Source organism: Stenotrophomonas sp. HMSC10F07, assembly GCF_001807895.1.
Taxonomy (GTDB): Bacteria; Pseudomonadota; Gammaproteobacteria; order Xanthomonadales; family Xanthomonadaceae; genus Stenotrophomonas; species Stenotrophomonas sepilia.
In genome coordinates this window covers 27,413-77,883 of the sequence record NZ_KV791361.1, presented here as the reverse complement: position 1 = coordinate 77,883, position 50,471 = coordinate 27,413, and the positions used below count along the sequence as shown (strand labels likewise).

Sequence of the window (50,471 nt, the reverse complement as noted above, 5' to 3'; positions counted from 1 at the left end):
GGGTCGGATCCGCAGGATCCGACCCCGGCACGCTTCAGCCGCCCAGGCGGAAGGTCGGGTTGGAGAGTTCGCGCAGGAAGTGGTTGAAGATGCTCGGCTGCATGGCCAGCATGAAGATCACGCCGAACGCCGCACCTGCCAGGTGCGCGCTGTGGTTGATGCGATCGCCGCCGCGCTTGTCCATCCAGATGCTGTAGCCGACGTAGAACGCGGCATAGATGATCGCCGGTGCCGGGATGAAGAACACCAGGATGATCGACCACGGCTTGATCAGGATGAAGGCGAACAGCACCGCCGACACCGCACCGGATGCCCCGAGGCTGAGGTAGTTCGGATTCTTCTGGTTCTTCAGGTAGCTGGGCAGGATCGAGACCAGCAGCGCGCCGATGTAGAACGCCGGGTAGGTCAGGTAGCTGCCGGTCAACTGCACCATCACGCTCTCGATGAATCCCCCGAAGAAGAACAGGGTGATCATGTTGAAGATCAGGTGCGACCAGTCGGCGTGGATGAAGCCATAGGTCACCAGCCGGTCGTACTGGCGATGGCGGTCGACGGCCGGCGGCCACAGGATCAGGCGGTCGGCCAGCTTGCGGTTGTTGAACGCCATCCACGACAGGATGGCGGTGATGGCGATCAACAGCAGATTGACGGGGGTCATGTCAGGCTCAGGCGCTACGGTAGTTGTCGACCATACGATAGCGTTTCGCGTACCAACCGAAGGCCAACGCCGCGACGAAGGCGAAACCGGCGAAGAAGAACATCAGGAACGCCGCTTCGCTCAGGCCCGTACTGGCGATCCTGTGGGTCACGGCATCGTTGCGCACGGCAGCGTTCGACAGCAGCACCCACAGGTTGCCGATGGTGGTGGTCAGGTTCCAGAAGCTCATCACCACGCCCTTCATCGCCTGCGGCGCCTGGCTGTAGGCGAACTCCAGGCCGGTGGCCGAGACCAGCACCTCACCGAAGGTCAGCAGCGCATACGGCAGCATCTGCCAGAAGATCGACATGGCGTTGCCGCCGTCCATCACCACCTGGATGCCGCCGACCACGATCCAGGCCAGGCCGCTGAAGGCGATGCCGGCGGTCATGCGGCGCAGCGCGGTCGGCTCGAAGCCGAAGCGGCGCAGGGCCGGGTACAGCACCAGGTTGTTGAACGGAATCAGGATCATCACCAGCAGCGGATTCAGTGCCTGCATCTGCGAGGCGGTGAACCAGCTCGGCATCTGCATCTGCTGGCCCTGCAGGACCCAGGTCGAGGCCTTCTGGTCGAACAGCGAGAAGAACGGCGTGGTCAGCGCGAAGATCACCAGCACGCGCAGCACCGAGCGCACGCCTTCCACGGCTTCGGCCGGATGCTGGCCGCGGGCGCGATCGAGCTGCAGCCAGGTGCCACCACCGATGCCCGCCAGGATCGACACCAGCGCCAGGCACAGGCAGATCACGATGCCCAGCGAGCCGACCAGGCCGAACGAGGCTGCAGCCAGCGCCAGGCCGAGCACGGCGATCACCAGGCCCGGACGGCCCTGGCCGGCCACGCGCGTGGTCAGCGCGGTACGCACCACGTTGGCGAACGAATGCGGATCCTTCGGCGGCAGCGGCACCAGCACGTAGCGCTTGCGGCCCAGCCAGAACACGAAGGTAGCAATGAACATCAGGATGCCCGGGATACCGAACGCCCACTGCGGCCCCCAGTTCTTCAGTACCAGCGGGATCAGCAGCGAGGCGAACAGCGAACCGAAGTTGATGATCCAGTAGAAGGCGTCGAAGACGATCTTGGCCAGGTGCTTGTTGCTCTGGTCGAACTGGTCGCCCATGAACGAGGCCACCAGCGGCTTGATGCCACCGGCACCCAGCGCGATCAGGCCCAGGCCGAGGAAGAAGCCCTCGCGGCTGTTCTCGAACAGCGCCAGGCACAGGTGGCCGGCGCAGTAGACCAGGCTGAACCAGAGGATCGTGTGGTACTTGCCGAAGAACCTGTCGGCCAGCCAGCCACCGAGCAGCGGGAAGAAATACACGCCGATCATGAAGCTGTGCATGATGTCCTTGGCTTCACCGGCACGGCCTTCCGCAGTGATTTCCTGCAGCAGCAGCGAGGTGATCAGGAACTGCACCAGGATGTTGCGCATCCCGTAGAAACTGAACCGTTCGCAGGCCTCATTGCCGATGATGTACGGAATCTGGCGCGGCATCTTTCCTTGGCCGGCGATGGGGGCGACTGCGTCGTGGCTCATCCTGTAAGGCATTCCTGCAAAGCGAAAGGCGCAAGGTTACCGGAACCGGGGCTTGCGAAGCACGCTGCAGGGCTGCATGACAACGGTGCCAATCCATGGCAGGCAGTGCAGGCCCTGCCGGAAGTCACGGCACCTGCACGACAAAAGCGTAAACTTATCGTTATGCGCCCCCTCGCCCCCGCCCGCCTCCTGCTCAGCTGTCTCGTGCTGCTGCCGGCGTTGCAGGTACAGGCGCGGCCGCAGGCGCCGGCCGCCGCCAGTGAGAGCGCGCCCCGGCAGCTGACCGTGGCCGCGCTGGAGTTGCCCAGCCGCGATGACGCGCAATGGAAGCAACGCCGCGAGCAGGTCGCACAACTGCTGACTGACCTGCAGCCGGACGTGATCTCGGTGCAGCAGGTGCTGCAGCAGCAAGGCCGCAACCCGGCCTGCTGGCTGGCCAGCCGGCTGCGCTACAGTTGCGACTTCGTCACCGCCGACCCACCCAGCCAGCCACTGCGGCATGGCAACGCCATGCTGACCCGGCTGCCGGTGAGCGAGGACGGCGTGACCCTGCTGCATCCTCCCGGCACCTTCAGTGCGGCCGGCATGATGCGGCTGAAGCTGGGCGAGGCGCTGGTCAACATCTATGTGGCGCGGCTGCGCCCGGACCCGGACGAGGCCACCGCCCGCCAACACCAGACCAGCGACCTGATGACCTGGATCGGCGCCACCGCCGAAGGCATGCCCAGCCTGATCGCGGGCGACTTTTCGGCCAGCACGGTGGAGCTGGTGCGTAGCACGCCCGGCTTCCAGCCGGCACGGCGCAATCCCGGCGGCCGCGCCGAGCCGCCTGCAGCCAGTGGTGGCGGCGCCAGTGGCCACGGCTTGGACGTGCTGTTCCAGGTCAAGCACTTCGGCGGCATCCGCCAGCAGCCGATCCTGCTGCCCGCCGACGGCGACCTGCCCGGACTGCGCCTGGGCGTGTTGGCAACCCTGCGCCTGCAGGACGATACGGCCACTGCCGAATAGGTCGTGCCGGCCGCTGGCCGGCTCCCCGGGGACCACACGATTGCGGGCCAGCGGCCGGCGCTACCGAATGAATCCTGCAACAGGAAAGGCCGGGGTCTCCCCCGGCCTTTCCACTCATCCCATCACCGCAATCAGGCGATCGCTTCCTGGTAACGGCGCTCGACTTCATTCCAGTCGATGACGTTGAAGAACGCGCCGATGTATTCCGGGCGGCGGTTCTGGTACTTCAGGTAGTACGCGTGCTCCCAAACGTCCAGGCCGAGGATCGGCGTGTTGCCTTCCATCAGCGGGCTGTCCTGGTTGCCGGTGCTCTCGACCACGACCTTCTTGTCCGGGGTCACGCTCAGCCATGCCCAGCCACTGCCGAAACGGGTCAGCGCCGCCTTGGTGAAGGCATCCTTGAACTTGTCGAAACCGCCCAGGTCCTTGTCGATGGCCTTGGCCACGTCACCCACCGGGTTGCCGCCCGCGTTCGGGGCCATCACGGTCCAGAACAGCGAGTGGTTGGCATGGCCACCACCGTTGTTGCGCACCGGACCCTGCAGGTTCTCCGGCAGCGACTTGAGCTTCTTCACCAGCTCTTCGACCGGCAGGTCAGCGTATTCGGTGCCTTCCAGCGCCGCGTTGACGTTGTTGATGTAGGTCTGGTGATGCTTGGTGTGATGGATTTCCATCGTCGCCGCATCGATATGCGGCTCCAGCGCGTCGTAGGCGTAGGACAGCTTGGGCAGGGTGTAGGCCATGATGCATCTCCTGATTGCGAGGGCACCCGACGATGTCGGGCGGTGCGCGGTGAATGATGGGGACAGACCCGCAGATTACCAAGGGGGATGTAAAGGAAATTGCGTCCTGCCAGTGAGCACGACGGCAATTGTTACGCAGCAGTGACGCGGCACCCTCCTCATGCGCCATGCAGCGCGCAGGCGCTACAGTGCGTGCACCACCCTCGCCCGCCCCTGCCCATGCGCAACCCCCGGCTGCTGATCACCGCCATCGCCCTGCTGCTGCTCGGCCTGGTCGCCAACCATTTCCTGCAGCGGCCGCCGACGCCACAGTTCGCACCGGACCTGCAGGGCACACCCGCCGCGCCTGCGCCGGCCGCGCCCGGTGCAGGTGACCACGGCCTGCCCGCGTTCCTGCCCACCGAAGCACGCCAGACCATTGCCCTGATCCAACGAGGCGGTCCATTCCCGCACCGCCAGGACGGCAGCACCTTCGGCAACCGTGAACAGCAATTGCCGCAACGTCCGCGTGGCTACTACCGCGAGTACACCGTCGACACCCCCGGCGCACGCACGCGTGGCACGCGCCGCATCGTCACCGGCGGCGATCCGCCGGAGGCGTGGTACTACACCGACGACCACTACGAATCGTTCCGCAGCTTCACCGTACCGGCCCAAGGAGCGCAGTGATGAGCCACGATGATTTCGGCCTCGGCCTGCATGACATCAATAATGCCGGCGTCTATGCCATCGACAGCGATGACATCGGCGCACTGGCCGCAGCAATGCGCGATGCCAGCCTCAAGGTGATCCGCATTGACCTGGAAGGCGTGACGAACAAGCGCACCCTGCTCGCCCGGCTCGCCGCGCAACTGGATTTCCCGGCCGGTTTCGGCGGCAACTGGGATGCACTGTCAGACAATCTGCGTGATCTGCAATGGCTGCCGGCCAACGGCTACGCGCTGTTCCTGGCCGACGTGGATGCACTGCGTGCCAACGCACAGAGGGACTTCGACACCCTGCTGGACGTGATGGATGAAGCCAGCCGCGATTGGGTCGGTCGCGATGTACCGTTCTGGGTGTTCCTGTCACAGAGCGCGTAGGGGCAACGCCCTGGTAGAGGCCGACCTTGGTCGGCATGGGCGTGTCCCCGCATGGATCATCCACGCATGGCGTGGATCTACCCGGCGCAGCTGGATGCACAGTAGATCCACGCCATGCGTGGATGCGCCGTCCTAGCGGCTGCCGTTGTCTTCCTGCAGTTCTTTCTTGAACGGAATGTCCGGCGGCGGCCGTGCCACGGCCGGCTGGTCCTGCATGTTGGGGTTGGTCAGGCCACAGCCACCGCCGGCCTGCAGGATCGAAATGACGCAGGAAATCCTCGTGTTGGTGCCCGGCAGTGGAATCTCCATCGCCTTGACGCCCTTGCGCACCCATTCGGCCAGCAGCGATTCCTGTGGCACCCAGTACTTGTCGAACGACGTCGGCGTGTAGTCGTACGGCGGACGTTTCAGCCATGTGCCCGATTGCGCGATGCGCTCCTTGCTCCAGCCGTCGTTGGCGCCACCGGGCGCACCTCGCTCGGCGTGGCCGTCGCCGTCCTGGCCCGGCACGCGTACGCTGCCATCGGCATTGAACAGGCCATTGCCCCTGCCGGCGGCACTGGCCTGGCGGGCACCGCCATTGCTGCCGTCGCGGCTGCGGCTGGAAGATCCCCAGTCATCGCCCTTGGCCGGTGTCGCCCAGTTGCCGGGATCGGGGGCCGGGCGCGCTCCTGCGTTTGCCGGTGTGCTGCTGGAGGCTGACGGACGCGTGCTGCTGCTCGTCTGCGCCGCGCGGCCTTGGGCCGCAGCCGCAGGCGTCACGGTGGCACTGCCACTGGAGGATGCCGGTGCCACCGCCGGTGCCGGGGCCACTTCACGCTCCCGCACCTGTACATCACGGCCGGTGGGCGCGCGTACGGCGGGCTCACGCCCGGCCACCGCCGCCATCCGCACCTGCGGATCGGCCACGGCCTGCACTTCACGTTCAAGCACCTGCACGTCCTGCTGTGGCACGCGAACCTGCATTTCAGGGCTGCGCAGCGGTTGGGGCGCGACGGGCGCTTCGACGATGCTGACTTCGCGTTCGCGCACCTGGATGTCACGCACCTGAGGTGTGCGCACGGCCAGCTCCGGGGTGCGCACCTGGGCAGGCGCCGGCGACGCGTGCACCGGCTGCACGCTGCGCTCGCGTACGCTGGGCGTGCTGTCCCGCGGCACGACGCTGACTTCGGTTCGCGGCACGCTGACCGGCGGCACCACGAAATCCGTGCTGGCCTGCGCCACCTCGGTGGCCTGGACCGGCGAAGGCGGCGGCGCGGCAACCGGCGCCGGCTCAGCTTCGGCTGGCGGCGGAGGAACACTGGCGGTCGGCGCGGATGCAGGGGAAGACGCAGCGGCTTCGACAGTCGCCGGGCGCGGGGCAGGAGCTGTGGCGGCACCGGCCTGCTGCCCCGTCGCAACCCGACCTGCCGCAGCGGCCGCAGCGACTTCGGCGCCTGGCTGATCGCCCCCGCCTTCCTGGGTCGCGCGGCCGACGAACTCCACCTGCACGCGCTCGCCCTCGGTACCCTGTTCGTCTGGCGCAGTGGTGCGGATCACCGCCACCCACAGCAGCAGCATGAAGAACAGCAGGTGCAGCAATGCGCTGATCAGTGCCGAGGTCCAGCGCATCCAGCGCTGGTCGCGTGGCGCAGCGTCCCAGTCCTGCCAGAACAGACGGCGCAACGCCTGCCACAGCGACAGCTGCGGCGATTGGCCTGGCCGGGCGGGCAGCGGACGCGGCAGCAATACCGCAATCATTTCGCGGGCGTGCAGCGGTCGCGGCAGCGGCCCCAGCGAGCGCAGCCACAACGCCCAGCCATAAGGCAGGCGCGTGGTCTTCTCAAGGACAGCGCGGGGCTGCTGGCGCACCAGCAGCAGATCGATGAGTTGCTCGGCCCGGCTCAGAGGCACGCGTCAGCGATCAGGCGACGTTGTCGCGCGGGATGTACGGCGCGTGGCCGCTGTCGTGGTCGGTCGCGTCGCGCACGGCGGTCACGCCCGGCACGCGGCCCATCAGGGTCTTTTCGATGCCCTGCTTGAGCGTCACGTCGGCCATGCCGCAGCCCTGGCAACCACCGCCGAAGCGCAGCAGCACCACGCCGTCGGACGAGACTTCCTGCACGGCCACCTTGCCGCCATGCGAGGCCAGCTGCGGATTGACTTCGTTCTCCACCACCCAGTGCACGCGCTCCACCAGCGAAGCCGCATCACCGGGCGCTTCACCCTTGATGCGCGGCGCCTTGATGGTCAGCTGCTGGGCACCTGCAGCGCCGGCGACGATGTCGATCTCGGCACCGTCGAGCCAGCCAACGCTGCCGGCATCGACATAGAGGGTGAAGCCATCGCAGTCCACCGCCCACTCGTCGCCCAGCAGGTCGGTGGGTTCGGCGAACTCCAGCCGCGCGTCGGCGCGCGGGGTACCGGGGTCGACCGCGCTCAGGCGCACGCCCATGCCAGGCACGCCCTCGCGTTCGATCAGCTTGCGGAAATGGGTCTGGGCAGTGTCGGAGATCTGGATCATCAGGCTATTCTAGCCAAGTAAGCGTCAGCCGCTCATTCGGTTTATACACCGTCCGGCGCATTGTTCAGTCAACACGAGGTGGAGATTCCCATGGCCGACCTGATTCCACTGGCCCAGGCCCGTTGCGTGCCACGCAAAGGCAGCGACCACAAGCTCGGCGAAGCCCGCCTGGCCGAACTGCTGCCGCAGGTTCCCGGCTGGGAGCTGAGCGAGGGCGGGCAGGCCCTGACGCGCACCTTCCGCTTCAAGGATTACTACGCCACCATGGCCTTCGTGAACGCGCTGGCCTGGATTGCCCATCGCGAGGACCACCATCCGGACCTGGGCGTGCACTACGACCGCGCGGTCGTGCGCTTTTCCACCCACGACGTGGGTGGCCTGAGCGAGAACGACTTCATCTGCGCGGCAAAGACTTCGGCCCTGACGGAGCAACTACCATGAACGTACGCTTGCTGAGCCTGTCCCTGATCGCTGCGACCGGCCTGGCCGGCTGTGGTTCATCCGAACCGCCGGCACCGCCACCGCCTCCGCCGACCGAAGTCGCAGCGGTGAAGACGCCGCCGCCGCAGTACCCGCTTGAACTGGCCTGCATGGGCGTGGGCGGCACCAGTACGTTCAAGGTGACCATCGGCACCGACGGCAAGCCGAGCGAAGTGGCCCTGCTGACTGGCGCCGGCAACCCGCAGCTGGACGAGCTGGCCAAGACTGCCGTGCAGGGCTGGCAGTTCAATGCCGCCACCCGCAACGGCCAGCCGGTGCCGGCCACCATCCAGGTGCCGGTCAGCTTCAACCCGCCGCAGCCGAAGCCGGACCAGTGCTTCGCCATTGAAGAGCGCCTGCGCCGCGGCGGCTGATCGCACGCACCCGACGAGGCCAGCCGGCGCCCGCCTCGCCCTCGCCGCCCCGGCCCTGTCCGGGGCGGCTGTCTGTTGACCAGGACTGCGTCGGTAGATGCTGCAGATTCCCCCCGAAAACATCTGGATTGCGCTGGCGGTCACCCTCGCGGCCGGCCTCGCCACTGCGATCGGCAGCCTGCTGGTGCTGTTCTCGCGCCGCCCCAACCCGCGCCTGCTGGCCTTTGGCCTGGCCTTCGCCGGCGGCGCGATGGTCTATGTGTCGCTGTCGGAAATCCTCAACAAGTCCATTGCTTCGTTCGCACTGGCCCATGGCGAGCGCACCGGTTTCACCTACGGCACCCTCGCGTTCCTGCTTGGCGTGATCGTGATCGTGCTGATCGACCACTTCATTCCCAACCCGCATGACAGCCTGGACAAGCAGGATCCCGCGTTCCGCGAGAACAGCCGCGAGTACCTGAAGCGGGTCGCGCTGCTGACTTCCGTCGCGATCACCGCGCACAATTTCCCGGAAGGGCTGGCGACCTTCTTCGCCACGCTGGAAAGCCCGTCGGTGGGCATGCCACTGGCCTTTGCGATTGCCATCCACAACATCCCCGAGGGCATCGCGATCGCGGTGCCGGTGTACTTCGCCACCCAGAACAAGGCCTATGCATTCAGCGCCAGCCTGCTGTCGGGTCTGGCCGAGCCGGTGGGCGCGGCGCTCGGCTACTGGTTGCTGTCCGGGTCGCTTTCGCACGCCACCTTCGGCTGGGTGTTCGGGCTGATTGCCGGCGTGATGGTGTTCCTGGCACTGGATGAACTGCTGCCGGCCGCCAAGCGCTATGCGAAGGGCCACGAGACCGTTTATGGGCTGGTGGCGGGCATGGGCACGCTGGCGATCAGCCTGGTGCTGTTCAAGTGGTGAGGGGTTTGCAGCCAACGGGCTGAGCCCCCTCGCGGCTGGTACGTCCCACAGTATCGAGAGGTCACGGGCGGGTATGGGCCTACGCTGCGGATGTCCGGGTCCGCCTTGTAGCGAGCCGAGCACCGCAGGTCCGGCGAGGGCGAAGAGGCGCGGGTGTCTGAGCGCAGCGAGTTCCGCGCCGTCCCTCGGCGGACCGAGGAGCGCAGGGCACCGGCGCGCAGCGCCGGCTCGCGGATGGCGGCGTGTTTCTTTGGTTACTTTCTTTGCACGAGCAAAGAAAGTGACAAGCCCACTCTCCGCAGGGAAGCGACGGCGCCGACCAAGCACCCGGCGCCGCCGAACCGCCGTCAGCGCAGCCGGTCCAGCGCCTCGACCAGCTCATCGGCCAGCGGCGCGTTCAGCACATACGGACTCTTGCCGTCATCCAGTGCAAACTCCAGCGAGGCCGCGTGCAGAAACAGTCGCTTCAGCCCGATCTGCTCACGAAGCCGCTTGTTGACCGCAGGATCGCCGTATTTGTCGTCACCGGCCACCGGATGGCCCAGATGCTGGGCATGCACGCGGATCTGATGGGTGCGGCCGGTTTCGATGCGCACCTCGCAGTAGGAATGGCCGCTGCGGCGCTCCAGCACCCGGAAGTGACTGATCGATTCCTTGCCGATCGCATTGACCTGTACATGGCGCTCGCCGCCTTGGCGCAGGCCCACGTGCAGCGGCGCGTCGACGGTCATCACGCCGTCCGGCATGCGGCCGGCCAGCAGGGTCAGATAGCGCTTGCGGATGCCGGCGCCGTGGTCTTCACGCAACAGCGCCTGCAGTTCGCTCAGTGCTGAACGCTTCTTGGCCACGATCAGCAGGCCCGAGGTGTCGCGATCCAGCCGATGGACCAGCTCCAGTGTCTGTCCCGGGCGCAAGGCGCGCAGGGTCTCGATGGCACCGAAGCTGATGCCGCTGCCGCCGTGGCTGGCCACGCCGGAGGGCTTGTTCAGGGCCAGCAGCCGGGCGTCCTCGAAGACGATGGCCTGCTCCAGGCGGCGCATGAACGCCTCCGGCGGACCGGCCTTGTCTCCTTCCTCGCTGAGACGGACCGGCGGCACACGCACCTCATCGCCCGCCTCCAGCTTGCGCTCGGCCTTGGCGCGGCCGCCGTTCACCCGAACCTGCCCACTGCGCACCAGCTTGTACACCAGGCTGCGCGGGGCTCCCTTCAGCTGGCCGAGCAGGAAGTTGTCCAGGCGCTGGCCGGCGCGGTCGGCGGGAACGGTGATCATGCGCACGGAAGGCTTGTCGCCAGCGGGTTTGGTCGGGTCTTGGGCGGTCATCAGGCTGTTTATTCTGTTACACTCGGGGGGCGAGATAAGGGATTGATTTCGTTGGAAGTTACTCAGGGCCAGAAGCCCAGCTTCCGACGAATCCGGCACAGTGCGCGACCACCGCCCGCGGGGCGGCCATGTTAGCGGCTCACCGGCCTTCCCGGCCATCGCCGGATGCCTGACACGCAACCGTGCTGAACATGTCCCGCGTGGCGCTCCAGCCTGGCTGACAGCTGCCTGCGGCCCTGCAACACCCAAAAACCCATAAGAGTGAAGCGCTCCCGCGGCCTGCCGTGGTGTCGTAGCGCTGGAAACCCAAGCCGCCCTCCCCGCGCTTGCGCGAATGGGCGGCGAGCCGTGTCCAGAGGCGAAACCCCATGGCGTTCCGCGCGGTAGCCGCTTGCGAGGAACGCAACAATGAAGCGAATGCTGATCAACGCCACGCAGGCTGAAGAGCTGCGTGTTGCCATCGTGGATGGCCAGTCGTTGTATGACATCGACATCGAACAGCCGTCGAAGGAACAGAAGAAGTCCAACATCTACAAGGGCCGGATCTTCCGCATCGAGCCCTCGCTGGAAGCCGCCTTCGTCGAGTATGGCGGTGGCCGCCATGGCTTCCTGCCGCTGAAGGAGATTTCCCGCGACTACTTCCAGGCCGGTGTCGACCACAACAAGGCCGGTATCCGCGAGCTGCTGAAGGAAGGCCAGGAGATCGTTGTCCAGGTCGACAAGGAAGAGCGTGGCAACAAGGGCGCCGCCCTGACCACGTTCATCTCGCTGGCCGGCCGCTACATGGTGCTGATGCCGAACTCGCCCAGCGCCGGCGGTGTGTCCCGCCGCATCGAGGGCGAAGACCGTGCCGCGCTGAAGGAGGCCCTGGACAAGCTGAACATTCCCGACGACATGGGGGTGATCATCCGCACCGCCGGCGTCGGTCGCGATGCGGAAGAGCTGCAGTGGGACCTGGACTACCTGCTCAACGTCTGGCGCGCCATCGCCGAAGCCGCACTGAGCAAGCCGGCCCCGTTCCTGATCTACCAGGAATCACGCCTGATCGTGCGCGCCCTGCGTGACTACCTGCGCGCCGACATCGGCGAGATCCTGGTGGACACCGAGGAGATGTACGAGCACGCCCGCGAGTTCATGCAGCAGGTGATGCCGCAGACCCTGCGCAAGCTCAAGCACTACAAGGACGACATCCCGCTGTTCAACCGCTTCCAGATCGAGTCGCAGATCGAAGGTGCCTACGAGCGCAACGTGCGCCTGCCGTCGGGTGGCTCGATCGTGGTCGACCAGACCGAAGCACTGACCGCAGTCGACGTGAACTCCTCGCGCGCCACCAAGGGCAGCGACATCGAGGACACCGCGTTCCAGACCAACCTGGAAGCGGCCGAGGAAGTGGCTCGCCAACTGCGCCTGCGCGACCTGGGCGGCCTGGTGGTGATCGACTTCATCGACATGGCCTCCAACAAGCACCAGCGCGAGGTCGAGAACCGCCTGGCCAACGCGCTGAAGTACGACCGTGCCCGCGTGCAGGTCGGCCGCATCTCGCGCTTCGGCCTGCTGGAAATGAGCCGCCAGCGCCTGCGCCCGAGCCTGGGCGAATCCAGCCAGATCGTCTGCCCGCGTTGCGACGGCCACGGCCGCATGCGCAGCGTCGAGTCGCTGTCGCTGTCGATCATCCGCGTCGCCGAAGAGCACGCGATGAAGGAGAACACCGGGCAGGTGCTGGTCCAGGCGCCGGTGGAGATCGCCAACTACCTGTTGAACGAGAAGCGCAGCGCCCTGCGCGAGATCGAGCAGCGCCACGAAGCGCCGATCGTGATCGTCGCCGACGAGCAGCTGCACACCCCGCACTATGCCGTCACCCGCCTGCGTGAGAACGAGCTGGGTGAAGAGAGCAGCAAGCCCAGCTACCAGCGCGGCACCCCGCGCAAGCTGCCGGTGCACGCCCTGACCAAGGGCCAGCTGAACATCCCGCCGCCGGCAGTGACCCAGGTCAAGCACACCTCTCCCGCCCCGGTGCGCGAGGAAGCGGCTCCGGCTGCAGCCGCTCCGGCTCCGGTCGTGGCAGCGCCAGTGGCGCCGGCTCCGAGTGGCGGCGTGATTGGTTGGCTCAAGCGCGTGTTCGGTGGCGAGCCGGCACCGGCGCCGGCTCCGGCCGCCCCGGCTCCGCGCCAGCAGCAGGACGGTGGTCGCAAGGACCGCAACAAGGATCGCAACAAGGATCGCAAGGACCGTCGCGACGAAAACCGTGGCAACGGTGGCAACGGCAACGCGCAGCAGCAGAAGGATGGCGGCAACCGCAAGGACCGTGCTGAGCAGCGCAACAAGGACGGCCGCAACAACGGCAATGCCCAGCAGCAGCCGCAGCAGGGCAGGCAGAAAGAGCCGCAGCAGAAGGATGGCCAGCAGCAGCCGCAGCAGCAGAACAAGCCGCGCAACGAGCAGCAGGGCCAGAACCAGAACCAGCCGAAGCTGAAGCAGCCCAAGCAGCCGCGCCAGCAGCAGGACGGTGACAAGCCGGCCGAGAAGCCGCAGCGCAGCGTCGCCGAAGCCCCGGTTGAAGGTGTGACCGCGGCAGCAGCTGTGGCCGCCAACGCCGTCGCCGCCAACGTGGTGACCGCGCAGGAAGCCACTGCACCGGTCGCCCCGGTTGCCCCGGTGGCCGCCGCTCCGGTGGACGCAGTACCGGTCGAGACCGCTGCCGGCGAGGCCGAAGTGGTTGCGGTTGCCGGTGAAGAGACTGCAGCCGACGCCCATGGCGAGCAGGCTGGCGAAGGTGCAACCCGCCGCCGTCGCGGCCGTCGTGGCGGCCGTCGTCGTCGTCGCGGTGGCGCCGAGAACGCTGCCGGTGGTGACGGCCTGGGCGATGACCAGGACGAGGGTGACGAGGGTGATGACGCCGAGGGCGTCGAGCCGAACGTCGACAGTGCCGCCCCGGCCACTCCGGTCGCCGCCGCACAGCCGACCCGTGCGCAGCCGGAATTCGATTTCGATGACGAAGCCGAACCAGTTGCTGTCGAAGCCGAGAAGCCGGTCCGTACTGCCGCCGCTGCTGTCGCCGCACCGGTGGCGGTGGTGAGCAGCGCCGTGGTCGAGACTGCCGCACCGATCACCGCCGAAGTGCCGGCGGCGGTTGAAGCCGCAGCCAAGGCAGAGCCGGTGTCCTCGCCGGTGCAGACCAGCATGCTCGATGCCATCGACGCAGCAACCCCGGCGCAACCGGTGGCTGTTGCCGCACCGGCGGTCGAAGCAAAGCCGGTCGCGGTGGAAGCAGCCCCGGTGGCTGAAGTCGCTCAGGCGATCGAAGCGAAGCCGGCGGCAGTCGAGGCTGCACCGGTGGCTGAAGCCAAGCCGGCCGCTACCGAAGCCGCTCCGGTGGCAGAAGCCAAGCCGGAGATCGTTGAGGCTGCTCCGGTGGTTGAAGCCAAGCCGGTCGTCGAGACCGCGCCGGTGGCCGAACAGCCGGTCGCTCCGGTGGCAGTTGAAGCCGCACCGGTGGAAGCTGCGGCCCCGGTCGCCGATGCAGTGGTGACACCGTCGATCGATCCGGTCGCCGATGGCCACGCCGATGCGGCAGCCCAGGCGGCCGAAGCCAAGGCCGACGAAGAAGGCGAAGAAGGCGCCAAGCGCACGCCGCCGGCGAACTGATCGCGCCTTGATCGCGTGAAAAAGCGGCGGGGATCGATGATCCCCGCCGCTTCTGTTTGTGCGCCAGGCGCGTGCAGCGCTCTGGGAGGCCAACCCTGGTCGGCGCCGTTGTTGGAGCGAACGCGGACACGTCCGTGCCAACCCAGGGTGGCACCTACCAGGACATCAGCGCGTCGGAGCGAACTGCAGGCGGGTCCACACGCCGTAGTGGTCCGAGGCCCAGCGACCACTGTCATCGGGCTGGTCGAACAGGAGCTTGGCCTCGCGTGCAACCATCGCGTCCTGCTGGAAGAAGATGTGGTCGATCCGCGAGGCCACCGGGTAGTAGTGCCTGTTCAGCGTACTGACCCCGGCCAGGTCGGTGTTGACGTGCACGCTGCCGTAGCTGTCACCGTAATGGCTGCGCAGCTCGCTCAGGTCGCTGGCATCGACCAGTGCGTTGAAGTCGCCCGCGATCACCACCGGTGCGCCGGCCGAGGTGCTGGCGATGAAGCGCAGCAGATCCTCGACCTGGGTGCGACGGATGCGCTGGCCATTCTCGTCGCTGCGCTCGTTGAAGTGGGTGGCATAGACGTTGACCGCCTTGCCGTCCACATCGATACGCAGATGGGCGACGGTCCGATAATCGTCCAGCGGCCGCAACAGGTGCTCACCTTGGGCGAGGATCGGGCGCCGGCTCAGCAGCGCGTTGCCGTAACGTTTCGGCGCGCCCACCGGATCGGTGGAGACGAAGATGTACCTGTAGCCCAGCTGGCTGGCCAGCCACTGTGCCTGGTTGCGCACGTTACGGCGTTGGATCACCTCCTGCAGGGCAACCGCATCCGGCTGCAGGCGCTTGAGTTCGGCCAGGATGGTGCGGCGGCGGCTCGGCCAGTCCTCGCGGTCGTGATGCAGGTTGAAGGTCACCATGCTCATGCCTGGCGCGCTGGCGACGTCAGCCGCCGTCGCGGCGGTTGGCACGGCTGCCATCACCGCACCCGGCAATGCCAATGCAATGGCCAGTCCCAGGGCACGCACGGCCGTGCGCACCCTTGCCCCCTGCTGCTTCATCGTTACTGCCCCTTGCGCTCGGCGCGGCGCACCGCGCCCGGTACATCGATCTCGACCCGCGCCGGCAGCTGGTGCACGTGCAGTTCCCTGTTGGTCCATTCGGCCGCTTCGCCGTTGATGGTCGCCTCACCCGGATCACCGGCGTACGGCCACGGCAAGACCACGCCACCGACCGGTGGCACCAGGCCCGGCTGCACCTCCAGCACCAGCTGCTTGTCGCTGCGCTGCAGGTGGTAGTTGAGCTGGCCCTGCGGCGTGCGCAGGCCCTGCACGGCGATGCCATCGCCCTGCAGCCAGGCGGTCGGAATGCCGGCGGCCAATACCAGCGCATCGTCCATGTCACGGCTGTAGGCGAACATGTCCAGGGCCGAGCGCACGAAGTCCGAGGCCACCCAGGCATGCGGCAGGTCACCGACGAAGAACGGCTTGCGTGGCGTGCGCGAGACCACTTCGGCCCACTGGTTCCAGGCCTGCGGCGTACGGTCCTTGAAGAAGAACTCAGTCGCCTGCCAGGCGCGATCGCGCCAGCCGAGGCGGACGAAGGCGGCCACGTTGCGCCACTCATAGGGCGTGTAGTCCTTCCACTCGCGCTTGCCATCGCGACGGGCCACGAACTCCTTCCAGTAGCGCTCGAAGGTGGCATCGAGCGCCTGCTGCGGAAGGCGCCCCTGTTCACCGCCCGGAGCCAGCGCGATGGTGGTCGAGGTCGCATCGAAATCGCCCAGCTCGGCCGAGCCCGGCAGGTAATCGATGTTGTGCTGCTGCATCGCCGACAGCAGCGAGGCCTGCAGGTCATCACGGAACTGGTCACGCGATTCGGCAATCTGCATGGCTTCGACCTTGCCCAGCTGGGCCGCCAGCGATGCCGCATCCTTGTAGCCGCGCAACGCCCAGAAATTGTCCCAGTACGAATGCATCGGCTTGGCCGAATAGCCTTCATGGCTGATCGAGGCCGGCATCATCCCGTAGAACGCCGGATTGCGCGCCCGATTCTCGTCCGTGCGCTCGCTGGCGCGCAGTTGCTCCATGTAGTTGTAGGCGCCCTGCACATGCGGCCACATCAGTTCGACGAAGGTGCTGTCACCGGTATAGCGCCCATATTCGGCAATGCTGTAGATCAGCTCGCCATGGCTGTCGTTCTCCGGCACCGGATCGCTGCCACGTGCATCGACACAGCACGGCACCTTGCCATTCTCGAACTGATAGGGCGCATACCAGTTGATGTAATCACGCACCGCATCACTGCGCCCCATGCGCAGAAGGCCCTCGGAAATCATCGCGCCATCGCGGATCCAGCTGCGCGCGTACGAGCGCGTGCCCGGCTGCAGTCGCGGGCCGACCCGCGAGATCAGCATGTGCGCCACGGCGGTGCGCAGGGTATCGACCAGTGCCTGGCCCGCAGCCGGTACCTGCAACGAGACCACCCCCAGCTTCTGCCGCCACTGCTCTGCGACCTGCGCCTGCGCCTTGGCCACATCCAGCGCCTGCGGCGCCCAGCCTCCGGTCTGTGGCAACACCACCGCCACTTCTCGGCTCTGGCCAGGCTCCAGCCTGATCGTATACAGCAGAGCACCGGACGCCATGCCGGTGCTGTCCTTCACCGCCGTGCTGGCCGGGTATTTCCCGGAGGCCAGATGCATCGCGTCGAGCTTGCCATCGAACGTGCTGGCGAAGCGCGCATCCGGCACCTGCAACGGATAGATGCGCGGCTCACCGTTGATGCGCACCAGCTGTTCGCCCACATCCAGCGCATCGATGCGGCTGAAGCCGCCGACGGTGTTGAGGAACTGGGTCGGCGGGTTCACCTGCCACGGCCGGATCGCCAGCGCCAGGGTGTACTCGTGCGCCACCTTGTCCGGATTGCTCAACCGGTAGCGGCCGATCAGCTGCGCGCGCTCCGGCGTGCCCTGCACGAAGCTGGTTACCGCCAGGCCTGCCTTCTCGTGCACCCAGTCGACATTGGCGATGGGCAGGTAGCGATCCTGCAGCGACTGGGTGATGGCCACCTTCGACCAGTCCAGCAACTTGCCGTCCACGCGGATGAACGGCTCGATGCTGAAACTGCCCTTGGCCGGTTCCAGCGCACCGTCCTCGCTGATCAGTGCCTGCTCCTGGCCGCCATCGAGGCCAAGCAGGGTCCAGTACGGCTGTTCGCCCACATATGCGCGCGGCAGCGAGCCGCGCGGCAGGTCGGCCGCCACCGAGGACAGGAATGCGTTCGGCGTGGCCGCGAACGCCAGCGGCTTGAGCGTGATGTCACGGATGCCATAGCGCCAGTTCGGGCCATCGTGCAGATCGAAGCGCACGTAGCGCGCGTCGGTATCCGGCAGCGCCAGCCAGTCGCGGCCGCCCGCACCGCCGGCCACCTCGCGCACGGTGCGCCAGTCCCGGCCATCCTCGGACGTACGCACGGTGTAGCGATTGGCTTCCAGGTTCGGCAGCCAGTCAATCACCGCACCGCCGATCTCGCGGCTCTTGTGCAGGTCCAGGCTGATGGTCTGCTGCTTGACCCCGCCACTGATCCAGAACGTATCGCTCTTTCCGTCAATCATCCGGTCCTGCAGCGCGGTGGCGGTGTCGGCGATCACCGATGGCACCAGCGCCGAATCATCCTGCGGCGGCAGGCCCTGCAGGGTCAGCTTGTCGAAGCACACCGTGCCGCGGCCGCCGACCTTGCTGTAGATCGTGAACTCGACCGCAGCGCTGCGCGCCATCTCCTTCTCCGGCGACGGCCCCCACGCCTTGTCGATCTGGCGACGGCGGTATTCGACCGGCGTCCACGCCCTGGGGAAGCTGTAGCCCGGGCGATTGACCCACCAGACATTATCGCCGCTGGCATCGATCAGCTTGAACTGCAGGTCGTTGCCCGGCGAATCTCCCCGCAGCTGGAAGCCGAAGCGGTAGTTGGCCGGGTACTCGATGCCCAGCGCGCGGCGGATGCCGACGTAGCCCGACACCTTGTGGAAATCGTAGTCCAGGCACAGCGCGCGGCCGCCACCGGCACCGCTCACCGGCCGCAGCGAACCGCTGACCTGGTCGGACAGCACCAGCTTCCAGGCGCCGATGTCGTCGAAATCGTCCAGTACCTTCGGCGCCGGCAGTGCCGGTGGTGCGGCGATCGCCAGGGAAGTCCACAACAGGCCCAGTCCAACGGCGATCGCTCGCTTCATCCCTTGACGCTCCCCAGCAACAGACCTTGGATGTAGTAACGCTGCAGCACCAGGAACAGTGCCAGCACCGGAACCACGGTGACGACCGCGCCAGCCATCATCATTTCCACGTCCATGATGTGCTCGCGCGAGAGGGTGGCCAGCGCCACCGGCAAAGTGTAGTGCTCCTGGTCGGTCAACACGATCAGCGGCCACATGAAATCGTTCCATGCACCCATGAAGGTGAAGATCGCCAGGGTCACCAGTACCGGCTTGAGCATCGGCAGCACGATCTGGAAGAAGATGCGCAGCTCCCCCGCGCCATCGATGCGCGCCGCTTCAAGCAGCTCGTCCGGGATCGAACGCGCGTACTGGCGCACCAGGAAGATGCCGAACACGCTGGCCAGCGCCGGCACGATCACCCCGCCAAAGCTGTTGACCAGGCCCAGCTGCTTCATCAGCAGGAACAGCGGCAGCATCGCCACCTGCGCCGGAATCACCAGCGCTGCCATCAGCACCTGGAACAGGCGCTCGCGGCCGACGAAGTTGAGCTTGGCGAAGGCGTAGCCGGCCATGGTGTTGAGCAGCAGCGAACCCAGCGTGATAGCCAGCGACACCAGCAGGCTGTTGGCGAAGTTGCCGCCCATGCCGGTGCGCGCGAACAGCTCGTGGTAGTTGTGCGTGGTGATGCTCGAAGGCAGCAGTGGCGGCGGGAAATGACTGGCCTCGCCCTGCGGCATGAACGAGACCGAGAGCATCCACAGCAGCGGTGCAAGGCTGACCAGGGCCAGCACCAGCAGCGCACCATTGATCATCCACGGATACCAGCGCGACTGGCCGATTTCACGACTCATACCAACTGCCTCTTGCGACCGAAACGCAGCATCACGGTGGTCACCGCCAGGATGATCAGGAACAGCAGGAACGCTACAGCCGATGCGCGTCCCAGGTTCCACCATTTGAAGCCTTCCTCGAACATGAAATACAGCACGCTGACGGTGCTCTGCAGTGGATCGCCGCGGGTCATGACGTACGGCTCGGCGAACAGCTGGAAGTAGCCGGACACGGTGATCACCCCGACCACCAGCAGTACCGGGCCGAGCATCGGCAGGGTGATGTGCAGGAACTGCTTCCAGCGCGAAGCACCGTCGATGCGCGCGGCTTCGTACAGGTCATGCGGGATCGCCTGCAGGCCGGCGAGGAAGATCACCATGTTGTAACCGAAGTTCTTCCACACCGCGAACAGCATGATGGTCGGCATTGCCCAGTTGGGATCACCCAGCCAGTCGATCGGACTGATACCCAGGTGGCCCAGCCCGTAGTTCACCAGGCCATAGCTGGTATGGAACAGGTAGCGCCAGATCACCGCCACCGCCACCAGCGTGGTCACCACCGGCGCGAACAGTGCCGTACGGAACAGCGCCTTGAAGCGCGCGGCCGGTGCGTTGAGCAGCATGGCCGCGCCCAGCGACACGCCGATCGACAACGGTACGCCGATCAACACGAAGTAGGTGGTGTTCCACAGCGACTTCCAGAACATCGGCGTCTGCAGCAGGTCGATGTAGTTCCCCAGGCCGACGAAGCGCAGGTTGCTGCTGTCGGCCAGTGCATAGAGGTCGAAGTCAGTCACGCTCAGCGCCAGCGCCGAGGCGACCGGCAGGCCGAAGAACACGCCCAGCACGATCAGCGAGGGGCCGGCGAAGATCCAGCCGGCCAGCGAAGTACGTTTCATTGCGCGCTCCCGGCGGCCACTGCGCTGCTCGAGCGCGGCGACGGCGCGCGCTCCTGCAGGCGTTGTTGTTCATGCATCCAGCGGCGCTTGGCCAGCACCTTGTCCACGCGCTGGTCCAGTTCGGCCACGGCCTTGTCCTGCGGCAGGCCACCGCGCACGACCTTCTCGGTGACAATGCGCATTTCCTGCACGATGCGCTCCCATTCGAGCACCTTCGGCGTCGGCTTGACCCGCTCCAGCTGATCACGGAACGCGGCGGCCAGTGGATCGTTGGCCAGCGACGGCGCGTTCCAGGCACTGCGGCGCGGCGGCAGATCGCCGATGATCGAATGGAAGCGTGCCTGGATTTCCGGGCGCGACAGGAATTCGATCAGCTTCCAGGACGCCTCCTTCTGCTGCGATTTGCGGAAGATCACCAGGCTGGTGCCACCGGCGATGCCCGCGCCCGGACCGTCCGGCCCCGGCAGCGCAGCGGTGCCCCACTGTCCTTCCAGTTCCTTCGGCTGCAGTTTCTTGAACTCGCGGATGTTCCAGGGACCGGAGATGTAGAACACGTTGAAGCCGCGGAAGAATTCATCCCAGACGTTGGAGATCTGTGTCTCGGACATCTTCGGCGCCCAGCCCTGCTCGAACATGTTGGCGTAGAAGGACAGCGTGCGGCGGAACCCCGGGCTGGCGAAATTGCCGCGGGTATCGTCGTCGCGCAGCAGCGGATCGGGCTGCTGCAGGGCCAGCGACAGCTGCTGCTCGAACTCATTGATCGGCATCAGCACCGCGTAGCGGTTCGGGCCCTGCATGCGCTTGATCGCCGCCATCTGCTCCTCCCACTCCGGCCACGTGCGCGGCGGGTGGTCGTAGCCGGCCTTGGCCAGCAGGTCCTTGCGGTAGTAGATCAGGCGCGTATCGACGTACCACGGCACGCCGACCAGCTCACCGTGGATCACGTTGGTGTCCCAGATGCCCTGGAAGTAATCTTTCGGGTCGACCACGGTGGAGCGCTGCACGAACGGCTGCAGCGGGGTCAATGCATCGAGTTCGGCGAACTCCGGCACCCAGGTATTGCCGAGCTGGCACACGTCCGGCAGTCCGTCGGCAGCGAACGCGGTCAGCAGCTTTTCGTGCGCGGCGGTCCACGGGATGTTCTGCACATCCACCTTGATGCCGGGATTTTCGGCCTCGAACTCGTGGATCAGCTCGCTGACCACCTCGGCTTCGCGGCCCATCGCCCAGAAGCGCACGGTGGTGGTGCCCGGTTCGGTGCGGGCGCAGCCGGCCACGGCCAGGGCGGCCAGGGCAGGCAGCGCCCAGCGGCGCAGGCGGTCGATCCAGTTCGGCATCAGGTTACTTGCCCTGGCCTGTGGTGCGGTTGGCATTGTTCTTCTGTTCCTGCGCGGCAGCCGCGCGTGATTCGGCGATACCCACCGCGCGTGCTGCCGCGGCCTTTTCGTCCTTCTGCAGTTCCAGCGGCTGGAACGACCCTTCCGGCGCCAGCCAGCCGCCGCTGAATCCGGCCCGCTCCAGGCCCTTGCGGATGTACGGATTCTTCTTCATCACTTCCCAGACGAAGTCGTTGCGGTAGTTGGCGATCATGGTCAGGATCGGCCCCTGGTCGATGGCGATGTAGTCGCTGGCGACCCAGCCGCGATCCGGCACCAGGCGACCGGTCTTGATCGGGATGTCATAGTTGAAGCTGGGATTGAACGAATCCAGGAAGCCGTAGCTGGAATAGATGTAGTCCCCGTAACGCTTGTGCATTTCCAGCGTGGCCGGGATCACCTGCTCGGGCGCGAACACCACCGAGGCGATCGCCGCAGTCGGGGCAATGGTGCCGTCATCGAAGTTCTCGCGCAGGCCGGCGCCGCGCGAGGAGTAATGGCGGAACTGGCGCTGTTCGCCGCGGTACTCCTGCGTGGTGTTCTGCGGGCCATCACTGGCGGTCAGGCCCCAGACGTTCTCGCCATAGTCCTTCCACTGCATCGGGTTGGCGATGGCGTATTCGCGCTGGGCCAGCGCGGCCGAGCGGCTGTTGAGGAAATAGGTGCTGCCGCGCTCGCGCATGTACGCGTCCTGGATATCGCGGAAATCGATCCAGACGTGGCTGTACTGGTGGCCGAACAGCGGGCCGAAGGACAGGTATTCCTGCCCCTGGTAGACACCCCAGTCGTTGTCATAGGTGCGCGTCCACACCGTCCACGCGTCCGGGCTGACCGGGTGCGTGGGCGAGCCCAGGGCGAGGATGTAGACCATCATCGCCTCGTTGTAGCCCATCCAGTCGTGGTCGATGAAGCCGCTCTCGGGGAACCAGCCCATCGAGATCAGCGGTGCACGCTGCTGCAGCCACGGCCAGTCGACCTTCTTGTACAAGGTATCGGCAATCTGGCGGATTTCCTTCTCGCGCGGATCGTCACCGTCGTAGTAAGACTGTGCGAACAGCACGCCCATCATCAGCAGTGCGGTATCCACCGAGGACAGTTCGACCCAGCTGTCGTAGCGACGGCCTTCCTGCATGTCCAGGAAGTGATAGTAGAAACCCTTGTAGCCCGCCTTGCCGGTGCGCTGCGGGCCCATCGGCACGTCGCGGAAGAATTTCAGGGTGGTCAGGGTCCGGTCGATCGCCTGGTTGCGGCTGACCCAGCCGTTCTCGATACCGATGGGATAGGCGGTCAGCGCGAAACCCACCGACGCGATGCTGGCGAACGGCCGCGACGGATAGCGGTCCGGGGTCAGGCCATTGATCTCGTTGGTGGTGTCCCAGAAGAACTGGAAGGTGCGGCGCTCGATGTCATCGAACAGCGGCGGCAGCTCCGGCTTCATCGGCCGCGGCGGTGCATCGGCCTCGATCAGGATCACCGGCGGACGCGGCTTGGCAGGCTCCTGCTGGGCCGGCTGGCAGGCGGCGACGGCCAGGCTCAACGCTGCCGCGGACAACAGATGGCGTGCCTGCATGGCGCGGTTCCTCCGGTGGTCTGATCGATGGGAAAGCATACCGTCCAATGATCTGAAATCGTTTACAAGATGCGCTCTTAAAAAACCACGAAAAACGTGGTTTGACACCGCGATCATTGCCCACGCCGCTGCCCCCTGCCCAGCAGCGGCGTGGGCAATGGACCGGCACGGGGCCGGCCATTGCCGTTTTCACACGATCGATGCCGCCGGCGAGCCGGCGGCATCGGGTCATGCATCACCGCCCAGGCTTAGAAGCGGAAGCCCACTTCGGCCTTGACCTGGCGTGGCGTACCGATGATGTCGCCGGTCTCGTTGTAGCTGGCCTGCAGCTTGCCGTTGGTCTTGACGTAGTTGTAGGTGGAGAAGTTGTCGAAGTTGAACACGTTGATGATGTCCAGGCGGGCGTACAGCTCGGTGTTGCCCGCCAGCTTGAACGTCTTCGTCGCCTGCAGGTCGACCGAACGGTAGCCGAAGATCTTGCCACCCACCAGGAACTTGCCGGTGGCGTTGGGCACGGCCGCCTGCGGAGTCGGCAGGGTGTAGCCGCTGGCCTGCATCACCGGGTACCAGTCGTTGACGGCGGTCGGGGTGGCCAAGGTGATCTTGCCGCCGAAGGTGATGCCCCAGAAGCCCGCGTACGAACCGGTCACCACCAGGCGGTGGCGCGGTGCGCCGTTGGAGCGGATGGTCGGGTAATCACCGATCAGACCGCGATCAAAGGCGTACTTCTCGTTGATGTCGCGGTTGTGGCGCGCGGTGGTCCAGGTATAGGCGATCGAGGTGCCCCAGCCGCTTTCCTTGGTGAACGGCTTCTGCGCCGACAGCAGGACCTGGGTGGCACGGGTCTTGATGCCCTGCTGGCCGATGATCAGGCTGCCGAAGCCCGGTACGTTGCAGCTCCAGGCCTGGCTCAGGCCCGGGGAGGTGCCACCGCACAGGCGCGGATCATCGAAGAACTGGCCGGTCGGATAGCGGTTGCCCAAGGTGAAGGCGAAGCCGTCGTAGCTCAAGGTACGAGCGATGGTGGCGTCGGTCAGCCAGTCGCCGATCTGGTTGCTCATGCCCAGGCTGAACTGGTCCGAGTACGGCGCCTTCAGCTTGTTGTTCAGCAGGTCCACTTCCAGGCCGGCATTGCTGGTCGCGCCGACCAGTGCCTGCAGGTTGCCGATGCCGTTGAGCAGGTTCGGGTTCCAGTCATAGCAGGCAGCCTGGCCGTTGATGCAGGCGCCGGTGGCCGGGTTGCGGAAGTAGATGGTCGGCTGCGGCAGGGCCAGCTTGGTGGTTTCCAGCTGCAGGTTGTCGAACAGGTCGCGGTCGTAGGAACGGCCGGCACCACCGTGGATCACGTGCTGCTCGTCGGCATTGATGTCATACGAGAAGCCCAGGCGCGGCTGCCAGGCATCCTTGAATGCCTTGCGGTTGTGACCGTTGCTGATGTAGTCGCTGATGTCCAGGCCGCCCAGTGCCAGCGAATCGGCATAGGTCTGGCCGGCGGGAGCGCGCGGATCCTGCGAATAGATGGCGTCGACCACCTGCTGCGGGGTCACGAAGTCCAGGTAGGACGGGGTCTTTTCGTAGTCCCAGCGCAGGCCGATGTTCAGCTGCAGGTGGTCGTTGACCTGCCAGTCGTCCTGGATGAACACGCCGTACTGCTTGGACTTCGAACGCACTTCGCCGGACACGCCGGTCACGCCGGTCACCGGCTTGACGAACTGCGCCTTGTACGGAATGGAATCGGGGAAGTCCGGATCACCCAGCGAGTAGGTGAAGGTCGGGTTGATCTGCGCCGCATCGGAAGCGTACAGGTCGATCTGCTTGTACTTCACGCCCATCTTGATGGTGTGATCGCCCGCCCACTGGATGCCATCCAGGGTCAGGTTGTCTTCGATCGACCAGCCCTTCTGGCCCTTCACCTGCGAATCCAGTGCCGAGGCGCCACCGATCTTCACGATGGTGCGGTCTTCGGGGCCGTCCGGTGCGGTGTAGGTGATGCCGTTGGCCAGCGTCAGTGGGGTCGGGTTGTTGAACGAGTCTTCGTGGGTGACCATCAACTCGTTGTAGTAGCGCTCACCGCTGTGGTTCCAGCGCAGGGCGTAACGACGGTCGGTGTTGACCACTTCACGGCCGGCTTCCGGCGAGGTCTGGCCACTGAACTGCGACTGGGTTTCGTCGCGGTCCTGGAAGGTCAGCTCGATGCGATCGTTGTCGGTCGGCTCGAAGTCGATCTTGCCGAAGATCAGGTCCTGCTGGAACGGCTGGCTGGCCGGGCCAAGGCCGGCGGCGCCGGCCGGCGGCAGCAGGCCGGCAGCGCCGGTGACCGCGCCATCCGGCGCGATGGTGACCGGCAGGTCGAAGCGCTTGGCTTCGTAGGTCACGAAGAAGTGCGCCTTGTCCTGGATGATCGGGCCGCCCAGGGCGAAGCCGTATTCCTTCTCGGCCGAGACCATCTTCTCCTTGCCACCCTGGCGCTCGGCCGGGGTCTTGGCACGCATGTCTTCATCGGTGTAGCGGTAGAACGCCTCACCCTTGAACTCATTGGTGCCGGACTTGGTTGCAGCCGTCACGGCGGCGCTCGACACCTGGCCATACTCGGCCTTGTAGTTGCCGCTGATGACCTTGTATTCGCCAATGGCCAGCTGCGGGAACGGGTTACCGGCGCTGCCGGACTGGCCGGCCACGCCGCCGCCCTTGACGTAGCTCTTCTGGCCCACGCCGTCGATGTAGACGTTGGTGCCATCTGCATTGGTGGCGCCGCCGCGCAGCGAGGTGTTGCCCTTGGCGTCGCGGGTGAAGATCAGGCCCGGCACCGCGTCAGCGAACTCCAGGAAGTTGCGCGACACCTGCGGGGTGGTCTGGATCTGCTGCAGGCTGACGGTCTTGCCGACTTCGGAGGTACGCACTTCCTGCAGCAGGGTCGGCGCGACAACGTTGACGGTGTCCAGGTTGGTGGCCGCGGTCGAACCCGGGGTGCTGCTGGCCGCGCCGGCGAAGTTCAGCGTCGCGGTCGAGGCTACGGTGACGGTGACCTTCTGGGTCTGGCCGTTGGCGACCACGTTGTACGTGCCCGGATCCAGGCCCATCAGCGAGTAGCTGCCGTCGGCGCGGATGGTGCCACGGCGGACGGTACCGGTGGCGACGTTGGTGGCGGTCACTTCGGTGCCGGCCTGGGCACCGGCAACCTGGCCGCGCAGGCTGGCGTTGGCCGACTGCGCCATGACGTTGGGGGCGGCAGCCAGCATCAGGCAGCTGACCAGGGCGGTGCTCAGCAGCCGGCGCGCCGGCATGCGGAAGGTGGTATGCATCATCAACTCAATCTCCGGGTGGCGGTAACCGCTTGCGCGGTCCCTGCGATCAATCAAAAAAGAAGGAACGCCTCTGGCTTCAACGGCCGGATGGCGGAGTGGTGGAATCGCGAACAATCAAGCGGGGAACCAGGGTCTGCTTGTCCCCTGCCCCATCCGTGGAGGTGCCGTCCATCAACTGCATCAGACGCGTCATGGCCCGGTCGCCGAGCTCGGCGATGCTGACCTGCATGGTGGTCAGCGACGGGTGGACGAAACGCGCCAGTGGAATGTCATCGAAACCCGCCAAGGCCACATCGGCCGGGACGCGGACCCCTGCCTGCGTGAACGCATACAGGCAGCCCAGGGCCATCATGTCGTTGGCGGCGAATACGGCATCGGGCAGCGCTCCGGCTGCCAGCAACTCCTGACCGGCACGATGGCCGGAAGCTTCGTCGAAATCACCGGGCAACTCGATGCCTTCGGCGCCACCGCCAGAAGCCGCCAGCGCGTCACGGAAGCCGCGCAGGCGCTCGCGCGCGTCGAAGTTGAGGTCCGGGCCAGAAATGAATGCAATGCGCCGGTGACCAGCGTCGAGCAGGTGGCGGGTCATCGCCATTGCGCCGGCGTGGTCGTCGATGCTCAGCACCGGGTGGTCCTGCCCGGGCAGGTAGGTGTTGATCAACACCGTCGGCAACGACTGCGGCAGGTTGTCGGTCAGGAAGCCCGGGCTCTCGGCATAGGGCGAAAGCACCAGCAGGCCGTCGACGCGGCCGCGCATGGCACGCAGGGCGGCGCCCTGCTGTTCCTGGTCACCGTGGTAGCTGGACACCAGCAGGTGCTGGCGGCGGTTGCGGGCCACCCCGTCAATGCCGCGCATCAGCTCGGAGAAGAACTCGCCGTACAGGTCAGGCAGCACCACGCCCACCGTATTGGTGCGGCGGCTGCTCAGGCTGCGGGCGGCGGCGTGCGGGGTGTAACGCAGCCGTGCGGCCACCTCCAGCACAAGCTGGCGGACCGGTTCGGCGACATTTTCATGCCCGTTGAGCGCGCGGGAAACCGTGGCCACGGAGACCCGGGCTTCGCGTGCGACGTCTTTGATTGTGATAGCTGCCTTGTTCACGAAGCCGCCCTCCACGGCTTGGACCTACCAGCATTGGCGCGGAATGTAAGCGTTTCCATCCAGGCTTGTAAACAGTCCGTTAGGCGAATGTCCCGAAATGGACATGAAAACCTGTCTGTGGCGAGGCCATGAAGGACCCGCCAGGACAGCGTGGGACAAGGGCTCAGCCCTGTTCTGACGGGGTCTGCGCGCGGATGGACAACGCGTGGATATCGGTCTCCATCATCGACCCCAGCGCGGCATAGACCGCGCGGTGCCGGGCAAGCGGCCCCAGCCCGGCGAAGCGCTCACTGACCACATGCACGTTGAAATGGCCGCGCCCGTCGCGCGCACCGGCATGGCCGGCGTGACGATGGCTATCGTCCTCGATCTCCAGCACGCTCGGCGCCAGCGCCTGCTGCAGCGCATCACGGATCCGCTCGATCCGTTCCGCGTTCACGGCAGCACCTTGCGGAACGGGCGGACCTGCACGCGGGTGTAGACGCCTGCAGCCACGTACGGGTCGGCATCGGCCCAGGCCTGGGCCTGCGGCAGCGACTCGAACTGCGCGATCACCACCGAACCGCTGAAACCGGCCGGGCCCGGGTCTTCACTGTCCACCGCCGGGCACGGCCCGGCCAGCAGCAGGCGTCCCGCGTCGCGCAGCGCATGCAGCCGCGCCAGATGCTCCGGCCGCGCCTGCAGCCGCTGCGCCAGCACATCCTGGCCGTCATACCCTTCGATCACATACCACACCGGCATTTCCTCGCTTGCGTTGTCGGGTCCGCCGATTCTAGCCAATGCAGCCCCTGCCCCGGTCCGGCTGGACACTGGCGCAGCAAAGGCTTACCCTAGACTCCATTGCACGTGGCTGGATGCAGCAGCCCGTTGGTTTCTGCGGCCACGCAGCCCCCGACGACAGATCCGCTGCTTCAAACCGGACCACCTGGCCGGGCCACGTAGACGACCTCCCCGTAGTTCTGTCGCTGCCGTTTACTGCGGCGCGTCCTGCTGTTTGATATGTGTGGAATCGCGCCGATCCCGGCGCGTCTGGTGCCCTGGGGCTCCGTGGCGCTGGCCCGGCGAACCCGGTGCCGCGACTGGTCCGTTGCAATCCTGATGTCCATTAGATGACTTCCGAACTCGCGCTCGACGCGAACCTGCCAACCCGGCCGCCCGCCCCCCAGCAGCAGGAAATGCCGCTGGCCGTGGTGCATGGGCAACCGGTCCTGCAGATCCCGCAGGACCTGTACATCCCGCCGGACGCGCTGGAAGTCATCCTGGACGCCTTCGAAGGCCCGCTGGACCTGCTGCTGTACCTGATCCGCCGCCAGAACCTGGATGTGCTGGACATTCCCGTGGCCGAAATCACCCGGCAGTACGTGGAATACATCACCGTGATGCGCGAGCTGCGCTTCGAGCTGGCGGCCGAGTACCTGGTGATGGCCGCGATCCTGGCCGAGGTGAAGTCGCGGATGCTGCTGCCGCGCCCGGTCAGCGAGGAAGGCGATGAGGCCGACCCGCGCGCCGAGCTGGTGCGCCGGCTGCAGGAGTACGAACGTTTCAAGCAGGCCGCCGAGGACATCGACGCCCTGCCCCGCCAGGACCGCGACACGACGGTGGCGCATGCCTTCATGCCCGAGCGCGCCACGGTGAAGCTGCCGCCGCCGGTGGACCTGAAGGAAATGCTGCTGGCCCTGCACGACGTGCTCAAGCGCGCCGAGCTGTTCAGCGGCCACGCCATCAAGCGCGAAGCACTGAGTGTGCGGCAACGCATGGGCGAAGTACTGGGACGCCTGGAAGACGGCAAGTTCTATCGTTTTGAAGGGCTGTTCACCGCCGAAGAAGGCAAGCTGGGCGTGCTTGTCACGTTCCTGGCAGTGCTGGAACTGGCCAAGGAACAGTTGCTGGACATCGTCCAGGAAGAACCGCTGGCGCCGATCTACGTGAAGTCGCTGGCTGCTGGCAACACCAACGCGCCGCTGCAGTTCAGCAGCGAGTTTGACGACAACGACGCCGCCAATGCCAACGAGTGAGCGCTGACTGCCGATGGATCAATCGCTGATCGACCGCATTGTCGAGGGTGCCCTGCTGGCCTCCAGCCAGCCACTCACCCTGGCCCAGCTGAAGGACCTGTTTCCGGAAGAGGAACCGGCACCGCCGGGCAGCATCGAACGTGCGCTGGAGCGCCTGCGCGAGGCCTGCGAAGGTCGTGGCGTGGAACTGGTCGAGGTCGCCTCCGGCTTCCGCTACCAGGTCACCAGCGAAGTACATGGCTGGATCAGCCGGCTGTGGACCGAACGCAAGACCCGCTACACCCGCGCCACCCTGGAAACCCTGGCGCTGATCGCCTACCGGCAGCCGATCACCCGCGGCGAGATCGAGCAGGTGCGCGGCGTGGCGGTCAGCAGCAACATCATCCAGGCGCTGGAAGAACGCGAATGGATCCGCGTGGTCGGCCACCGCGACGTGCCCGGCAAGCCGGCGCTGTTCGGCACCACCAAGGGCTTTCTGGACTACTTCGGGCTGAAGCGACTGGACGAACTGCCGCCGCTGTCGGAACTGAAGGACCTGGGCGAGCTGGAACCGCAGCTGGCCCTGGACCGTGATGCACCGGCCGTGGCCGGTGCCGAGGGTCCGGACATCTCGGCCAGCGCCGATGGCGTTGCCGCGAACGATGACGCCGGCCTGGCCGGCAGTGACACCCCCGATTCCGCCAATGCAGCCCCTGCATCGGCCTCCGATGAGCAAGCACCTTCGCCCCTCGATGATGGGCACCCCGATTCCGCGCCGGGCGAGCGCGCGGTGCCAGTGAACGAACGCGAAGACAACGCCGTCGCGATGACGACCGTGGCTGTTGACCAAGCCGATTCCGAACCAGAGGCCGACCTCGAAACCGTCGGCCGGAGCAAAACTGATGAGTGACACCCCCCGTAACAAGCTCTCGCTGAAGCGCGAAGCCACCTCCGAACAGTTCAAGCTGGAAGAGCGCCTGCACAAGGTGCTGGCCCAGGCCGGCCTCGGCTCGCGCCGCGCGCTGGAACAGCGCATCGCCGAAGGCCTGGTCAAGGTCAACGGTGAAGTCGCGCAGACCGGCATGTCGGTCAAGAGCGGCGACAGGATCGAACTGGATGGCCGCGGCTTCGTCGCCACTGCCCTGGCCGAGCCGTCGCGCGTGCTGGTCTACAACAAGCCGGAAGGCCAGGTGACCACCCGCGAAGATCCCGAAGGCCGCCCGACCGTGTTCGAGTCGCTGCCGCCGCTGAAGGGCGCGCGCTGGATCGCCATCGGCCGCCTGGACATCAACACCACCGGCCTGCTGCTGGCCACCACCGACGGTGAGCTGGCCAACGCCATGATGCACCCGTCGTTCGAGGTCGAGCGCGAGTACGTGGTGCGCGTGCGTGCACCGGAAGGCGAGGAAAAGGTCTCCGACGCCATCGTCGACCGCCTCAGCCGTGGCGTCGCACTGGAAGACGGTCCGGCCAAGTTCGATGAGATCGAACGCATCGGCGGCACCGATTCTCACGACTGGTTCCGCGTCGTGGTGAAGGAAGGCCGCAACCGCGAAGTGCGCCGCCTGTGGGAATCGCAGGGCTGCCAGGTCAGCCGCCTGAAGCGCACCCGCTATGGCAAGGTGAGCCTGCCGCGCGAACTGGCCCGTGGCCATTCGGTGGAACTGGGCACCGCTCAGGTGGAAGCGCTGCGTGCGCAGCTGAAGCTGGAAGAAGGCGCTCCGTCGGCATTGACGCTGCAGCCGGTGATCGGCCAGCGCCGCGCCGCAAAGACCACCGTGCGCGTGCGCGAAGGTGGCCGCGGCAATGCCTACGTCAATGGCCACAACACCGCTGACGAAGGTCGCGAGCTGCGCCGTTTCGACAACGTCCGCGAAGACCGCGGCCGTGGTCGCGGCGGCAAGGGTGGCGGCTTCAAGGGCGGCCTGACGGTCAGCGGTGAAGCAGCGGCCAAGCAGTCGCAGAAGCCGTTCAAGCAGCGCGCGCCGAAGAATGACCGTTCGCTGCCGGAAGGCAATCCGGCCGCGTTCCGCACCTGGTACGTGCCCGATGGCGTGAGCACCGGCCCGAGCGGCCATCGCAATGCCGGCCCGGGCGCACGTGGCCCGGGTGCCCGTGGTCCGGGCGCAGGCGGCCAAGGCCGTCCGTACGGCAAGCCGAAGGGCCCGGGCGCCGGTGGCGGCCAGGGCCGTGGCGGTTTCGGTGGTGAAGGCCGTGGCGGCGCAGGCGGTCAGGGTCGTCCGGCCGGTGCCGGCAATCGCTCGCAGGGCCAGGGCAACAAGCACCCGTACGGTCATCCGGGCAACGCCCCGAGCTTCCCGTCCGACCATGCAACCCCGGGTTTCAACCCGTATGGCAGCCCGAAGCCGGCACAGGGCGCCCGTCCGGGCGGTCGTGGTCCGGGTGGTGGTGGCAACCGTGGCCCGGGCGGTAACCGTGGTCCCGGCGGTCCGGGGGGCAACCGTGGCCCCGGTGGCAATCGCGGTCCCGGCGGCCCGCGCCGCAGCGGCCCGCGCGGCGGCTGATCGGCAACCACGTTGAAATGAGAACCCCGGCGCAGGCCGGGGTTTTTCTTTTTCTGGTGGGTCGATCCGTTGGCAGATCCACGCCATGCGCGGATGAAAAGCGTGAGCTAGGAATTCTTTGAAAACGTGCAATTAGTGCCATAGGTCGACGCGAGCAACGCGATGAACGCCTATCGTGAACCCTCACCCGCAACATGAGGCATTGACGATGGCGTGGTACACCGAAGCAGCGCACCTGCAGGCAGAGAAGGTCACACAGGTATGGACTGACACGCATGGCCCGGCCGAGAAGGTCCAGGCGTCAGGCATCTATCGGTGCAAGGGCTGCAAGCGTGAAGTGACGTGCAACAAGAACGATCCATTCCCGCCCCAATCCCATCACCAGCACGCGCCCCACGAGGGCGACATCCGCTGGAAGCTGATCGTGCGCACCAACACCGACGGCATCTGATACAAAAAGGGGACGGAGGGGATTAAGTCGTTTTTGCCTCAAAGGGGCGAAAGCGACTTAATCCCCTCCGTCCCCTTTTTGGGGAATCAGCGCCGGCTGATGGTGAAGGCGGCGCCGTCCACGCCCAGGTCCCAGCCCTTGCCGGTACCGGACAGGGCCAGCGAGATGTCGCCCTTGGTCATCACCTGCGCGTTGCTGGACTTCACGGCACCCGCATGCGCGCCGACCGAGGCGTAGGTGCCCAACAGCTCGTTGACGCTGACGGCGCCAGTGAAGCTGCCACGGCCATTGGTGATCTTCGACTTGCCCACAGTGAGGCCGCCGCCCTTCACTTCGATGCGCACCGGCAGGCTGGAGCCGTTGCTGCAGCTCACGGTGCCATTGCCGGAGGCGGTCTTGTAGATCAGCGACCAGCCGGACAGGTTGTAGCGCAGCTGGCAATCAAGATTGCCGGCGGCGTGCGCGGCCGGGGCCAGCGTCGCAGTAGACAGGGCCAGCAGCAGGGCGAAGGGCTTGTTCATGGCAGGACTTCCAGTTCGGTCGGACTGCCGGCGAATCTAGCAGCGCGCGCGTGCACGTTGGATGCAGGCGCGCGCGCTGGTGCGGCGGTGTTCAGGCCGTGGCTCAGGCCTGTTCGTCCAGGTGGAAGGCATCGGCATCGAGCATCGCCGGGAAACGCGCGCGATGCGCGGCCAAGGCATCGGCCGAGATGGTGGTGGTCACCACCTGTTCGCGTTCGCGGATCTCCACCTGCGGCTGGCCGAGGAAGTCGATCACCGCGCTGTCGCCGGCGTAGTGCAACTGGTTGCCGTCCACGCCGACGCGGTTTACCGCCGCCACGAAGCACAGGTTCTCGATCGCGCGCGCGCGCAGCAAGGTCTTCCATGCATAGGCGCGCGCCGACGGCCAGTTGGCCACGAAGATCTGCAGATCGAAGTCCAGCTGCTGCGGACGCTCGACGTTGTAGCGGTTGCGGCAGAACACCGGGAAGCGCAGGTCGTAGCAGACCTGCGGATTGATCCGCCAGCCCTTCCATTCCACGCTCAGGCGCTCACGGCCGGCGGCATAACGCTCGTGCTCGCCGCCGTAGCGGAACAGGTGGCGCTTGTCGTAGTACTGCAGCCCGCCATCAGGCGTGGCGAACAGCAGGCGGTTGTAGACGCCCTCGCCGTCGCGCAGCTGCACGCTGCCGATCACCGCGGCATTCAAGGCCTTGGCCTGCTCGCGCACCCAGGCCACGGTCGGGCCGTCCATGCCTTCGGCCTGGGCAATGGCCTCGTTGGAGAAACCACTGGTGAAGGTCTCCGGCAGGATCAACAGGTCGGTGCTGCCGGCCAGCGGCGCCAGCAGCGCGCCATAATAGGCACGGTTGCCGGCCGGGTCGTGCCAGCGGGTGTCGCCCTGGACGAGGGAAATGCGCAGGTCCTGCATGTCTACGCCTCCGCTCACAGCAGGCGCAGGCGTTCGATCGCCGCGTCCATGGTCGCTTCGTTCTTGGCGAAGCACAGGCGCACCAGGCGCTGGCCGGCCGGAGGAGTCTCGTAGAACGGCGACAGCGGGATGGCGGTCACGCCCTTCTCGATGGTCAGCCACTTCACGAACTCATGATCCGGCAGGTCGCTGATGGCCGAGTAGTCGACCAGCTGGAAGTAGCCACCCGGTACCGGCAGCGCCTTCAGGCGGGTGCTGGCCAGCTGCTCGCGGAAGCGGTCGCGCTTGGCCTGGTAGAACGCGCCCAGTTCCAGGTGGTGTTCCGGCTCATCGCGGATCATCGCGGCGAAACCGTACTGCGCCGGGCCGAAGCTGGTGAAGGTGTTGTACTGGTGCACCTTGCGGAACTCGGCGGTCAGCGCCGGCGGCGCGATCGCATAGCCGATCTTCCAGCCGGTGCAGTGGTAGGTCTTGCCGAAGCTGGAGATCACGAATGCGCGCTCGCGCAGCTCCGGGTAGCGCAGCGCCGACTCATGGCGACGGCCGTCGTAGATGATGTGCTCATACACTTCATCGGAAATCAGGTAGATCTGCGTGCCGCGCAGCAGTTCGGCCAGCGCCTGCATGTCCTGCGCCGACAGCATCGCGCCGGACGGATTGTGCGGGGTGTTGACGATCAACATGCGGGTGCGCGGGGAGATCGCTGCACGCACGCGATCCCAATCGACGGCGAAGGTCTGCGGATCGAGCGACACATGCACCGCCTTGGCGCCGGCCAGGTCGATCGCCGGCTCGTAGCAGTCGTAGGCCGGGTCGAGCACGATCACTTCCTCGCCCGCACGCACCACAGCGTGGATGGCGTTGAAGATGGCCTCGGTGCCGCCGCTGGTGACGGTGATCTCGCTGTCCGCATCCACCCGCGCGCCGTAGCAGTCCAGCGCCTTCTGCGCGATGGCCTGGCGCAGCGGGGCCACGCCGGTCATCGGCGGGTACTGGTTCAGCCCGGCGGCCATCGCCTTGGCAGTCTCATCGATCAGGCGCTGCGGCGCGGAAAAGTCCGGGAAACCCTGGCCCAGGTTGACCGCGCCGTGTTCGGCGGCGAGCTGGGACATCACGGTGAAGATCGTGGTACCGACCTTGGGCAGCTTGGTGGTGGGTTGCATCGGCCTGGAGTCTGGGGGAACGAGGCCCAGAAGTGTACGAAATCCACGCTGCGACTGTGGGTTCAGCCGGTAGCGCCGGGTCATGCCCGGCGGCTCTTTGCATATGCCTTGCGGCCGCCGGGCATGGCCCGGCGCTACCGGGACAGCATTCACCGCTACAATTGCGACCGCACTCCGGCATGAAGACCCCTGCCCCTTGAACACCCCTGCATTGCTGGCCGCCAGCGGCCTGAGCTTCTCCCGCAATGACGAGCCGGTGTTCGGCCCGCTGGACTTCCATGTGGACGCGGGTGAAGCCCTGCTGGTGCAGGGTGGCAACGGCGCCGGCAAGACCACCCTGCTGCGCGTTCTGGCCGGCCTGGCCCGGCCCGGCGCCGGCCAGGTGCGGATCGACGGCAAGCCGGCCAGCAACGCAGAGCGTGCGCGCTATGTCGCCTATCTCAGCCATCTGCCGGCGCTGAAGCCGGACCTCGGCACGCTGGAAAACTTGCATTTCCTGTGTGGCCTGCACGGCCGCCGTGCGCGCCAGATGCCCGGCAACGCGCTGGCCATCGTCGGCCTGGCCGGCTATGAGGACACCCTGGTACGACATCTGTCGGCCGGACAGAAGCGGCGGCTGGCACTGGCGCGCATCTGGCTGTCGCCGGCGCCGCTGTGGCTGCTCGACGAACCCTATGCCAACCTCGACCTGGAGGGCATCACCCTGGTCAACCGGATGATTTCGGCGCACCTGCGCGCCGGGGGCGCTGCGCTGGTCACCACCCATGGCGCCTATGCCGCACCGCCGGTGCGCACCCGCCAGCTCGACCTCGGCGGTGCCGCATGATCGCGCCGGGTACCGAACCAGGCCTGTGGCAGACCGCAGGCGCCCTGCTCAAGCGCGACCTGCGCCTGCTCTGGCGCCGCCGCGGCGATGCGCTGCAGCCGCTGCTGTTCGCCGTGCTGGTGGTGGTGCTGTTCGCGCTGGCGCAGGGTCGTGAGCCGCAACTGCTGGCCGCCACCGCAGGCGCAGTGCTGTGGCTGGCGGTGCTGCTGGCCGGGCAACTGTCGCTGGATTCACTGTTCCGTTCCGACGCCGAAGATGGCTCGCTGGAGCAGTGGCTGCTGGCGCCGGTGCCGCTGGCCTGGCTGGTACTGGTGCGCGTGCTGCTGCACTGGGCCACCACGGCACTGCCGCTGATCGTGGTCAGCCCGCTGCTGGCCGAAATGCTGCATCTGCCGCATGACCAGCTGCCGATGTTGCTGGCATCGTTGCTGCTGGGCACGCCCTTGCTGAGCCTGATCGGTGGCGTGGTCGCCGCACTGACCGTTGGCATCCGGCGCTCTGGTATTCTCGTGGCGCTGCTGTCGTTGCCGCTGTACGTGCCGGTGCTGGTGTTCGGCGCAGGCAGCCTGGCTGCGGCCGGGCGCGGGCAGGATCCGGTCGGTGCGCTGCTGATGCTGGGCGCCGGCCTGCTGGTCGCGCTGGTGCTGGCGCCGCTGGCCACCGCCGCTGCAATACGTATTTCTCTGAGTTGACCGAGCTGAGAGCCAATCCACCCCTGCTGGATAGCCGCCACGCATGAATCCGATTGTCCGCTGGTTCCACCAACTCAGTTCGCCTCCCACGTTCGACCGTTTCGCTGCCCGCTGGTCGCGGGTGTTCTACCTTGCTGCAGTGCCGGTGCTGCTGGTCGGCATGTGGCAGGCGCTGCTGGTGGTGCCGCCTGAAGCCAAGCAGCTGGACAGCTTCCGGATCCTCTACATCCACGTGCCCAGTGCCTGGATGAGCCTGTTCGTGTTCGCGCTGATGGCGCTGTATGCCGCGATCGCGCTGATCTGGCGGATCAAGGTCTGCGAGATCCTGGCCATGGCCTGCGCGCCGATGGGCGCCGGCTTCACCCTCATCACCCTGCTGACCGGCAGCATCTGGGGCAAGGGCACCTGGGGCACCTGGTGGGACTGGGACCCGCGCATGACCAGCGAACTGGTACTGCTGTTCCTGTATCTGGGCGTGATCGGCCTGTACCACGCCATCGAAGACCGCCGCAGCGCCGCGCGCGCCGCTGGCCTGCTGGCCATTGTAGGTGTCAGCCTGCTGCCGGTGATCCGCTATTCGGTGGACTGGTGGGGTGGCCTGCACCAGCGCCAGTCGATCAGCGTGTTCGGTGAATCGGCGATCAGCAGCGCGATGATCGCGCCGCTGTGGTGGATGGTGATCGGCACCAAGTTCTGGTTCGCCGGTTCGGTGCTGGCCAAGGCCCGCGCCGACAATCTCGACCGCGAGGCCGGCAAGGCCTGGGTCGGCGGCCGTGTCGATGCCGCGCGCGCCTCCCGGGAGGCCCAGCCATGACCCACCTGCCCTATGTGATCGGCGCCTACGCCGTATTCGTGCTGGTACTCAGCGCCGATGCCCTCGGTTCGTGGCTGCGCCTGCGCGTGGCGCGCCGGCTGGCACTGGCCCGCCAGCAGCGGCAGCAGACCCGCGCTGGCAGGCAGGACGCGGCGACGACGCTGTCGACGGAGCTGGAACGATGACCCCGGTGCAGCGTCGCCGCCTGGTGTGGGTGCTGCTGGCCCTGCTCGCCTCCGGCCTGGCCACCGCGCTGGTGGCGATGGCGCTGGAGCGCAACATCGCCTACCTGTACACCCCTTCGGAAGTGCTGCGCGGCGATGTCGATGCACAGTCGCGTTTCCGCTTGGGCGGCATGGTGGTGAAGGGCTCCTTCAACCGCCCGGTGGGCTCGCTTGAGGCGCGCTTCGAGGTGACCGACGGCGATGCACAGCTGGCGGTGACCACCTCGCGGATCCTGCCGGACATGTTCGCCGAAGGCACCGCGGTGGTCGCCAGTGGCCGCCTGCAGGACGGTGTCTTCGTCGCCGACGAAGTGCTGGCCAAGCACGATGAGAAGTACGTGCCGAAGGAAGTGGCCGACAAGATGGGCGATGCCCATCGCAAGCACGACGTGCCGGTGACGGCCCCCGGGGTGCGCTGAGTGCTGCCCGAACTGGGTCAGATCCTGCTGTTGTGTGCGTTGCTGGCCTCGCTGCTGCAGGCCGGCCTGCCGCTGGTCGGTGCGCATCGCAACAACGCGGCATGGATGGCAGTGGCGCGGCCTGCCGCCTTCGCGCAGCTGCTGCTGTTGGCCGGCGCCTTCGCGGTGCTGACCGCCGCGTTCGTGCAGCAGGATTTCTCGGTGCGCTACGTGGCCGAGAACTCCAATTCGCTGCTGCCGCTGATCTACCGTTATTCGGCGGTGTGGGGCGCGCATGAGGGCTCGCTGCTGATGTGGGCGCTGGTGCTGGCATTGTGGACCGGCGCGGTGGCGCTGTTCTCGCGGCACCTGCCGGCACCGGTGCAGGCGCGCGTGCTGGCAGTGATGGGCGTGGTCAGCGTCGGCTTTCTCGCCTTCCTGATCTTCACCTCCAATCCGTTCCTGCGCCTGAACCCGGCGCCGCTGGAAGGCCGCGACCTCAACCCACTGCTGCAGGACCCGGGGCTGATCATCCATCCGCCGATGCTGTACCTGGGCTACGTAGGCTTCGCGGTGCCCTTCGCCTTCGCGGTTGCCGCGCTGCTGGAAGGTCGCGTGGATGCGCGCTGGCTGCGCTGGACGCGGCCGTGGACCAACGTCGCCTGGGGCTTTTTGACCCTGGGCATCGCACTGGGCAGCTGGTGGGCCTACTACGAGCTGGGTTGGGGCGGCTGGTGGTTCTGGGACCCGGTGGAAAATGCCAGCTTCATGCCGTGGCTGGTCGGTGCGGCACTGATCCATTCACAGGCCGTCACCGAAAAACGGGGCACCTTCGGCAGCTGGACCCTGCTGCTGGCGATCGCTGCGTTCGCGCTGTCGCTGCTGGGCACCTTCCTGGTGCGCTCGGGCGTGCTGACCAGCGTGCATTCGTTCGCCGCCGATCCCTCGCGCGGCCTGTTCATCCTGGTGTTCCTGTCGGTGCTGGTCGGTGGCAGCCTGCTGCTGTACGCGCTGCGGGCCAGCCAGCTGAGCGTGGACGCCGAGGACCCACGTCGTGGCTTCACCGCCACCTCGCGCGAGACCCTGCTGCTGGCCAACAACCTGCTGCTGGCCACCGCCTGCGCGATGGTACTGCTCGGCACGCTGTACCCGCTGCTGGCCGATGCGCTGTCGCTGGGCAAGATCTCGGTCGGCCCGCCCTACTTCGGCAGCCTGTTCCTGCTGCTGATGGCGCCGATGATCCTGTTGCTGCCGTTCGGCCCGCTGGTGAAATGGCAGCGTGACCAGCCCTCGCGCGCCTTCGCGTTGCTGGCACCCTGGCTGGGCCTGTCGCTGCTGCTGGGCGCGCTGGCCTGGTGGCAGGCACCGCAGAATGGCTGGAAGGCCGGCATCGGCGTCGCCGCTGCGGCCTGGGTCGCACTCGGCACCGGGCGCTTCGTCTGGCAGCGCCTGCGTGGCAATGGCCGCTTCACCGCCGAAATGCTCGGCATGATCATCGCCCACGCCGGCATCGCCGTGTTCCTGGCGGGTGCGCTGCTGGTGGAAGCGCTGAACGTGCAACGCGAAGTGGCGCTGGCGCCTGGCCAGCAGCTGGTGATCGGTCGCCACGAAGTGCGCTTCGAGGGCGTGGACCATCGCGAAGGCCCCAACTTCATCGCCGACCGCGGCCACCTGCGCGTGTTCCTCGACGGCCGCGAGCTGGCCCTGCTGCATCCGGAGAAGCGCCAGTACGCCAGCGGCGGCCAGGTGATGACCGAGGCCGGCATCGATGCACGCTTCGACGGCGATGTCTACGTGGCATTGGGCGAGCCGCTGGGCAACAATGCATGGGCGGTACGGGTGCACATCAAGCCGTTCGTGCGCTGGATCTGGCTGGGCGCGCTGCTGATGGCCCTGGGCGGATTCATCACCGCCGCCGACCGCCGTTTCCGTCGTCCGTAGGAGTTCCCATGTCCGAGTCCCCCGCCCCGCGCCCCTCCCGCCCGCTGCCGCCGGTAGCCATCGTGATCGGCGTGCTGTTCTTCTTCGGCCTGCTCGGGCTGATGATCTACGGGGTGATGAAATCGGGCGACCCGCAGCGCGACGTGCTTCCGTCGGCACTGATCGACAAGCCGGCGCCGGCCTTCGCGCTGCCGGTATTGCATGACCCGGAAATGATCGTACACAGCGACGACCTGCGCGGTGCGCCCTATCTGCTGAACGTCTGGGGCAGCTGGTGCGCGGCCTGCCGCGAAGAACATCCGGTGCTGACCCGCTTTGCCGAGAGCAAGCGCGTGCGCGTGATCGGCTACAACTGGAAGGATGATCCGAAGGACGCGCTGCACTGGCTGGAACAGCTGGGCAACCCGTTCATGGTGGTGCTCAGTGACGTCGAGGGCCGCACCGCGATCGACTGGGGCGTGACCGCCGCACCGGAGACGTTCCTGGTCGATGGCAGTGGCATCGTGCGCTGGAAGTACAGTGGCGCGATGACCCAGCGCGTGGTCGACGAGAAGCTGATCCCGGCACTGCAGAAGATCGAGAAGGCCCAGGGCAGTGCCGGCAACACCCTGCATACGGCGCCCTGAGCCGATGCGCTGGCTGCTGGCGCTGCTGCTCCTGATGGTGCCGCTGGCCGCGCTGGCCCAGCAGCCGCTGCACGATCCGCAGCCGCTGCAGTTCCGCGATGATGCCGAGGAACGCCGCTTCCATGACCTGGCCGCGCAGCTGCGCTGCGTGCAGTGCCAGAACCAGTCGCTGGCCGATTCCAATGCGCAGATCGCGCAGGACCTGCGCCGCGAGGTGCTGCAGCTGATGCAGCAGGGCCACGACGACGCACAGATCAAGCAGTTCCTGGTCGCCCGCTACGGTGAGTTCGTGCTCTATCAACCACCGTTGCAGCCGGGCACCTGGCTGCTGTGGGGCGGTCCCCTGCTGATGCTCGGCGCCGGTGCACTGGTGGTGCTGGGCATCGTCCGCCGACGTGGACGCACCGTCGGCGCGGCACCGGCCGGCAAGGCCGATGAAGGAGACGAATGGTGAACCATTGGCTGCCGGTGCTGGCCGGCCTGGTTGCTGCGCTGATGGCAGCACTGGTGCTGTGGCCGTTGCGCCACCAAGGTCGTCGCGGTTTCGTGGTCGGCGTGTTCGCACTGGGCGTGGCCGGTGCCTGCCTGTACCTGCTGGTCGGTGATCCGCGTGCAGCACAGGTGCAGCCGACGCCGTCGATAGCCACCCTGCGCGATGGCGTGCAGGCCCTGCAGGATGCACTGAAGCGCGACCCTCAGCGTGCCGATGGCTGGGCATTGCTCGGGCGTTCGCAGGCCGAACTGGGCAATGCCTCAGCTGCGGCAGACGCCTTCGCGAAGGCCGCCGAATTGGCACCGGATGATCCGGGCGTGCTGGTGGAAGCCGCGCAGGCGCGCGCGCAGGCTGATGCCGGCAAGCAGTTCGACGACACCGCGATGGCCTGGTTGCAGCAGGCACGTACACAGGCCCCCGACGCCGAGCGCGCCAGCTGGCTGCTGGGCATCGCCCTGCGGCAGCGCGGAAAGAACGCCGAGGCTGCGGACGTGTGGAGCGGCCTGCTGCCGCGACTGGAACCGGGTGCCGCGCGGGCGCTGCAGGCGCAGATCGCGATTGCCCGCGAGGCCGCTGGCCAGGCGCCCGATGCTGGCGCTGCGGCGCCAGCGGCGCTGCTGCAGGTGCGCGTGCAGCTGCCGGCACTGAAGAACGCCGACTGGCCAGCCAGCACCCAGGTGTTCGTACTGGCGCGCGCCGTGGATGGACCGCCGATGCCGGTGGCCGCTCGCAAGCTGCCGCTGGCCGGCTTCCCGGCCACGATTGCGCTGGGCGACGGTGACAGCCCGATGCCAACCGCACCGCTGTCGGCCCATCGCGAAGTGGAAGTGCTGGCACGCATCTCGCGCAGCGGCAGCGCCAACCGCAGCGAGGATGACCTGCAGAGCGTTCCGGTGAAGGTAAGCCTGCCGCATGAAGGCGTGGTGGAACTGCGGTTTCCCTGACCTGTAGAGCCGAGCCCCTGCTCGGCTGCCAAATGCCAGGAAACCAACGGCAGCCGAGCAGGGGCTCGGCTCTACAGTAGATCCACGCCATGCGTGGATACGGGCACCGATGGAAGCCAGCGTGTCGCCAGCTCCACATGCGGCCCCGCTAGAATGCCCGCATGACTGAATTCATCCCGCCCGGCACCCGCTTCCACGCTCTGCCCTCGCCCTTCCCGTTCAAGCGCGGTGGCGCCCTGCATGGCGCACGGGTGGCCTACGAGACCTGGGGAACTCTGGCCGCCGATGCCAGCAATGCGATCCTGATCGTGACCGGCCTGTCGCCGGATGCGCATGCGGCGGCCAACGAGGCCAACCCGGCACCGGGCTGGTGGGAAGCGATGGTTGGCCCCGGCAAGCCGATCGATACCAACCGCTGGTTCGTGGTGTGCGTGAATTCGCTGGGCAGCTGCAAGGGCTCGACCGGCCCCGCTTCGCTCAACCCGGCCACGGGCGAACCGTATCGCCTGGGCTTCCCCGAGCTGTCGGTCGAAGACGGCGCCCGCGCCGCCGTCGACGTCGTGCGTGCACTGGGCATCGAGCGACTGGCCTGCGTGGTCGGCAACTCGATGGGCGGCATGACGGCCCTTGCCATCCTGATGCTGCATCCGGGCATCGCGCGCAGCCACGTCAACATTTCCGGCAGCGCGCAGGCGTTGCCGTTCTCGATCGCGATCCGCTCGCTTCAGCGCGAGGCGATCCGCCTTGACCCGCGCTGGAATGGCGGCCACTACGACGATGCCGAGTACCCCGAGTCCGGCATGCGCATGGCGCGCAAGCTGGGCGTGATCACCTACCGCTCCGCACTGGAGTGGGATGGCCGCTTCGGCCGCGTACGGCTGGATTCGGACCAGACCGACGACGATCCGTTCGGCCTGGAATTCCAGGTGGAAAGCTATCTGGAAGGCCACGCACGGCGCTTCGTGCGTTTCTTCGATCCGAACTGCTACCTGTACCTGAGCCGCTCGATGGACTGGTTCGACCTGGCCGAGTATGCCGACGGCGACGTGCTGGCCGGGCTCGCGAAGATCCGGGTGGGGAAGGCGCTGGCGATCGGCGCCAACACCGACATCCTGTTCCCCGTGCAGCAGCAGCAACAGATTGCCGATGGCCTGCGCGCCGGCGGTGCCGATGCGCACTTCATCGGCCTGGAATCGCCGCAGGGCCACGACGCCTTCCTCGTCGATTTCGAGCGTTTCGGCCCGGCCGTGCGCGGCTTCCTCGACGCGCTGTAAGTGGCGTGGCGGCGTAATCTCGCGCTGGCTGCTTTCGGCGCGTTGGCTGCATTGATGATCAGCGGCGTGCTGCCGCTGTGGCTGGGTGGGTGGTGCCTGCTCGCCAGCGCGGTGTCGTTCGGCCTCTATGGCCATGACAAGCGCGCGGCGCAGCGAAAGCAGTGGCGGATTCCCGAACGCACGCTGCAGCTGCTGGCGTTCGCCGGCGGCTGGCCCGGCGCGCTGCTGGGCCAGGCGATGTTCCGCCACAAGCATCGCAAGGCCGCGTTCCAATGGGTGTTCTGGCTGTGCGTGCTGGCCAACGTGGCCTCGATCGCGGTACTGCTGCGCGAGTTCTCGCGGTAACCGTTCGAATGGGTAGTGCCGGCCGCTGGCCGGCAAGGTCATGATGTTCGACGCGGATGCGTGGTTGCCGGCCAGCGGCCGGCACTACCGGGGTGTTTTCACGCTTCGCGCTCCAACACCCCATCACGCAACCGGTACTGCGCATCGACCACGCCTTCGGGCAGGTCGTCGTGGGTGATCATCAACAGGCTGCGCCCGTCCAGCAACCCGGATAGATCCTGCAGCAGCGCACGTGCGGTATCCACGTCCAACCCTTCGGTTGGTTCGTCCAGCAGCAGGATCGGCGCGTTGCGCAGCAGTGCCCGCGCCAGCGCCAGCCGTCGCGCCTGGCCGGCCGACATCGTCGCGCCGTTCTCGCCCACCCAGGCCTGCAGGCCACCGTTGCGCTCGGCCCAGTCGCCCAGGCGCACGCGACGGAGGACCGCCCACAAGGCGGCGTCGCTGGCATCGGGATCGCCCAACCGCAGGTTTTCTGCCACGCTGCCGGCAAACACCGGTGCGTTCTGTGGCAGCCACGCCAGTTGCTGGTGCCACTCAGCCTGGGCGACGTCGCGCAGATCGCGGCCACCATAGGTGATTCGCCCCTGCTGCGGATCCCACAGCCGCAGCAGCAGGCTGGACAGCGTGGTCTTGCCACTGCCGCTGTCGCCGCGGATGGCAATGCGTTCGCCTGGCGCCAGGGTCAGCTGGAGGCCGGTCAGCACCGGCCGCGCCGCGCCCGGCCACTGGAAATGCACATTGTCCCAATGCACGCGCGCGGCTTGCGGCACCGGCTGTGGCACCTGCGGATCGTCCACCGTCGGCGGTTGCTCGATGATCGCCTGCAGGCGATCGGCGGCAATGCGCCCGGACTGCAGCGACTGCCAGGCCAGGCCCATGCCGGCCCACAGTTCGATCAACGCCACGGTCAGGAACACGAGGCCCGCCGCCATCTCCGGCGCAATGCGCTGCTGTTCGGCGGCGGACAGGGCCAGCGCCAGCATCGCCACCAGGCCCAGCCCCGCCACCAGGCCGTGCAGGGTCGAGGCCGCGATCAGGCGCCAACGGCGGCGGCGGTCGCGCGAGGCCAGCTGCTTGGCTGCCACGCGCACCTTCAGCTGCCACGCGGCATCGGCATGCAGCGCGGCCAGATCTCCCGCCCCTTCCAACCCTTCAAAGGCCGCGGTGCGCAATGCGGCGCGATGCGCGGCGCGGTCCGCTTCTTCCTCATCGTGGCCCCGCACGCCCAGCCACGGCACGCCCAAGGCGATCAGCAGCGCCAGTACCGCCAGCAGGACTGCCGCCGACGGCAGGATCAGCGCAGCCGATGCAACCGCCACCACCGACAGCGCACCCAGCGCCACCAGCGGCCCGATCGCCCGTACCAGCAGGCCATCCACTTCGCCGATGTCGCCCAGCAGGCGCGCCAGCAGCTCCCCGGTGCGCGTAGCCCCCAGCCGTGCCGGCGCCAGTGGCAGCGCGCGGCGGAAGAACCAGACGCGCAGATCGCGGGCGATGCGCAGGGTGGCATCGTGGCCCACCAGCTTTTCGAAGTAGCGCGACACGATGCGCGCCAGGGTCAAGCCACGGATACCCGCAGACGGCGAGAAGAAATTGAATCCCTGCCCCAGGCCTGCGGCACCGGCCAGCGCGGCCGCGGTGAGGAAACCACCGGACAGGCCCAGCAATGCAGTGCCGGCCAGCATCGTGGTCCACAACAACAGGATCGTCAGCAACAGGCGCGGACGATGGCGCAGGAACACCGCGCGCAGCGAATCGGGCGAACGGCTCATGCGCGCACCGCCTGTGCCGGTTCCACCAGGCGGCCTTCCGGCAACAGCAGGCAACGATCGGCCCAGGCGATCACCGCCGGGCTGTGGGTGGCGACCACCACGCTGCGGCCACGTGCATATGCCGCCAGGCTGCGCAGCAATGCCGCTTCGGTATCGGCATCCAGGAACGCGGTGGGTTCGTCCAGCAGCAGCACCTGCGGATCACGCAGCAGGAGACGGGCCAGGCCGATGCGACGCGCCTCACCACCGGACAGGCCGAAGCCACGTTCGCCGATCACCGTATCCAGCCCCTGCGGCAGGCGCTGCGCAAACTGCAATACCTGCGAAGCCTCGGCCACCGCGCGCAGGCGCGCATCGCTGGCGCCGGGATCGGCCAGGCGCAGGTTGTCGGCGATGCTGCCGTGGAACAGGTACGGACGCTGGCTGGCATAGGCCACCTGCACGCCGGGACGCACCTGCAGCTTGCCGGCACGCGGTGGCAGCCAACCGGCCAGCGCCTCCAGCAACGTACTCTTGCCGGCACCGCTGGGACCGACCAGGGCCAGGCGCTGGCCCGGTTCCAGCAGCACGTCCAGATCCTGCAGCACATCGTGCGGCGCGCCCAGCGGACGCAGCACCAGCCCCTGTGCCCGCAGCGGCGGCAGCGCGGCCTCGGCCGGTTCCACCGCCAGCGGCGCAGCTTCGTTCTCGATCAGGCCCTGCTCATCGGGCAGCGACTGCAGCAGGCGCTCCACCTCGGCAGCGGCAGCCAGGGCATTGGCACGGTCGTGGTAGTGCGCGGCCAGCCGTCGCAGCGGCGCATAGAATTCCGGCGCCAGCAGCAGGCAGAACAGGCCCGCCCCCAGCGTCGGTACCGCTGCATGCAGCGACATCATGCCCAGATAGCTCAGCCCGAGGTACAGGGCGACCATCGCCACGCTGACCGAGGCGAAGAACTCCAGCACCGTGGACGACAGGAAAGCGATGCGCAGAACCTTCAGGGTGCGCACGCGCACGCCTTCGGCAGCTGCCTCGATCCCCTCCAGCTCAGCCTCGCCGCGGCCATACAGGCGCAGCAGGCCCAGGCCCTTGATGCGATCGGCGAAATGGCCGCTCATCCGCGCCAGCTCACCCAGCTGCGCGCGGCCGGCCGCTTCGGCCCCCCAGCCCACCAGCATCATGAAGAACGGTACCAACGGTGCAGTGAACAGCAGGATCAGCGCCACCACCCAGTCGACCCAGGCTACGGCGGCCAGGATCAGCAGCGGCACCACCACCACTTCGGTGCGTACCGGCAGGAAACCGCTGTAATAGCTCTCGATCGCATCAGCGTGATGCAGCATCAGTTCGCCCAGTTCGCCGGTGCGGCGCTGGCGCAGCCACAGCGGCCCATGGCCAAGCAGGCGTCCGAACACGCGTTCACGCAGGGCCAACCGCGCGGCATCGGCCACATCACCGGCGGCGGCCTGGGTGGCGCTGCCCAGCAGCGTGCGCGCCACCAGGATCGCCGCCAGACCGCCCAGCACCGGCAACCCCGAGGCCAGCGGCGCGCGCTCCACCAGCACCTGCTGCACCAGCCAGGCGATGGCGGCCGCCTGGCCGATCAACAGGGCACCGGACAGGCTGATGCACAGTGCCGCCAGCCGCTGGCGGCCTCGAGCAGGCCGCGCCAGATCGGCCAGCCACGCGCTGCGGGCGCGCCGCTGGCGGGTCGTTTCGGCGTCCTGGGACAGGGCGACGGAGGAGGTTTCGGCAGCGCTCAAGGGGTCTTCACGGGCAACGGGGGAGACACGGCATTGTAGGCGCAGGCAATGGCCGGCCTCTGCGGCCAGCAGTCGCAGTCTTCATCAGGTTGGCATACGATCAACCGGGGCACCTGTTCATACATTGATCTGGATCAAGGCTGTTTGAAGTAGTCGGTCACATCATTCACGTCGTAGACCACCCTTCCCGCCACCTGCAACGGCACTATCCAACGAGGTAGCCAGGCCATGATTGATCAGACAGTCGTAGAACTGTCGCGGCTGCAATTCGCGCTGACCGCGATGTACCACTTCCTATTCGTACCGCTCACCCTCGGCCTGTCCTTCATGGTGGCCATCATGGAGAGCGTGTACGTGATGACCGGCAAGGAGATCTGGCGCAGGATGACCCTGTTCTGGGGCGTCCTGTTCGGCATCAACTTCGCCATGGGCGTCGCCACCGGCATCGTCATGGAGTTCCAGTTCGGCATGAACTGGTCCTACTACAGCCACTACGTCGGTGACATCTTCGGTGCGCCGCTGGCCATCGAAGGCCTGATGGCCTTCTTCCTGGAAGCCACCTTCGTCGGCCTGTTCTTCTTCGGCTGGAACCGCCTGACCAAGGTCAAGCACCTGATGGTGACCTGGCTGATGGCGCTGGGTACCAACCTGTCGGCGATCTGGATCCTGGTCGCCAACGGCTGGATGCAGAACCCGACCGGTGCGGTGTTCAACCCGGAAACCATGCGCATGGAAGTGGTCGACTTCATGGCGGTGGTGTTCAACCCGGTGGCGCAGGCCAAGTTCGTGCACACCGTCAGCGCCGGTTATGTGACCGGTGCGGTGTTCGTGATGGCGATCAGCGCCCTGTTCCTGCTGCGCAACAAGCACAAGGACCTGGCCCGTCGTTCGTTCGCGGTGGCCGCAGCGTTCGGCCTGCTGTCCTCGCTGTCGGTGGTGGTGCTGGGTGACGAGAGCGGTTACGCCGCCAGTGAACACCAGAAGATGAAGCTGGCCGCGATCGAAGCGATGTGGGAGACCGAGCGTGCGCCGGCCGACTTCACCGCCTTCGGCATCCCGAACCAGGACACCCACCAGAACGACTACGCGGTGAAGATCCCGTACCTGATGGGCCTGATCGCCACCCGTTCGTTGAACCAGCCGATTCCGGGCATCCTGGAACTGGTCGAGCGCGCCGAACACCGCGTGCGCGGTGGCCAGCTCGCCTACGGCGCGCTGGAACGCCTGCGTGCGAACAAGAACGACGTGGAAGCGCGCGAGATGTTCGACCGCCACTGGCAGGACCTGGGCCACGGCCTGCTGCTCAAGCGCTATCGCGATGACATCCTCAACGCCACCCCGCAGGAAATCTCGCAGGCGGCGATGGACACGGTGCCGCGCGTGATGCCGCTGTTCTGGACCTTCCGCGTGATGGCCGGCCTGGGGTTCTACCTGATCGCCTTCTTCGCGCTGGCCTTCTACTACTCGTGCCGCAACAACTTCCAGGACAAGCGCTGGTTCCTCAAGCTGGCCCTGTGGACGCTGCCGGCACCGTGGATCGCGATCGAGTGCGGCTGGTTCGTCGCCGAATACGGCCGCCAGCCGTGGGCGGTCGATGGCGTGCTGCCGACCTTCTATGCGGCATCGGGCCTGGCCCTGCATGAAATCGTGCTGACCCTGGCCGGCTTCACCGCGATCTACACCGCGCTGATCGTGGTCGAGATCAAGCTGATGCTCAAGGCGATCCGCAAGGGGCCGGACGAACTGCTGCCGTCGCTGCAGTCGCCCCAGCCGCATGCTTCCCACAATGCCTCGGCGCCGGCCGCCGGCCAGGCCTGAGGCAGGAGAACCAAGATGGATTTCATTCTTCTGGACTACACCACGCTGCGCGTGATCTGGTGGCTGCTGCTCGGCATCCTGCTGATCGGCTTCGCCGTGATGGATGGTTTCGACCTGGGCGTGGGCACCCTGCTGCCCTTCGTCGCCCGCACTGATGCCGAGCGCCGCCGGGTGATCAACACCATCGGCCCGGTCTGGGAAGGCAACCAGGTGTGGCTGATCCTGGGTGGCGGCGCGATCTTCGCCGCCTGGCCGCCGCTGTATGCGGTCAGCTTCTCCGGGTTCTACCTGGCGATGTTCGTGATCCTGTTCGCCCTGATCCTGCGTCCGGTCGGCTTCAAGTTCCGCAGCAAGATGCCCAGCGAACGCTGGCGCAACACCTGGGACTGGGCGCTGTTCATTGGTGGCTTCATTCCCGCACTGATCATGGGCGTGGCCGTGGGCAACGTGCTGTTGGGCGTTCCGTTCCATTTCGATGACAGCATGCGCATCTTCTACACCGGCTCGTTCTTCGGCCTGCTGATGCCCTTCGCGCTGCTGGCCGGCCTGCTCAGCGTCTCGATGCTGGTCGCCCACGGTGCGGCCATGCTGGTGATCAAGACCGACGGCCCGGTGGCCGAGCGTGCGGCCCGCTTCGGCAGCATCGCGGCAATCATCGCCTTCGTGCTGTTCGCAGTGGGTGGCGCCTGGGTGGCCTTCGGCCTGCCGGGTTACCAGATCACCTCGCAGGTGGTTACCGATGGCGCCACCAATCCGCTGCTGAAGACCGCCGAACTCGGCGCCGCCGGTGGCTGGATGCGCAACTACAGCGCGATGCCGGCCACGATCCTGGCCCCGCTGCTCGGCCTGGCGGGTCTGCTGGCCAGTGCGGTGCTGCTGCGTGCCCGTCGTGGTGGCCTGGCCTTCATCGCCTCCGGTGCGGCCATCGCCGGCATCATCCTGACCGTCGGCTTCGCCATCTTCCCGTTCCTGCTGCCGTCCTCGAGCCAGCCCACCTCCAGCCTGACCGTGTGGGATGCCTCGTCCAGCCACCTGACCCTGTGGATCATGCTGCTGGCCACGGCGGTGTTCCTGCCGATCATCCTCGCCTACACCACCTGGGTGTACCGCGTGCTGAAGGGCAAGACCACCACCGAAGAGATGGGCAACAACCCGAACGCCTACTGATTGCCGGTGTGCCGGCCGACGGTCGGCACACTCTTGAACAAAGGAGATTGACCATGTGGTACTTCGCCTGGATTCTCGGTGCCGGCCTCGCCTCGACGGTGGCCATCCTCAACGGCATGTGGTTCGAAGCCCGCGAGCAGAACCGCATCGAGAAAGAAAATCGTCGCTGAGCTGTAAAAAAACCTTGCCGCCCTGGCCTTCACACGGTATCTTAGGCGGCTCCTTCGGGGTGTAGCTCAGTCTGGTAGAGCGCTA

46 protein-coding genes and 1 tRNA gene (1 of these 47 cut by a window edge) are annotated in these 50,471 nt (G+C 66.9%); 26 read left to right on the top strand and 21 right to left on the bottom strand.

The genetic code is table 11. From position 1 onward, the window contains the following. Window positions 1–34: 34 nt before the first annotated feature. Window positions 35–658 (bottom strand): rhomboid family intramembrane serine protease, encoded by a 624-nt coding sequence (locus tag HMPREF3114_RS07650; protein WP_005417591.1) that lies wholly within the window; start codon window positions 656–658, stop codon window positions 35–37. Window positions 659–665: 7 nt separating this feature from the next. After that, complete coding sequence (locus tag HMPREF3114_RS07645; protein ID WP_005417593.1) at window positions 666–2,231, bottom strand: POT-type proton-dependent oligopeptide transporter; 1,566 nt, start codon at window positions 2,229–2,231, stop codon at window positions 666–668. Window positions 2,232–2,393: 162 nt separating this feature from the next. On the opposite strand from HMPREF3114_RS07645, the gene HMPREF3114_RS07640 reads away from it, so the two are divergent. After that, window positions 2,394–3,239 carry an endonuclease/exonuclease/phosphatase family protein gene (locus HMPREF3114_RS07640; RefSeq protein ID WP_032954310.1) on the top strand — a complete coding sequence of 282 codons (846 nt, stop codon included), beginning with the start codon at window positions 2,394–2,396 and terminating at the stop codon, window positions 3,237–3,239. 131 nt (window positions 3,240–3,370) lie between these two features. Here HMPREF3114_RS07640 and HMPREF3114_RS07635 read toward each other — a convergent pair whose 3' ends face one another. Continuing rightward, window positions 3,371–3,982: a superoxide dismutase gene (locus HMPREF3114_RS07635; RefSeq protein ID WP_005410310.1), complete on the bottom strand. Its 612-nt coding sequence runs from the start codon at window positions 3,980–3,982 to the stop codon at window positions 3,371–3,373. 219 nt (window positions 3,983–4,201) lie between these two features. On the opposite strand from HMPREF3114_RS07635, the gene HMPREF3114_RS07630 reads away from it, so the two are divergent. Further along, window positions 4,202–4,651 (top strand): guanyl-specific ribonuclease, encoded by a 450-nt coding sequence (locus HMPREF3114_RS07630; protein WP_053497842.1) that lies wholly within the window; start codon window positions 4,202–4,204, stop codon window positions 4,649–4,651. Then, window positions 4,651–5,064 carry a barstar family protein gene (locus tag HMPREF3114_RS07625; RefSeq protein ID WP_053497844.1) on the top strand — a complete coding sequence of 138 codons (414 nt, stop codon included), beginning with the start codon at window positions 4,651–4,653 and terminating at the stop codon, window positions 5,062–5,064. The genes HMPREF3114_RS07630 and HMPREF3114_RS07625 overlap by 1 nt, the downstream gene beginning before the upstream one ends. Window positions 5,065–5,196: 132 nt before the next feature. On the opposite strand, the gene HMPREF3114_RS07620 is transcribed toward HMPREF3114_RS07625, so the two are convergent. Together HMPREF3114_RS07620 and HMPREF3114_RS07615 are read right to left on the bottom strand one after the other, a co-directional pair. After that, complete coding sequence (locus HMPREF3114_RS07620) at window positions 5,197–6,957, bottom strand: hypothetical protein (protein ID WP_070489504.1); 1,761 nt, start codon at window positions 6,955–6,957, stop codon at window positions 5,197–5,199. Window positions 6,958–6,967: 10 nt separating this feature from the next. Then, window positions 6,968–7,567 carry an NfuA family Fe-S biogenesis protein gene (locus tag HMPREF3114_RS07615; RefSeq protein WP_005417610.1) on the bottom strand — a complete coding sequence of 200 codons (600 nt, stop codon included), beginning with the start codon at window positions 7,565–7,567 and terminating at the stop codon, window positions 6,968–6,970. Window positions 7,568–7,657: 90 nt separating this feature from the next. Here HMPREF3114_RS07615 and HMPREF3114_RS07610 point away from each other — a divergent pair, with 90 nt between their 5' ends. The 3 genes from HMPREF3114_RS07610 to zupT all read left to right on the top strand — a co-directional run bounded on the left by HMPREF3114_RS07610 (window position 7,658) and on the right by zupT (window position 9,328). After that, entirely contained in the window at window positions 7,658–8,008 is a 351-nt protein-coding gene (locus HMPREF3114_RS07610) for a 4a-hydroxytetrahydrobiopterin dehydratase (protein ID WP_021203009.1), read from the top strand. Next, entirely contained in the window at window positions 8,005–8,421 is a 417-nt protein-coding gene (locus tag HMPREF3114_RS07605; protein WP_053497847.1) for an energy transducer TonB, read from the top strand. Before HMPREF3114_RS07610 ends, HMPREF3114_RS07605 begins: the two co-directional genes overlap by 4 nt. Before the next feature lie 97 nt (window positions 8,422–8,518). Further along, window positions 8,519–9,328, top strand: coding sequence for a zinc transporter ZupT (zupT, locus tag HMPREF3114_RS07600; protein WP_005417614.1), 810 nt, complete (start codon window positions 8,519–8,521; stop codon window positions 9,326–9,328). A 347-nt stretch (window positions 9,329–9,675) separates the two neighbouring features. On the opposite strand, the gene HMPREF3114_RS07595 is transcribed toward zupT, so the two are convergent. Then, the gene (locus HMPREF3114_RS07595) at window positions 9,676–10,650 is read right to left on the bottom strand and encodes an RluA family pseudouridine synthase (protein WP_005417615.1); all 975 of its coding nucleotides are present in this window, start codon (window positions 10,648–10,650) and stop codon (window positions 9,676–9,678) included. A gap of 408 nt (window positions 10,651–11,058) precedes the next feature. Between HMPREF3114_RS07595 and HMPREF3114_RS07590 the strand changes: the two genes are divergently transcribed. Continuing rightward, window positions 11,059–14,295, top strand: coding sequence for an Rne/Rng family ribonuclease (locus HMPREF3114_RS07590; RefSeq protein ID WP_070489502.1), 3,237 nt, complete (start codon window positions 11,059–11,061; stop codon window positions 14,293–14,295). Window positions 14,296–14,460: 165 nt separating this feature from the next. Here the strand turns inward: HMPREF3114_RS07590 and HMPREF3114_RS07585 are convergent, their stop codons facing one another. The 10 genes from HMPREF3114_RS07585 to HMPREF3114_RS07540 all read right to left on the bottom strand — a co-directional run bounded on the left by HMPREF3114_RS07585 (window position 14,461) and on the right by HMPREF3114_RS07540 (window position 28,311). Next, the gene (locus HMPREF3114_RS07585) at window positions 14,461–15,345 is read right to left on the bottom strand and encodes an endonuclease/exonuclease/phosphatase family protein (protein ID WP_053497851.1); all 885 of its coding nucleotides are present in this window, start codon (window positions 15,343–15,345) and stop codon (window positions 14,461–14,463) included. A 2-nt stretch (window positions 15,346–15,347) separates the two neighbouring features. After that, window positions 15,348–18,515 (bottom strand): discoidin domain-containing protein, encoded by a 3,168-nt coding sequence (locus HMPREF3114_RS07580; RefSeq protein WP_053497853.1) that lies wholly within the window; start codon window positions 18,513–18,515, stop codon window positions 15,348–15,350. Continuing rightward, on the bottom strand, window positions 18,512–19,348 hold the full coding sequence (locus HMPREF3114_RS07575; protein WP_005417620.1) for a carbohydrate ABC transporter permease: 837 nt from the start codon (window positions 19,346–19,348) through the stop codon (window positions 18,512–18,514). The genes HMPREF3114_RS07580 and HMPREF3114_RS07575 overlap by 4 nt, the downstream gene beginning before the upstream one ends. Then, window positions 19,345–20,226, bottom strand: a complete 882-nt coding sequence (locus tag HMPREF3114_RS07570) for a carbohydrate ABC transporter permease (RefSeq protein WP_005410323.1) — start codon at window positions 20,224–20,226, stop codon at window positions 19,345–19,347. Before HMPREF3114_RS07570 ends, HMPREF3114_RS07575 begins: the two co-directional genes overlap by 4 nt. After that, on the bottom strand, window positions 20,223–21,563 hold the full coding sequence (locus HMPREF3114_RS07565; protein ID WP_053497855.1) for a sugar ABC transporter substrate-binding protein: 1,341 nt from the start codon (window positions 21,561–21,563) through the stop codon (window positions 20,223–20,225). Before HMPREF3114_RS07565 ends, HMPREF3114_RS07570 begins: the two co-directional genes overlap by 4 nt. 4 nt (window positions 21,564–21,567) lie before the next feature. Then, a complete protein-coding gene (locus HMPREF3114_RS07560) occupies window positions 21,568–23,172 on the bottom strand; it encodes a glucoamylase family protein (RefSeq protein WP_005417626.1) in 1,605 nt (534 codons plus the stop codon). Window positions 23,173–23,420: 248 nt separating this feature from the next. After that, complete coding sequence (locus HMPREF3114_RS07555; protein WP_049414530.1) at window positions 23,421–26,477, bottom strand: TonB-dependent receptor; 3,057 nt, start codon at window positions 26,475–26,477, stop codon at window positions 23,421–23,423. 76 nt (window positions 26,478–26,553) lie between these two features. Then, window positions 26,554–27,591, bottom strand: coding sequence for a LacI family DNA-binding transcriptional regulator (locus HMPREF3114_RS07550; protein ID WP_005417630.1), 1,038 nt, complete (start codon window positions 27,589–27,591; stop codon window positions 26,554–26,556). 148 nt (window positions 27,592–27,739) lie between these two features. Beyond that, window positions 27,740–28,015, bottom strand: a complete 276-nt coding sequence (locus HMPREF3114_RS07545; protein WP_005417632.1) for a BolA family protein — start codon at window positions 28,013–28,015, stop codon at window positions 27,740–27,742. After that, entirely contained in the window at window positions 28,012–28,311 is a 300-nt protein-coding gene (locus HMPREF3114_RS07540; RefSeq protein WP_005417634.1) for a YciI family protein, read from the bottom strand. The genes HMPREF3114_RS07545 and HMPREF3114_RS07540 overlap by 4 nt, the downstream gene beginning before the upstream one ends. Window positions 28,312–28,685: 374 nt before the next feature. Here HMPREF3114_RS07540 and HMPREF3114_RS07535 point away from each other — a divergent pair, with 374 nt between their 5' ends. The 4 genes from HMPREF3114_RS07535 (at window position 28,686) to HMPREF3114_RS21435 (ending at window position 32,546) form a co-directional block, all read left to right on the top strand. Further along, window positions 28,686–29,591: a segregation and condensation protein A gene (locus HMPREF3114_RS07535; protein ID WP_053497857.1), complete on the top strand. Its 906-nt coding sequence runs from the start codon at window positions 28,686–28,688 to the stop codon at window positions 29,589–29,591. Between the two features lie 13 nt (window positions 29,592–29,604). After that, a complete protein-coding gene (gene scpB / locus HMPREF3114_RS07530; RefSeq protein WP_053497859.1) occupies window positions 29,605–30,480 on the top strand; it encodes an SMC-Scp complex subunit ScpB in 876 nt (291 codons plus the stop codon). After that, on the top strand, window positions 30,473–32,095 hold the full coding sequence (locus HMPREF3114_RS07525) for a pseudouridine synthase (RefSeq protein ID WP_005417637.1): 1,623 nt from the start codon (window positions 30,473–30,475) through the stop codon (window positions 32,093–32,095). Before scpB ends, HMPREF3114_RS07525 begins: the two co-directional genes overlap by 8 nt. A gap of 208 nt (window positions 32,096–32,303) precedes the next feature. Beyond that, entirely contained in the window at window positions 32,304–32,546 is a 243-nt protein-coding gene (locus HMPREF3114_RS21435; protein WP_005417638.1) for a hypothetical protein, read from the top strand. Window positions 32,547–32,632: 86 nt separating this feature from the next. On the opposite strand, the gene HMPREF3114_RS07515 is transcribed toward HMPREF3114_RS21435, so the two are convergent. The 3 genes from HMPREF3114_RS07515 to HMPREF3114_RS07505 all read right to left on the bottom strand — a co-directional run bounded on the left by HMPREF3114_RS07515 (window position 32,633) and on the right by HMPREF3114_RS07505 (window position 35,140). Further along, window positions 32,633–33,067, bottom strand: a complete 435-nt coding sequence (locus tag HMPREF3114_RS07515) for a hypothetical protein (protein WP_053497861.1) — start codon at window positions 33,065–33,067, stop codon at window positions 32,633–32,635. Window positions 33,068–33,170: 103 nt separating this feature from the next. Continuing rightward, window positions 33,171–33,977 (bottom strand): amidohydrolase, encoded by an 807-nt coding sequence (locus HMPREF3114_RS07510; RefSeq protein WP_053497863.1) that lies wholly within the window; start codon window positions 33,975–33,977, stop codon window positions 33,171–33,173. A 14-nt stretch (window positions 33,978–33,991) separates the two neighbouring features. Then, on the bottom strand, window positions 33,992–35,140 hold the full coding sequence (locus HMPREF3114_RS07505) for a pyridoxal phosphate-dependent aminotransferase (protein WP_053497865.1): 1,149 nt from the start codon (window positions 35,138–35,140) through the stop codon (window positions 33,992–33,994). A gap of 196 nt (window positions 35,141–35,336) precedes the next feature. On the opposite strand from HMPREF3114_RS07505, the gene ccmA reads away from it, so the two are divergent. The 11 genes from ccmA (at window position 35,337) to HMPREF3114_RS07450 (ending at window position 43,717) form a co-directional block, all read left to right on the top strand. Next, the gene (gene ccmA, locus HMPREF3114_RS07500) at window positions 35,337–35,966 is read left to right on the top strand and encodes a heme ABC exporter ATP-binding protein CcmA (RefSeq protein ID WP_014037834.1); all 630 of its coding nucleotides are present in this window, start codon (window positions 35,337–35,339) and stop codon (window positions 35,964–35,966) included. After that, on the top strand, window positions 35,963–36,658 hold the full coding sequence (gene ccmB / locus HMPREF3114_RS07495) for a heme exporter protein CcmB (RefSeq protein ID WP_006456616.1): 696 nt from the start codon (window positions 35,963–35,965) through the stop codon (window positions 36,656–36,658). Before ccmA ends, ccmB begins: the two co-directional genes overlap by 4 nt. Window positions 36,659–36,701: 43 nt before the next feature. Continuing rightward, window positions 36,702–37,472 (top strand): heme ABC transporter permease CcmC, encoded by a 771-nt coding sequence (gene ccmC, locus HMPREF3114_RS07490; RefSeq protein WP_070489500.1) that lies wholly within the window; start codon window positions 36,702–36,704, stop codon window positions 37,470–37,472. Then, window positions 37,469–37,657, top strand: a complete 189-nt coding sequence (locus tag HMPREF3114_RS07485) for a heme exporter protein CcmD (RefSeq protein ID WP_005417652.1) — start codon at window positions 37,469–37,471, stop codon at window positions 37,655–37,657. The genes ccmC and HMPREF3114_RS07485 overlap by 4 nt, the downstream gene beginning before the upstream one ends. Beyond that, the gene (ccmE, locus tag HMPREF3114_RS07480; RefSeq protein ID WP_053497867.1) at window positions 37,654–38,115 is read left to right on the top strand and encodes a cytochrome c maturation protein CcmE; all 462 of its coding nucleotides are present in this window, start codon (window positions 37,654–37,656) and stop codon (window positions 38,113–38,115) included. Before HMPREF3114_RS07485 ends, ccmE begins: the two co-directional genes overlap by 4 nt. Continuing rightward, window positions 38,116–40,035: a heme lyase CcmF/NrfE family subunit gene (locus HMPREF3114_RS07475; RefSeq protein WP_070489498.1), complete on the top strand. Its 1,920-nt coding sequence runs from the start codon at window positions 38,116–38,118 to the stop codon at window positions 40,033–40,035. 8 nt (window positions 40,036–40,043) lie between these two features. Next, a complete protein-coding gene (locus HMPREF3114_RS07470) occupies window positions 40,044–40,661 on the top strand; it encodes a DsbE family thiol:disulfide interchange protein (protein WP_053497870.1) in 618 nt (205 codons plus the stop codon). A gap of 4 nt (window positions 40,662–40,665) precedes the next feature. Continuing rightward, entirely contained in the window at window positions 40,666–41,115 is a 450-nt protein-coding gene (locus tag HMPREF3114_RS07465) for a cytochrome c-type biogenesis protein (protein WP_053497872.1), read from the top strand. Then, window positions 41,109–42,098, top strand: coding sequence for a tetratricopeptide repeat protein (locus HMPREF3114_RS07460; protein ID WP_053497874.1), 990 nt, complete (start codon window positions 41,109–41,111; stop codon window positions 42,096–42,098). Before HMPREF3114_RS07465 ends, HMPREF3114_RS07460 begins: the two co-directional genes overlap by 7 nt. 161 nt (window positions 42,099–42,259) lie before the next feature. Beyond that, complete coding sequence (locus HMPREF3114_RS07455; RefSeq protein ID WP_053501041.1) at window positions 42,260–43,372, top strand: homoserine O-acetyltransferase MetX; 1,113 nt, start codon at window positions 42,260–42,262, stop codon at window positions 43,370–43,372. Further along, window positions 43,373–43,717 carry a DUF1294 domain-containing protein gene (locus HMPREF3114_RS07450; protein WP_053501039.1) on the top strand — a complete coding sequence of 115 codons (345 nt, stop codon included), beginning with the start codon at window positions 43,373–43,375 and terminating at the stop codon, window positions 43,715–43,717. Window positions 43,718–43,815: 98 nt separating this feature from the next. On the opposite strand, the gene cydC is transcribed toward HMPREF3114_RS07450, so the two are convergent. Together cydC and cydD are read right to left on the bottom strand one after the other, a co-directional pair. Then, window positions 43,816–45,489 (bottom strand): thiol reductant ABC exporter subunit CydC, encoded by a 1,674-nt coding sequence (gene cydC, locus HMPREF3114_RS07445; RefSeq protein WP_053501037.1) that lies wholly within the window; start codon window positions 45,487–45,489, stop codon window positions 43,816–43,818. Continuing rightward, on the bottom strand, window positions 45,486–47,231 hold the full coding sequence (gene cydD / locus HMPREF3114_RS07440; protein WP_053501035.1) for a thiol reductant ABC exporter subunit CydD: 1,746 nt from the start codon (window positions 47,229–47,231) through the stop codon (window positions 45,486–45,488). Before cydD ends, cydC begins: the two co-directional genes overlap by 4 nt. A gap of 228 nt (window positions 47,232–47,459) precedes the next feature. On the opposite strand from cydD, the gene HMPREF3114_RS07435 reads away from it, so the two are divergent. The 4 genes from HMPREF3114_RS07435 to HMPREF3114_RS07420 form a co-directional block, all read left to right on the top strand. Further along, window positions 47,460–49,049, top strand: coding sequence for a cytochrome ubiquinol oxidase subunit I (locus tag HMPREF3114_RS07435; protein WP_053501033.1), 1,590 nt, complete (start codon window positions 47,460–47,462; stop codon window positions 49,047–49,049). Window positions 49,050–49,064: 15 nt separating this feature from the next. Beyond that, a complete protein-coding gene (gene cydB / locus HMPREF3114_RS07430) occupies window positions 49,065–50,216 on the top strand; it encodes a cytochrome d ubiquinol oxidase subunit II (protein WP_053501030.1) in 1,152 nt (383 codons plus the stop codon). A 53-nt stretch (window positions 50,217–50,269) separates the two neighbouring features. Continuing rightward, the gene (cydX, locus tag HMPREF3114_RS07425; protein WP_005410354.1) at window positions 50,270–50,386 is read left to right on the top strand and encodes a cytochrome bd-I oxidase subunit CydX; all 117 of its coding nucleotides are present in this window, start codon (window positions 50,270–50,272) and stop codon (window positions 50,384–50,386) included. Window positions 50,387–50,441: 55 nt separating this feature from the next. Beyond that, window positions 50,442–50,471 (top strand) — tRNA-Ser (locus HMPREF3114_RS07420) (it continues 52 nt past the right edge of the window).

Excerpts from the sequence above, each read along its gene's own strand:
- HMPREF3114_RS07650 (WP_005417591.1), bottom strand. The coding sequence starts at position 658 with ATGACCCCCGTCAATCTGCTGTTGATCGCCATCACCGCCATCCTGTCG.
- HMPREF3114_RS07645 (WP_005417593.1), bottom strand. The coding sequence starts at position 2,231 with ATGAGCCACGACGCAGTCGCCCCCATCGCCGGCCAAGGAAAGATGCCG.
- HMPREF3114_RS07640 (WP_032954310.1), top strand. The coding sequence starts at position 2,394 with ATGCGCCCCCTCGCCCCCGCCCGCCTCCTGCTCAGCTGTCTCGTGCTG.
- HMPREF3114_RS07635 (WP_005410310.1), bottom strand. The coding sequence starts at position 3,982 with ATGGCCTACACCCTGCCCAAGCTGTCCTACGCCTACGACGCGCTGGAG.
- HMPREF3114_RS07630 (WP_053497842.1), top strand. The coding sequence starts at position 4,202 with ATGCGCAACCCCCGGCTGCTGATCACCGCCATCGCCCTGCTGCTGCTC.
- HMPREF3114_RS07625 (WP_053497844.1), top strand. The coding sequence starts at position 4,651 with ATGAGCCACGATGATTTCGGCCTCGGCCTGCATGACATCAATAATGCC.
- HMPREF3114_RS07615 (WP_005417610.1), bottom strand. The coding sequence starts at position 7,567 with ATGATCCAGATCTCCGACACTGCCCAGACCCATTTCCGCAAGCTGATC.
- HMPREF3114_RS07610 (WP_021203009.1), top strand. The coding sequence starts at position 7,658 with ATGGCCGACCTGATTCCACTGGCCCAGGCCCGTTGCGTGCCACGCAAA.
- HMPREF3114_RS07605 (WP_053497847.1), top strand. The coding sequence starts at position 8,005 with ATGAACGTACGCTTGCTGAGCCTGTCCCTGATCGCTGCGACCGGCCTG.
- zupT (WP_005417614.1), top strand. The coding sequence starts at position 8,519 with ATGCTGCAGATTCCCCCCGAAAACATCTGGATTGCGCTGGCGGTCACC.
- HMPREF3114_RS07595 (WP_005417615.1), bottom strand. The coding sequence starts at position 10,650 with ATGACCGCCCAAGACCCGACCAAACCCGCTGGCGACAAGCCTTCCGTG.
- HMPREF3114_RS07590 (WP_070489502.1), top strand. The coding sequence starts at position 11,059 with ATGAAGCGAATGCTGATCAACGCCACGCAGGCTGAAGAGCTGCGTGTT.
- HMPREF3114_RS07585 (WP_053497851.1), bottom strand. The coding sequence starts at position 15,345 with ATGAAGCAGCAGGGGGCAAGGGTGCGCACGGCCGTGCGTGCCCTGGGA.
- HMPREF3114_RS07580 (WP_053497853.1), bottom strand. The coding sequence starts at position 18,515 with ATGAAGCGAGCGATCGCCGTTGGACTGGGCCTGTTGTGGACTTCCCTG.
- HMPREF3114_RS07575 (WP_005417620.1), bottom strand. The coding sequence starts at position 19,348 with ATGAGTCGTGAAATCGGCCAGTCGCGCTGGTATCCGTGGATGATCAAT.
- HMPREF3114_RS07570 (WP_005410323.1), bottom strand. The coding sequence starts at position 20,226 with ATGAAACGTACTTCGCTGGCCGGCTGGATCTTCGCCGGCCCCTCGCTG.
- HMPREF3114_RS07565 (WP_053497855.1), bottom strand. The coding sequence starts at position 21,563 with ATGCCGAACTGGATCGACCGCCTGCGCCGCTGGGCGCTGCCTGCCCTG.
- HMPREF3114_RS07560 (WP_005417626.1), bottom strand. The coding sequence starts at position 23,172 with ATGCAGGCACGCCATCTGTTGTCCGCGGCAGCGTTGAGCCTGGCCGTC.
- HMPREF3114_RS07555 (WP_049414530.1), bottom strand. The coding sequence starts at position 26,477 with ATGATGCATACCACCTTCCGCATGCCGGCGCGCCGGCTGCTGAGCACC.
- HMPREF3114_RS07535 (WP_053497857.1), top strand. The coding sequence starts at position 28,686 with ATGACTTCCGAACTCGCGCTCGACGCGAACCTGCCAACCCGGCCGCCC.
- scpB (WP_053497859.1), top strand. The coding sequence starts at position 29,605 with ATGGATCAATCGCTGATCGACCGCATTGTCGAGGGTGCCCTGCTGGCC.
- HMPREF3114_RS07525 (WP_005417637.1), top strand. The coding sequence starts at position 30,473 with ATGAGTGACACCCCCCGTAACAAGCTCTCGCTGAAGCGCGAAGCCACC.
- HMPREF3114_RS21435 (WP_005417638.1), top strand. The coding sequence starts at position 32,304 with ATGGCGTGGTACACCGAAGCAGCGCACCTGCAGGCAGAGAAGGTCACA.
- HMPREF3114_RS07515 (WP_053497861.1), bottom strand. The coding sequence starts at position 33,067 with ATGAACAAGCCCTTCGCCCTGCTGCTGGCCCTGTCTACTGCGACGCTG.
- HMPREF3114_RS07510 (WP_053497863.1), bottom strand. The coding sequence starts at position 33,977 with ATGCAGGACCTGCGCATTTCCCTCGTCCAGGGCGACACCCGCTGGCAC.
- HMPREF3114_RS07505 (WP_053497865.1), bottom strand. The coding sequence starts at position 35,140 with ATGCAACCCACCACCAAGCTGCCCAAGGTCGGTACCACGATCTTCACC.
- ccmB (WP_006456616.1), top strand. The coding sequence starts at position 35,963 with ATGATCGCGCCGGGTACCGAACCAGGCCTGTGGCAGACCGCAGGCGCC.
- ccmC (WP_070489500.1), top strand. The coding sequence starts at position 36,702 with ATGAATCCGATTGTCCGCTGGTTCCACCAACTCAGTTCGCCTCCCACG.
- HMPREF3114_RS07485 (WP_005417652.1), top strand. The coding sequence starts at position 37,469 with ATGACCCACCTGCCCTATGTGATCGGCGCCTACGCCGTATTCGTGCTG.
- ccmE (WP_053497867.1), top strand. The coding sequence starts at position 37,654 with ATGACCCCGGTGCAGCGTCGCCGCCTGGTGTGGGTGCTGCTGGCCCTG.
- HMPREF3114_RS07470 (WP_053497870.1), top strand. The coding sequence starts at position 40,044 with ATGTCCGAGTCCCCCGCCCCGCGCCCCTCCCGCCCGCTGCCGCCGGTA.
- HMPREF3114_RS07465 (WP_053497872.1), top strand. The coding sequence starts at position 40,666 with ATGCGCTGGCTGCTGGCGCTGCTGCTCCTGATGGTGCCGCTGGCCGCG.
- HMPREF3114_RS07460 (WP_053497874.1), top strand. The coding sequence starts at position 41,109 with ATGGTGAACCATTGGCTGCCGGTGCTGGCCGGCCTGGTTGCTGCGCTG.
- HMPREF3114_RS07455 (WP_053501041.1), top strand. The coding sequence starts at position 42,260 with ATGACTGAATTCATCCCGCCCGGCACCCGCTTCCACGCTCTGCCCTCG.
- cydC (WP_053501037.1), bottom strand. The coding sequence starts at position 45,489 with ATGAGCCGTTCGCCCGATTCGCTGCGCGCGGTGTTCCTGCGCCATCGT.
- HMPREF3114_RS07435 (WP_053501033.1), top strand. The coding sequence starts at position 47,460 with ATGATTGATCAGACAGTCGTAGAACTGTCGCGGCTGCAATTCGCGCTG.
- cydB (WP_053501030.1), top strand. The coding sequence starts at position 49,065 with ATGGATTTCATTCTTCTGGACTACACCACGCTGCGCGTGATCTGGTGG.
- cydX (WP_005410354.1), top strand. The coding sequence starts at position 50,270 with ATGTGGTACTTCGCCTGGATTCTCGGTGCCGGCCTCGCCTCGACGGTG.